Here is a 49000-nt window from a genome sequence, read left to right as displayed (position 1 = left end):
ATTCCTAAGTTCAATTACTCAGTCCACTTTACTTATGCATATATCAACACTCTGCTAAAACATAGCCTTATTTCTTTAATAAATTATTCTTAATATAATTAAGAGTTAGTTCTTCACCGTCACCTGCAAGTTTATTAAGTAAAAATTCTAATAATTCTCTCGTTTCTTTATGCAAAATATAATGATTTTTACCTATATTGTAATATTCTAATGCACTTCTATCACTATACTTCTCCTTTTGATAATTCATCGAAGCACACATTCTATCAATAAACATCTCAACTACATACTTTGTTGGCATTTTCATTCCTACAAGTCCTTCTTTTATATTTACACCATAATCTATCCAATATTCTAAATGATGCTTATTTCGCCCTTTATGATGAAGCCATGCTTTAGAATATCCTTCTTCTATTTTTTGTATTCCATTAGGACTAACATCACCTCTATAATATCTTATTCCTGCTGAAAATTCCACCCAAGAATACTTAGATAAATCATGTAGTAAACCTTGTTTATATAACCCGACTTTAAAGCAATATTTCATAACTAATAATTTATGATTTGTTATTGTTCTAAAATGATTAACTGAATTCATTATTCCCCACATCCTATAAAATTGTCTAACTAATTCTTATTTGCCTTTTTTATAAATCATAACATTTTTTCTAATAAACAAACAACAAAAATAGAAAGTAAACTTCTAAAAGCCTACTTTCTATTTTTAATAATTATATCTTAATTAGTATTAATATTAATCTTCTCTTATTTGTGTGCATATTAATTTATCATTTTCTAATAAGTTAAATAATGTTGGTTTAACATTAAATTGTTCCATTAAATTCTTAACTTCTAATAAAGATTTTTCTTTTTTATTATTTGATATTTTAGCTTTTGATGCTCTAATTAATATATTTTTAGGTGAATGTGCTATATCAATAAACTCCAATAATTGAGTTTTATAACCCATACATTCTAAAAGATTAGCCCTAACTGAATCAGTCATAAGTGCTGAAACTCGTTCTTTAATTATTCCATACTTAGTTAATATAGATAAAGAATCTGTTTTTATTTGACTATTGAATTCATGTTGACAACATGGAACTGAAAAAATCATTTTACTATTCCATTTTATTGCATTATATAGAGCATAATCAGTTGCTGTATCACAAGCATGCAGTGTTATAACCATATCAACTTTATTATTATATTTAAATCCGTTTATATCTCCAAGTTCAAAATGCAAATTATCATATTTGTATCTTTTAGCAATATCATTACATTTTTTAATAACATCTTCTTTAAGATCTAAACCTATCATTTTTACATTTATGTTTTTAATTTTTACAAAATAATAGTAAAGTACAAATGTTAAATACGATTTTCCGCATCCAAAATCTAGAATTGTGAGTTCTTTATAATCATTATTTTTGATTTCATCATCAATAATCTCCACAAATCTATTTATTTGCTTATACTTATCATATTTAGAGTTAACTACTTTTCCTTCTTTAGTAAATATCCCTAAATCTATAAGTGGCTCTATTATCATTCCCTCTTTTAAAATATAATTTTTTTCTTTATTATGAGATTTATTTGCAAGATTCTTATTATCAGATCTTTTCTTGCCTAAAAATATTTTACCTTTTTTAGATATCTTTAAATCAAAGGTACTTGTATCTGACCATGCTGAAAGCTGTTTATAATTATTTTCAACATATTTAATAATCTTGTCATTGAACTCATCTATATGTATATTTTCATGAAAAATTTGTTTATCTGTAAACTTTTCTATTTGATAATACTTATTCTTTTCATTTTCTTTAAGAATAAACGTTATTTTATTGTATTTAACATCTTTATTCATTTTATTACTAACAACTACTTTTATAATCTCTTCTTGTAAAATTTCATCAATAACTTTTTTAAATTCTTCCATATTGTTACACACCTTATCATTTATTTTAACTTTAAACTATATACAATTAATAATATTATTCCAATAACACTATATAAATAATGCATTTATAATTTTATTATAAAAGTAATCCTTATACAAGTTAACATTAAATAAAAAAGGTAGAAAAGATTTTAATCTCCTTTCTACCTTGAGTTATTAAAATTACTTATTTAATAACTTGTCTATAACACGTACTAGTTCTTCTATCTCTGGTTTACTCAATTGAGCATCTGCTTTAACAGATTTACCTTTGTGTCTTAATTCGTCAGTAATTAATGATGAGAATATTATTACTGGCAATTTATATAATATTTCATCTTCTTTCACTCTTCTTGTAAGTGTAAGACCATCCATTTGTGGCATTTCTATATCAGTAATAAGAAGGTCAACTTCTTCTTTAAAATTCTCACCTTTTTTTTCTGATATACCTTTTAAGAAATCCAGAGCTTGCTTTCCATCATTAAATAATCTTAAATTAGTAAATCCTGCCTTTGTAAGTGTTTCTTTTAAAAGTTTTCTAATTAGTGCTGAATCATCAGCTAAGATTAATTTTATATCTGATCTATCTTTATAGTTTACCTTCACAAGTCTATCTTCACTTATTCCCACGCTTGGGCAAAGATCTGTTACTATCTTTTCAAAGTCTAACATAATTAAAACTTTATCATTTAAAAGTATGTTTCCGACAGATAATGAATTTTCAGATAAATCATCTGGCTTTCTTATATCTCCCCATTTAATGCGATGCACACCTACTACATCATCAATATTAAATGCAACTTTAATTTTATTGAATTCACAAATTATAACTTTAGATCCTAATTCATGATCTCTTTGTTTATTTAATGTATATTTTAAATCAATTAAAGTAAGAATTTCATCTCTACATAATATAAGTCCAGCTACTTCAGGTTTAGGATCAGGTAATTTAGTTAAACTTTCGTTTGGCATTTTAATTATTTCTTTAACTTTTACTACATTTATTGCATAATGAGTTCCATTAACAACAAAATCAATAATTTCTAACTCTCCTGTACCTGATTCTAATAATATATTACTCTTCATATTGTCATCCCCTTTTTTTAAACTAATATTGAAACTAACATAATTTATTTTTAATATCATTAAATTCCATTGTCTCTATTTAATTTTCGTATAAAATTTATTTAAGTTTATCAAATATTGAAAATAAAATTAAGTTTGTAAAAAATATTATGTATTTATTTTAATTATCTGTATAAATCACCTGATAAATATTTAAGTTTATCAATATTATTTACTATGTAAGACCTATCATCTTTTTTTATAATTCCTTCACTGCAGAATTTATTTAATGTTCTATTTAAATGTCTATAACTAGTCCCTAGTAGTTCTGCTGTTTCATTATACCCACCTTCAAATATAAAACGTAGATTATTATCTCCATTTACAAATGCCAAAATATAGCTTGCTAATCTGTTTTCAAGAGGATAAAGCAAATTTATTGAGCTATTCTTACTATTACATCTTAGCTTTTCCCCTAAATATTTACATCTATTTCTTAAAAACTTACAGTCATCCATTAATTTATCTTTAATTATTGAAAATTCAATAACAATACAATACGTATCTTTTATAGCTTGAACACTACAATCCGCACTATCATTTTCTAAAAATTCAATATCTCCAACTACAGTAAATGGATTATAAAATGATAATAACAATGATTTACCATTTGCTAAATTTTTATATACTTTGGCTTTACCATCAACCACAAAAAACATTTTATTTAAAACCTCTTCTTCTTTACATATATGTTCATTCTTACCAAACATATATAAAGACATATATTCTCTCATATCTATGCTAAACATATCATTTATTTTGTATTTTTCTATATACTTTTCCATTCTTTTAAAATCGTTTACTTTAACCAAAAACTTCTCTCCTTTTTAGTGACAATTAATAATTTTCATTACAATATGACATATGTCCTACACTATTTCCTTTATAATAGCTTAAACTAAGTTTATAAATCAAGAATTATATTTTTATAAGGAGATACTATGTATAATTTATTATCTTTATTAATTGGTGTACTTATTGCAGTTATGATTGTTTGTAATGGAGAATTATCTTCTGGTATTGGAAATTATTCTTCTTTAATGGTGATTCATATTTTAGGTTATTTAGCTTTAGTTATAATAATGCTTTATAAAAAAATAAAAATACCATTTAAAATGCATTTGCCATTATATCTTTATAGTGCTGGTGCTCTTGGAATTTTCACAATATTATTTAACAATATAACTTTTTCTGTTATTGGAGTAGCATTACCAGTGGCACTAGGACTTTTAGGTCAAACATTAACTTCAATGATATTTGATCAATATGGACTACTAGGAATGCAAAAAATTAAATTTAATAAGAAAAAAATAATTGGCATTACAATAATAACAATTGGTGTCTGTATTATGACTTTCTTCTAATATTAAAAGGAGGACCATTTATGATATATATATTAATGTCTATATTAGCAGGTGTAATTATAGTAGTTTCTAGAATTCTAAATACAAAACTTTCTAAAGAAATAGGTCTTATAGAATCAAGTTATTTTAATTATTTTACAGGCTCAATAACTTCAATATTATTCTTTTTTATTATGAGAGAAAAATTTGTATTTACCTCATTAAATACTGTTCCATTTTATGCTTATTTAGGAGGTCTTTTAGGTGTAGCTATTGTTGTCCTTAACAGTGTAGTAACCCCAAAGATGTCAGCTTTTTATGTTACATTACTTATATTTGTAGCTCAACTTTTTACTGGAATAGCATTAGATTGGTTAATTTCTAGGCAGTTTCCTCTTAGCAAAATAATAGGCGGATTAATAGTAGTTGCAGGTTTAGCTTATAATATGCATCTAGATTTTAGTGATAGGAACGTAAAAGAAAGTGATACAAATTAAAGCCTTTAGAAAATTTCTAAAGGCTTGTTTTAAACATCTTCCCACATTATTACTTCATCTTTTAATATATCTCTTTTTAGCTTTCTACCAATCAATATATACGATAATTCAGGTCTTATGCCATAGCCTGGTCTTTTAAATACAATCATATCTTTTTCTATGATTGTCCCTTTTTTTAAATCTCTAGAAGCTAATATGCTTCTTCTTGCATCATTCATTATAACTTTCTCTTTTTCTGTTGGTTTTTTTATTCCATCGCCTAATAATTTTTCTGTATTTTTAACATGAATAATATACTCTTTAAATTCATCTAACATCATGGAAGCTTTATGATCTGGTCCTTTCATTTTTTTGTCTAATGTTATGTGCTTCTCTATAAATTCTGCTCCCAAAGTAGTAGCTGATACTGCACTCTCAAATCCCAATGTATGATCAGATAATCCAACTGGAACCTTAAAAGCCTCTCGTAATGTAACCATAGCTCTTAAATTAACATCCTCCACTTTAGTTGGATAATCTGAAGTGCAATGCATTAACCTTACATCTCTATTTCCTGTAGAATAAATAGCATCTATAGCCTTCTCTACTTCTCCTAATGTACTCATACCTGTAGATAGAATTATAGGCTTTCCTATATTTCCTATTTCTCTTAAAAATTCTATATTAGTTACTTCACTTGATCCTACTTTTATAAACTCAACATTAAGGCTTACTAAATAATTTAAACTCTCTATGCCATCTGGTGTAGATACAAATATAATCCCTTTTTTATCACAATACTCTTTTATCTCTTTAAACTTTTCAAAAGGCAATTCTAATTTCTTTATCATTTCCAGTTGAGATTCTTCTGTTTTGTCATTTTCTTTTTGATACTTTGCTTTTTCTGCAAAAGAACCCGTGCTTTCTTCTGCTTTAAATGTTTGAAATTTTACAGCATCTGCTCCACATTGTTTTGCCATATCCACTAATTTTTTAGCTAAATTAATATCTCCATTATGATTTACTCCAGCCTCAGCTATTATAAATACCCCCATTTAAAATCCTCCTCCCTTTTTACTAAATTAGCTTATTATTAAATATTTTTAATAGAAGCTAATTTATCTCATTATCCTTTTAAAACTGAAAATTAAAACATGATTTTTCTATCTTTTTCTCATTACTTTTGTATTTAACTAATCTTAACTAAAACACATCAGAATCACCCATAGTTATATACCATTTATCAACATCCATATCATCTAATTTTATAAAATCACAATTTAACTTAAATCCAAAATGAGTAATTAAATTAGTTCTATTAAATCCTAAATTTTTACCAATATCTAATTTATCTTTATTTATAAACCATGAATTTATTTTTCTAATCTTGTTGCAAGCCATTAAATCAATTAAACTTTTTAAAAGTTTTTCATAAATTCCATTGTTTACTGCAATTATATCAACTAAATCGCAAACTTTTTTACCTCCTTCTTCAAATATCTTATAAATGCAATAACCTAAATATTCGTTATCTTTTTCGTAAACTAAGTAATAATACTTATTGTATGGATTTAAATCATACCTCCAGTGAATATATTCCCTATTTCTTTTAATCATTAACTTGTACTCTTTAAACTCCTTTGAAAAGATATTAAATAAAACATCAACCCTATTATCTAAAAATTCAACATTCTTTATATTTTTATCCAAAGATTTTAATTCTGATTTATACGTATAACAACTATACATTTCTATATCTAAAATATGATTCCATCCTAAATGCTTTATAAAGCCATGTAAAGAATTGTTGTTAGGAAAACCATATATAATTGGTAACTTATTATAATTTTCTTCATATAGTGCATTCGCTAATTTAACAAAAATACCTTGTTTTTTATACTCTGGAGACGTCATAGTTGTCATAGATAAACCTGATGTGTAAGTTTTATCATAAACATTCATTTTGCTTGGTAATACTGAATAGTGTCCTGCTAAAACATCATCGTCCCACATAATTTTTATAAATTTATCACTGCATATATTATCATTATAATTCCATTTCCACTCTGTATAATGCATATCTCGGTTAAATGACTTTTTGAATAAACCCATAATCTCTTTTTCATCATTTTTCTTATAATCTCTCACTTCTAACAAAGTAATTCCCCCTTAAAAAACATCTCTAACTAACATAAATGCTTCAGCATATTTGGTGCATGCGGTACATCCTCTATATCTTGCTAATGCTTTAACACTTTCTTCGTTTCTTGGCTGAGGTATATCTTGCAATTCTGTTTTATATAACTTTAATATATCTAACTTCTTTTCAATATATTTTGTAATATTAGAGAATACATTTGGGACAAAGATATTTTCTTGAAATTGTGGTGCAATTTCTGTTTCAGATAAACATTCATACATAAGCACTCTTTTAATAAAAGGATACCTAAAACTTTTAGTGCAACTTAATATAGCTTTAGCCCCTATTTGATGATCAGTATGAACATCACTTCTATTAATCATATAAACAATTTCTGGTTTAACCTTATACATAACTTCACTTATCTTATTTATAAGATTTGAAAAGATATCATAATTTATCTTTGCTGGTCCAAATTTTAAGTTATATATTTTATCAAATCCATAAGCTTTCCCTATATTCTCAACTTGTTTTTTTTCCTCCATAACTTGCTGATATGAATAACCATATCTAGTTTCAGCACTTGTTAATATGAGCCAGGTAATTTTATCTCCGTTATCTTTATGCTTAAGAATTGTTCCTCCACACCCTATTGTTTCATCATCTGGATGTACTGATATAACTAATACATTTTTACATTTCATTTGGATCCTCCAATTTCAATAAATAATCTTTATACTCTAATTTCTTAAGAATTTCATATGCTTTTTCTGAACTGTTTGAATCTCCATAAATATTTTTTATATTTTTGCACTTATTTATAAAATCTTTATCTAAAGCTTTTTCTATTCCATTTTTTACTTCACTATATTCATCACCAACGAAAATCACATTTTCATTTGCAGCACGCCCTTCTTGCCTTACTCCTATGTTAATAACAGGAATGCCAACACAAGCAGCTTCCACTATGCCTGCACTAGAATTGCCTATTTGAAAAGATGCATTTCTATATATATTTATAAAAGTATTTCTATCTAGATTTTTATAAAAGTAAAAATCCTTATCATTTTTATATTTTTCTATTGCGTTTATAATTTCCTTATTTCCAGAATCAGTATTAGGATAACTTATAAACGCTTTTATTTTTCGTTCTTTAAGACATTTTAATATATTATTAAATGTTACATAGGATTTTTCATCTAATGGATGATAAATAACCAATACAAAATTATTAAATGGTTCCATATTTAATCTCTTATATATTTTATTTATATTTACAATAGGCTCTGTTTTAAATTTATCTAGCGCAGGACTTCCTATTTGAAAAATTCTATACTCAGGCTCTCCTATATTCATAACTCTTTTTTTATGCTCATAAGTAGACACAAAGTGAATAGATGATAATTTAGATGCAGCACTTCTAAGCTCATTATCAACTAATCCACTTTTTGTATAATCTCCACCAAAAAAATGTGCACTTGGAATACCTAAAAAAGCTCCAAGCATCCCACCAATTAATACTTCTTCCCTATCACCTGCGTAAATTATCAAATCTGGAGAATATTGATTTACTATATCAATTGAATTTTGCAATATTATAGATGTTGTTTTGAGTCTAGAACTTTTAGTATCAGAATCAATTAAGCTTTCTATCTTTATTAATATATCTAAGTTATCCTTTTCAATTAAATCCACTGTATTTCCATAAGTTTTTGATAAATGTGCACCACAGACTAAAAGTTTTAATTCAAAGTAATCATCAGAATCTATTTTTTTAAATAAGTTGCTCATTAAATCGTAATCAGATCTTATTCCTGTAATGGCCAATATCTTTTTCAATAAAATTACCACCTTTTTGGGCTTTATATTTTTTAAAATGCTTAGGATCTCTATACCTCACAGAAAATCTTATCTTTCATATTATATTCTGATGATAAATATAAAATTCTAATGAGAATATATGTATTATTATTAAGTTATGATTGGAGGAATTATTACATGAAACTTCTTTTTAAAAGATGTGCGGAAGAAGATTTTGAAGACTTCTTTATTTTAAGAAGCGATTATGAAAATATATATTGGACAGGCCATGATGAAAAACCTAATAAACCTAATCTTAAAAACTGGTATTTAAATCAATTAAAAAGAGATGATAGGCTTTTATTTATAGTTCGAAGTGATGAAGCAGATGAACCTGTTGGATATCTGTATTTAGATATAGTTGGCAATAATAATAATATTATAGAAACTGGTCATGGAGTAAATTCAAAATATAAAGGTAAAGGACTAGGTACTGAAATAATAAAATTTGCTATAGATTATAGTAGAAGTGAATTAACCTTTATTGATGAAGTAGATGGATGGATATTAGAAGATAATATAGGTTCTATAAAAAATGTATTAAAAAATGGCTACGTTGAAACTGATGAAAGAAAAGAAATTTACTTAGAAAATTTAAATATCTATAAAACTATGAAAAAATATGTATACAAAATAAAAAATACACAAAAAAATAATTCTATTTAACCAAAATAAAGATATATATAAATAGGACTTAAACTTGTGCAACTATTTCCTTTTCTGATAGCATTCAAGTTTCTGTCCTATTTATTTTTTATTCATAATACATTTAGATTCTAAAATTTCACACTAGTTTATCAATCATATTTTTCATAGATTCAAATTCTCCCATATCAAGCCATGCACCTTGAGTTACAGGATACATTCCAACTCTTTCTTTATTTTCTAGAAGTTTATATATAATATCAGTCATATCTGAATATTTATTTTCTTCTATATAATCTAAAACCTCGCGTTCTAATATATACATTCCTGTATTCACTAAGAACTCATAACTAGGTTTTTCATCTAAAGATTTAATACTCCCATCATCATTTAAATTAAAAACTCCATAGGGTATAATATAATTTTTTAGGGCAGTAACTATAGTTATTTTATTTTGGTACTTTTTATGGAATTTCAATATATCTGAATAATTTGCATTAACTAATATATCGCAGTTACTTACAAAAAAAGTACCCTTTATATTATCTTTTAATAAAATCAAACTTCCTGCTGTGCCTAATGGAATGTCCTCTTCAACAAAAGATATATTGTAGGGAGCTTCTTTATTGAAATATGCTTTAATAATATCTTTTTTATAATTTATTGTTACATAAAAATCATTAAAATTGAAATTTTTAAAATTATTTATTATCCTTTCAATAATAGGAATATTCCCTATTGGGATTAACATCTTTGGAATAATTTTAGTATATGGTTGCAATCTAGTACCTTTTCCTCCTGCCATAATAACAATTGGAATCTTACTTGTTTCAAAGTAATTACATTGACTTTGATAAACATCATTCCAAAATACAATATCAACAACTTCAATTTCTTCATTCACTATTGGTACAGCCTCTATTTTAAATTGTTTCATTATTTTTTTAACATTATTTCTTTCCTTCTCCAATAAATACTTTGGTGATTTGTTCATTATATTATATATTGATTCTGATATATTACCATTTTTTAATATCCATCTTCTGATATCACCATCTGTTACTACACCCTTAAGTTTTTTATCTTCAACAACAATTATAATTTTTTTGCCTGCTTTATCTAATATATTAATTCCTTTTTTTATTGATATATCTTTACTTACTAAAAGACTACTTATATCCATAAGAAATCTCCTTTGTTTACTAATATTTTTATTTTAAAAATAATTTTCTAAAGAATAAAAAAAGAAACTGATAAACAGTTCCTTTTACATATCTACAAAAATTGTTTCATTATCTAAACATTTTATATTATGATTTTCGCAAATCTTTATCTTATAATAGTGATTTTTATCACTTATTTTAAAACAAAATTCTCCTAAATCATTTGTTACACTATATGCACAATAAAGGCTACTGTCTTTTTCTGTATATGCTTTTTCTTTATCTGATAATACTATTTCCAATAATACTATTGCATTTTTGACAGGTGTTCTATCCTCATAATATAAATATCCCTTAAACAATACAGAGTTGTAATCACAATTAATATTTCTCATAATAACCTCACTGTGAAAATATATTTTATTTCAGTAATTAGCATTTAATAATAGGCTCATATACATCTAACACATAATCCAATTTACAACTACAAGGTAATAATACTGCATACTCTCCTTGTTCATTTGTAGTTAAATAACCATACTCTTTGGTTCCTGGTGAATAATAGCTATTATTTACTTGTTTAATATATATTATAGCTTTAGGTATTGGATTATTATCTTTGTCTAATATTTTACCTGTTATTAATACATCTATTGACTTTTTTATAATAATTTTCTTCTTTAATATAGAACATCTATTTAATTCTTTAGGACTTATTAATATCTCTTTATGCCACCCCACTTTGTTCACCCTCTAATATTATACTAAAGGAGAGTATATAGAAATTTCATAACGTCTTCCACAAGCTGGTTGTAATAAAAATAAATATTCTCCTTTATAATCAGTAAAACAATATCCTAATATCTTACAGCACTCAGTTAAGCAATTAATTTCCTTTACTTCAACAGCAGCCCAAATTGATGGCTCATGTTGTTCATTATATACATTTCCTTTTATAATTGTTGATTTTTTCTTTTTTATAACTATATTAACTTCATGCATTTTACTACACTTTAATCTGGAACCATATAAAACTATTGGTTCTTTTTTATTGTTGTTTTCCATTTCTGTAATTATTATTCTGGATTTTCCTTAGATTGTACTTTAGGAGTCTCCACAGTAGGTTCAGTTTCTATATTTACGTGTAGTTTATCTTGTCCTTTAAGTTGATCAGCTGATAATATTATACTACTTTGTGGTGTCCCATTAACCACTAAATTTTTAATTTTCTTTTCCTTGTAGACTTGTCCATTTATAATTATTTCTGACATTTACTGTTTCCTCCTTAATGATAAATAGTTCTCCTTACTATAATATGAATTTATTTAAATTTTGAAACTTCATCTTCTATAATTTTCTTTGCCTCCAAAAGCATTTCATTCATTCTCTTAAAATAATTTAAAAATGCCTTGCCTTGATATTTCATATTGGAAGTTAATTTATCATAATCCTTTGCAAGCATTAAAAAGCTCTCTCTTTTTATAGTGTATAGGAATTTATTAAAATACCCACCTAAATAAAAACTTTCTAAAGAAGATTCAAATGTTTGTACTATATCTAATATAAATAAAAATCTTTGAAAATCTATATCTTCTGGATTAATATCCACAAGTGATTTTTCTTCTTTAATATCTGCTAATATGGTGCACTGTTCCATACCTTGTACTGATTTTTCAATGAAAGTATCGACAAAATTAATTATGGTCTTTATTACTTTATCAGGTTTTAAATCAATACACTTATCAGGTTTCAATGATTGCTTTTTGTTATTAAAAATATTTTCCTCAAATATATCACATAGCTCTTTATGAGGCGCGCCTTTTATATCAGCACCATAAGATGCATTTATAAATTCTACATCTCTACTAGTCTTATATTGTTTAATATGATATTCCATGCTATTTTTAAATACTTGAAGGGTTGTTGTTGTTTTAACCTTATTTCCAAAAACATCATCTACAAATTGATTTGCCCAACTCTCAGTAATAATATTGTCTACAATATTAAAAGTAGCTTTCTCTGAATGATGCTTGTCATAAGTATATGCTAAATCTTGTCCTACGAGTATTATAGGATTGCATCCTAATATATTAGCCATAGCTAAACAAGTGTGTGCAACAGATCCCCCTTGAGATAAGCCTTCAAATTTATTAATTTCTTCAATTACTTTTGAAAAAATATTAGACATATATATCTTTTCACCTTTGTAATTTTTCATTAAATATCTATTACTATATTCATAATATAAAAGTGGTACATCTTCATTAAGGCTATCCTTCATCATCTCATACATAGCATCTGATGGATCTATAGATACAACTAAATCCGGCTTTATTCCATTTTTTATAAGAGTTGTAAATGTTCTATTGCTTGCAATAACAAAACACTTTTTTACCTTTTCCTTATTTGCAACCATATCTTCTATATTTTTATCTAATGATGGTCCAGCAGATACTATTATTCCTGGAATATCTTTATTAATTCCTATATAGGAATTTAACGGACTTGACTCTTTAATAACACTAAGATTTTGAAGTGAATTTCTCATAAAAGATTCCTTACATCTATAAGCCAAAATTATATTTCCACTTACAGAAAAATATTTAGCATCTATAGCATCTATTAATTTTTTATATTCATCCTTATATATATCTTTATAATTTCCAAACGCATAAATATATAGATTATCAAAGTTATTTCCGCCAATTATAGATGCAAGTATAGGTGTTATAGTTTCTTCATCAAATAAAACTATACTTATATTATCATTTAAAGCAATATCTTTATTTTCATTAAATATATCTTCATTAGGTTCAAATATTAGTACTTTATTATTACTACATAATATTTTTTCTAATTTCTTCAAATATTCTCCAGTATCTAATCCAAAAAGGATTATAAATGAATCAAATTTAAGATCATCTAAATTATCAATTAATTTATCAATATCTTTTTTATAATTTATATTATCTGCTAAATAATATTTAGAATCACTTTTTTCAATTTTATATAGATAATATCCATCTAAAGATTTAATTTTTTTCATTTATTTCCCCCTAAATTCACAGAAAGATACAGTATAAAAATACTGTATCTCTGACTTTTTATTTACATTAATTAATTATTAATTCTTTATATTAAATTATTTTTAGCCATGTGCATAGAATTTAAGAGTTAATGCTGTTCCAGTATTGACAGTTACACCATATTTACCAGTACTATCTGTAAATGTTTGTATATCAGCATTACCTATTGAACCTGCTGTAGTTCCATACCAACCTAAAACTGTACCACTCTTTAAAACAATTGGAGCTGAAACCACTACTTCACCTGATATATGCATACTTTTACCTGTAGCTAGTCCATTGATTAATACTAAATTCCAAGCAGTAGTTCCAACTGCTTGTGCTAATTTATTTCCATTATATCTAGTAATAGTAGCAGCACTTATAACGGTTCCCAATGGTTTATAAGTTGACATATAAAATTCCTCCCCGAACGCTATTCTTTTGTGATTATTTAATTTATAATATATATTTTAATAAGTTACTATAATCTATTAGTCATAGCAGCCTAATCTTAATATATTTGATCTAATATATTATATGCTTTACTTTTTTATAAGTGATTATACACTTAAATATTTTATTCATATATGGCTCCATATGCTTTAAGTTCATAAGAAATTTCTAAATATCTAGGGACTGATATTCCATAAATCCCCTGTTCATCACTAAAAGTTACTCCCACATACTTTTTTTTAGTTGGTGAATATCTTGTGTCAATTGAAAAAACCTTTATTGCAGCATAAGGCAAGGGAACTTTGTAAGGACTTATAACTTTTCCAGTAATTAATATATAATCATTTTTAGGAAAAGTAGAGTCTATATTTACTCTGTTGCAATGCATAAGTTTTTTTCCACATAATATTTCCCTTACAACGGCGCACATTTTTATCATCCCCTAATATAATAATTCTTAAAATTTAGTAATATCTGTAATACACTTAAGAGATATAAAGTAAACTATTTTTATTATCTTTTTATAAAATATATTTTTATATAATCAGACCTTTTACTCCTTATATTGAAGAAAAAGCTCTGCATTTTTCTTATTTTTAGATTGCCATTTATTCATTAAATAATCATATACTTCTTTGTTATGAATTCTTTTACCAATGTAAAAATCACTAATATCTTTACAAAAACTTTTTTTAAATTTATATAAACTGTCACCTTGGCTATTAGTTAATCCTCCACCAAAATGGAATTTAGAGAAACCACTATTTTTAGCATATTCGATAGCTGTCCATAACAATAAATTATTAGGACAATATTTTAAATACTCCTTTAAGCTACCAGATAAGTGATAATGGAAAATTTCATCACCTTGTAAAAAGATCCCACTAGCTACTGTAATGTCATTTAATTTAACATTAATGCATACATGCTCTAATTTATTTAAATCATCAAAATATTTATCATTGAAATAATAATTTTTTCCTGCATTTAATCTATCCATAGTTTCTATATAAACCTTTTTAAACTCATTTAAATCAAAACTAAATTCCGTAACAAGTCCTGATTTTTTAGCCTTTCTTATAACGTTTCTATTTTTTGATATAATATCTTGGCTCCATATGTCATCAATGGATTTATTTAAATTAATATAAGTTGTTGTCCTGTTATGACATACTTTAATATCATCTATAAATATAGTATGATTATCTATCAACGGATGAAACCTAATGAACTCTGCTATAACATTATTTTTTTTGCAAAAATTTCTAAATGCGTCTTCAAAATCACTAAGAAATTCTGAACCATTAGTATTTGCTAATGGTCCACCATATCCATAAGCAGTTTCTATATCATAATATTCATTTTTTAAGTTATATCCTTTAATTTTACTCATTATAAATGGATATATTGCTAGATTATCTTTTTCTTCATAAACAAATAGTTTTGCTAATTTATCCTTACCATTTTCATAGAGATTATAATATTCACTTTTGAAATATATATCTCTAAAAGATAAAGGTAATTTATTAATATAGTTATCCCATTTCTGAGATGAACTATCTAAAATTTTAATCATTACATCACCTCCTTTTATATGTATCATCAAATTCAATTAAATTTTGAGAATATTTAATAAGTATTCTCGCATTTACTACTCATCTCATTTTTTTATAAAGAACAGGCTAACATTGAATTATACTTACTTTAAATTTCATTTTTATCTCTCATAATAATAAAGAAAATTTTTTATATCGTCTCAAATTACTACTTATTTTAAAATATCTTTTAAAGAATTAACTAAAACATCCATATCTTGAGTTTCATATCTCCAGTCAATTTGTAGACTTAAAATTCTTTTAGAAATACTTAAAGACTCTTTAAATTCATTTATCCATGGTTCCTTTGATAACTTCCAATGAACTGGTATATATATATTACGTTTCATAAGTTGTTTTTTTATATAATCTCGGTTTTCTATTAAAATTGGAAAAACTAAAGGTGTGTTATCATATAAATTTTCTGAATGATTTAAAAAAGTAATTTCTTTTATATTTTTAAGATTTTTAAAAATATATTTATAATTTTCACTTCTTTTATCAATCAATTTATTTACTGGAAAATAATTTAAATATTCTTTGTGTTTTGAATTAATTTTAAATATATCTTTTCTTTCATAGTATACTTTATGAGCCATGTCGAATAAATGTAAATAATCATTTTCATTTCCTATGCCTTCTAATATAAACTTTGTTTTTATATCTCTTGCATTTTCCATTAATTTAAAATAGTCATCATTTGCTTCTCTATATTTTAATGAATCATTTATTTTTTTGAATTCTACTAATTTATCACTTTTATTTAATGCCTTAATATTATTTAAAATTCTATCTTTATTAAATAAAACTAATGATCCATCTATAGGAAGAAATTTTCTATAACTATTAAATACATAATCTCCAATAAACTTATCTTGCCACTTAATCCAAAACTTTTGTACAGCATCTTCAATTATTAAAATCTTTTTTGATTGTAAATTTTTTAAAAACTTCCTTGTACTTTCACTATGATAAAATCCAAAATAATCAATAAAAAATACTGCTTTTATATTATATTTACTTATTAAGTTTTCTATAGATTCCATATTAATTGATAAATCTCTATTTATATTATAAAATTTATATTTAATATTTAGTTTTTCTGTTAATTTCACAATTGTTGGACATAAGTAAGAAGGAAGTGCAATTACTTCACCATATTTAAAAGAAATTTCATTTAAAATAAACCTTATTGCACTATCCCCTCCACTTAAAAGTAGTCCTTGGCTTTCAATATCATTAAAAATATTTTTATCTTGAAATTTATCTTCAAACCAAAATTCCCCACCAATTGGATATTTTAAATTTCTAATCATGTGATACATCCTTATTTTTCATTATTATTTCAGCTATTTTAAAATCAATTTCAGTATCTATATCAATAGAAGATTCTCTATCCATTACATATCCAGTTAAATTCTCTACTTCAAAGGTTTTTTCTCTTTTTAATGCTTCTGTTTTAGCTAAATAAATTGCACCATTATATCTATAAATATTGGGTAAGTCCTGCCTCCTTGTAATATTTTTACCTTCCTCAAGAAAATACTTAAGACTTTCATTTTTAAAAATATTTGTCCAGTAAGGATTAACTTCTGACTTACAAATTGATATAATCCCGTGAAACTTACTTTTAACTAGTTTTTCTATTGCCTCATCAATATGCTGTTCATTTCTAAGTGGAGATGTACATTGAAGCAATAAAACATACTCTGGAAAATAACCTTCATATTTTTCAAGATAATCAAGCATATGAAATACACTATCTATTGTTAACGACTTGTCCTTTGCTAAACTGCTAGGTCTTAAATATGGCACTTCTGATCCATATTTTTCAGCGATGTCTGCAATTTCCTTGTCATCAGTACTTACAACAACTCTTGTAACAAATTTACTATTTTTACTTGCTAAAATCGTGTGAGCTATTAATGGTTTTCCATTTAAATTTAATATATTTTTTTTAGGTAGTCCCTTTGACCCACCTCTAGCTGGAATAATAGCTAATATCTCCGTTTTCATAAATTCTCCTTCTTTTAAATATTCAACTCATTTTTTCAATGCTTGTACAACAGTATCTATATCATCTTTTTTTAAGTTAGTACTACATGGAATATTTATTATTTTATCTATATAATATTTAGCTTTTTTAACATCATAAGCTTCATATTTTGTATAAGGTTTTTGGTCTTGTATAAGGTCCCAAATTGGTCTACTTTGAATACCTTTTGATAATAAATATTTAATTAAATCATCTCTTTTAAGTGGATATTCATCTCCTATAACTAAAGAATAAAACCAATAATTAGGTTCAATATCATCACTAAATTTTAGTAATGATAATCCTTTTATTTTTTCTATATTACTTTTATAATACTCATAATTTTCCTTCTTTACACTTATGAACTTGTCTAATTGCTCAAGTTGACCAATTCCTAAAGCCCCTTGTAAATTAGTCATTCTATAGTTATATCCTATTTCATTATGGATATAATACAAAGTATCATCCTTTGCTTGAGTCGATAGATATTTAGCTTTAGCTAATAACTTATCATCCTTTGCTACAATCATCCCACCACCACCAGTTGTTATAATCTTATTTCCATTGAATGAATATACTCCAAAATCTCCTATTGTACCTGCATATTTTCCTTGGTATAATCCACTTGTAAATTTAGATCCCAAAGCTTCTGTAGCATCTTCAACAACTTTTAAATTATACTTATTTGCAATGTACACTATCTTATGCATATCAGCAATATTTCCAAAAACATGAACTACCAAAATAGCTTTAATGTGTCTTTTAGATTTATTATTAATTAAATTTCCATTAACTAGTTTGCATTCTTCTTTGCAAAATCTTTCAAGCTTTTCTACATCAATAGTTAAACTGTCATCACAATCCATGAATATAGGATTTGCACCAATATATTTAACTGGATTTACGGCTGCAATGAAGGTAAGTGTTGGCACAATAACTTCATCACCTTCACATACTCCACTAAGAATAAGTGATAAATGTAATCCTGCTGTACCACTTTGACAAGCTACAGCACTGTTAACATTTAAGTACTTAGCTATTTCTTCTTCAAACTTATTTATATATTTACCGCCAGTTGAAACCCATTCTTCATCTATAGCATCTAAAACATATTTTTTTTCATTTCCCTTTAAATTAGGAACTGATAAAGGTATAAATTTTTTCATAAAGTTATCTCCTTTTAATAAAACTCTTTATTTTTACAACCTAGTATTTAAATTAAAAATTCAAACAATATAAAACTCTAAAGATTATATATATCAGATTTATATCTAACTAAATTTTCTGGCACTCTAAACCAATCTATAGTTTCTTTTATTCCTTCTGCAAAAGTAAATTTAGGTTCCCAATTAGTTAATTTTTTGATTTTCTCATTAGAACCCAATAATCTGTTAACTTCACTTTTTTCTGGTCTTAATCTTTCCTCATCACATATAATTGTAGCGTCTTTGTTTATCTGCCTTATAATCTCACTTGCAAGATCTTTTATTGAAATTTCCTTAGAAGTTGCAATATTTATTTCTTCTCCTATAGTTTTTTCAGACTTAGAAATTTCAAGAAAACCATTTGCTGTATCTTTTACATAATTAAAATCCCTAGTTGGTGTTAATGATCCTAATTTAATTTGTTTTTCACCACATAATAATTGCGTTATTATTGTAGGGATTACAGCTCTTGCTGATTGCCTTGGACCATATGTGTTAAATGGCCTCACTATAGTTAAAGGTAAATTAAAACTCCTATAAAAAGATTCTGCAATTCTATCAGCGCCTATCTTTGTTGCTGAATAAGGAGATTGTCCTTGAAAAGGATGATTTTCATCTATTGGTACGTATTTAGCAGTACCATAAACTTCAGAGGTTGAAGTAATTAATATTCTCTTTGTATTTAACTCTCTAGATGCTTGAAGAACATTTAAAGTTCCCTTTATATTTGTATCTACATATGAATCAGGTGAGTGATAACTAAACGGAATGGCTATTAAAGCAGCTAAATGAAAAACTTCATCTATTCCATTCATTGCTTCTCTAACACCATTTGGATCTCTTATATCACCTGAAAATATATCAATTTTACTTTTTTTATTATTATCTAATGAGTCAAGCCATCCCCATGAATTAAAAGAATTATAATAAACAAAGGCTCTAACATCATAACCTTCATCTAATAAAATCTCACACAAATGACTCCCAATAAACCCATCAGCTCCAGTAACTAGTACTTTTTTTTGCATGAAAAATCCCTGCTTTCCTACTAAATGTAAATTTTTGGACCCCAGGGGTCACAATATATAATATTCATTTAAATAATGTACAGTTCATAATATATAAAACAAGTGCCTTTAAAATATTTTTTATTTTAAGGCACTTGTTATTATTTCTTGTAATTCATCATATAAAACTATGAAAATCAACTTAAATCTTACTTAATAAGAAGATAATTCCTTATGAATAAATATTATCGTGTTTTTTGATATTTTATGCTCGTTTTTGACAGCTTTTTTACTTAAACGCTCTATTTTGTTGATTGTTTTTTAATTCCTTTAATTTTTTTAATGGATTTTTATGAAGAAATTCTGTATAATAGTAAAAAATACAATTCGAAAGGACAAAATTTTTATGGAATTAATAGGAATTTTAATAATTATAGTAGGTTTTGCACTAAAGTTAGACACAATCGCTGTAGTAGTTTCATCTGGTATTATAACTGGATTAGTTTCTGGAATGAGTATTACAGAAATACTTACTACTTTAGGTGATGCATTTATAAACAATAGAACAACTTGTCTATTTATGCTTACTATACCTGTAATAGGTTTATGTGAAAGATATGGATTGAAAGCAAAAGCTATAATGCTTATTCAAAAGGCAAAAGGACTATCAACTGGAATTCTTTTAAGTGGATATACTTTTATAAGAGAAGCAACAATTGCAATGGGAGTTACACTTGGTGGGCATCCTCAATTTGTTAGACCACTTATTAGTCCAATGGCAGAAGGTGCTTCAATTGCTAAATATAAAGATTTAGATGAAAAAGATTTAGATAAAATCAAAGCTTACTCAGCAGCTTCTGATAATATTGGGAATTTCTTTGGACAAAATGTATTCATGGCTAATTCTGGAGTACTTTTAATAGCTAGTACTTTGGAAACTCTAGGTTTAAATGTTGATACACTTCAAATCGCTAAAGCATCTATACCAGTTGCAATAGTTGCATTTATTTTGTGTATAGTACAAAACTATCTTTTAGATAGAAGCCTAAAGAGAAAATATAGTTCTAAAAATCAATAATTATGGAGGACATGCTAAATGGATATTAAACAAATTTCTAATATATTACTAGAAATATTTTATATCATATTAGGTCTATATATGGCCATTACGATGATATTTACTTTAAAAGACAAAACTCATAAAACTAGAATTGGTACTGCTCTATTCTGGGGAATAATATCTATAATTTTTATATTTGGTAAAATAATACCATCTATTGTTACTGGTATTCTTATTGTAGTAATTGCTTTATTATCAGCATTCAAGCAAATTAATATTGGTACATTAAAGCAATTGGATAGTACCTTTACTAATTTAAAAGCAGAACAATTAGGATTAAAAATATTTGTACCATCATTAACAATTGCTATAATTGCAATGATTATTGCTTCATTTACTCCTTTATCAGGAACAGTTGCTATAGGTATATCAGCTACTTCTGCTTTACTTATTACATTTATTCTTACTAAAGCTAAACCTATGGAATTTGTTGAAGATAGTAATAGAATGTTCCAATCAGTAGGTGTGTTTGCAATATTACCTCAACTTTTAGCTTCTTTAGGTGCTTTATTTACTGTTGCTGGAGTTGGTGATATAATATCTAACATTATTTCTGGAGTTATACCTCAAAGTAATCCTTTAGCTGGAGTTATTGCTTATTGCTTAGGTATGGCTATATTTACAGCAATAATGGGAAATGGATTTGCAGCATTTTCAGTTATAACTGTTGGAATTGGTGTTCCTTTTGTATTTGCTCAAGGTGGAGATCCTGTAATATGTTCAGCACTTGCTTTAACAGCAGGATTCTGTGGAACATTATTAACTCCAATGGCTGCTAACTTCAATATGTTACCAGCTGCATTATTAGAAATAAAAGATACAAATGCAGTAATAAAAGCTCAAGCACCATTATCTTTAATTTTATTATTAGTACATATAGTTCTTATGTATACATTAGGATTTTAAATAATGACTATTTTTTACATAGTACTGATATATTCATAAGCAAATCTGGACTAAGTAATTGGGGCTTTGCTTATTAAATATAGTCTTAAAACACAATATAGTAGATTGATATTGCATATATCAAGGCATTACTAGAACCTAGCTACAAATTAACATTATATTAAAAAGGACGTGAATTTAAATGAAAGTTTTAATAACTGGATTTGATCCATTTGGTGGAGAAAGTATAAACCCAGCATTAGAGGCTGTAAAAAAGCTTCCAAATACAATAAGCAATGCTGAAATAATAAAATTAGAAATTCCTACTGTTTTTAAAAAATCATTAGAAAAAATAGAAGAGAATATATTAGCTCATAAACCTGATATAGTAATCTCAATAGGGCAAGCTGGAGGTCGTTTCGGAATTACACCAGAAAGAGTTGCAATAAACATTGATGATGCTAGAATCGAAGATAACGAAAAAAATCAACCAATAGATTTAAAAGTATTTGAAGATGGAGAAAATGCATATTTTGCTACTCTTCCAATAAAAGCTATGGTTAAAGAAATGCAAGAAGCTGGCATTCCTAGTTCAGTTTCAAACAGTGCTGGAACTTTTGTATGTAACCATGTTATGTATGGAGTATTATATATGATAAATAAAAAATATCCTAATATAAAGGGTGGCTTTATACATGTTCCATATATACCATCTCAAGTAGTTAATAAACCAAATATGCCTTCTATGTCAATTGAAGATATTTCTAAAGGATTAGAATTAAGTATTAAAGCAGCAGTTGAAAATAATGAAGATATAAAAACTGCCCAAGGAGAAATTTGCTAATGAGCAATATTAATATCTTCGTTTACGGTAGTTTAAGAGAAGGCTTTTTTAATTATAATAAGTATTTAGATGGTAAAGTAATTGAAGCTAAGCCTGCTCTACTTAAAGGAATGCATTTATATCATATGCCTTATAAAGGTTATCCTGCTATACTACCAGGTGATGGAAAAGTACTTGGTGAAATAATAAGCATTAAAGATTATAATAGTACACTTAAAGCTATTGATGATATGGAAGGCTTTATAAGTTCAGATAATCCTAATAATGAATATAATAAAATTCTTTTAGAGGTAGAACATTTAAACACTAAAACTAAAGAAAATTGTTATGTTTATTTTTATAATAAAGATATAGATTCAATATTTAGTGAAAAATCTATACATATTCCAGATGGCGATTGGAAAAATTATATGATAAATACAAATAAAAGTCACTCATAAAATGAGTGACTTTTATTTATTTTACTGTTTCTCTTTCTACTAAATAAGGTGATAAACTTATGTTCTCTTTTGTTTCCTCATCACTATTTATTGCTTTAAGCAATAATTTAAATGATTCTTCTCCCATTTTATATATTGGTTGAGCAATAGTTGTAAGCTCTGGTTCTATGAATGAACATATACGTATATTATCATAACCCAATATACTTATATCCTCTGGAACATTATATCCATTTCTAATTAAATACTTAATTCCACCTATTGCCATTACATCACTACTATAAAAAATGCAATCAACATTCTTATTCTTCTTGATTATCTTTTCAGTAGCTCTTATTCCTCCATTCATGGAAAAGTTCTCTTCTTCAATTATATCTTCATTTAAAATTTCTAATTTAGATGCAAATTCTTTAAAATAATCAAGACGTGTATCTACTCCATGTCTTATTCCACCTACAAATGCTAGATTTTTCTTTGATTTACCAATTAAATACTCAATTCCAAGTTTTATTCCTTGTTTATTATTACAATGTACTACATTGTACTTTTCCTTATATTTAACTTTTCTATCCACAACAACAAATGGAACGTTATTTCTTATTAATAAGTCCAATGAATTAGTTCCATATTTGCTTGGAACTATTATAACTCCATCAACTAATTTACTTATTAGTAATTTTATATAATGTTCTTCCTTTTCTTCTCTATTTAATGTATTGCATAATATCATGCTAAATCCACAATCTTCTGCTTCAGTTTCTATAGCTTTAGCAATTTCTGAAAAAAAAGGATTTTCTATATCTGGAACAATGCATCCAATAGTATAACTTCTATTTGTACTTAACGTTCTTGCTAATGAATTTGGAATATAATTAAGATCTTTAGCAGCTTTTAAAATTTTATCTCTAGTTTCTTCTAAAACATTTATTTTCTTATTATTTAAGACCATGGACACAGTCGTCTTTGAAACATTTACTTGCTTAGCTATATCCATTATAGTAACTTTTTTCAAAATATCCCCTCCATAAATATCAGTTTTAATTAATTAAGCCCCCTATTAATTAAGTTTTATTTTTATTATTATAGCATACAGCTATAATTTTTCTAACCTAAAATATTAACAATAAAAGATCCCTACTAAATGTAGAGATCTTTTTAGTAGTTATATTTATTTTTTTAATACTTTTAAATCTGCTGGAACTTGTTTTTCTACAGTTTCACCATTTAAAATTTTACCTGCTTGCTCTACTGCAAGTTCTCCCATTAATGATGGTTGTTGAGCTATAGTGGCAGTCATTTCTCCAGCATTTACAGCTGTCTCTGCATCTACATTTCCATCAAAGCCAATAACTATAACATTTTTGTTAGCTGCTTTTAAAGCTTTTACAGCACCTAAAGCCATTTCATCATTATGAGCAAATACCACATCAAAATCTGGGGTTGCTTGAATTATGTTTTCCATTACTGATAGTCCTTTTTGTCTATCAAATTCAGCTGATTGACTTGCTACTACTTTTACATTATTTTTACCTGCTATTCCATCATTGAAACCTTTACCTCTGTCTCTTGTAGCTGATGCACCTGGTACACCTTGAAGTTCTACTACTTTAATAGTTTCTTTATCTTTTAAAGTTTCTAACATATATTCAGCTGCCATGTTTCCTCCCTTTACGTTATCAGAAGATATATGACACACAACTTCACCACCATTTGATTCTCTATCTAAAGTTATTACTGGTATCTTACTATCATTAGCAACTTGTATTGAATTTTTAACTGCATCACTATCTGTTGGATTTATCATTAATGCAGTTACACCTTGTTGCACTAAATCTTCAACATTTGATCTTTCTTTAGTAGAATCATTTTGTGAATCTAAAACTACTAGTTCATATCCCATTTCCTTAGCTTTCTTTTCTGCTCCTTCTTTCATTGAAACGAAAAACGGATTGTTTAATGTTGAAAGAACCATACCTAATTTCTTATCATTACTCTTTTGCGGTGAACACCCAATAAAGCTTCCCACCATTAATGCTCCAGCCATAGTAAGTGATAATAATTTTAAACTTCTTCTTTTCATCTTTAATTTCCTCCTCTTTCTCTTATAATTGTTTATATTTTTATATAATTGTTTATATTTTTTAAATATCTTATTTATTTTCTTCCCTTTTTGTCTAATAAGACAGCTACTAATATAACTATTCCTTTTATTATTAATTGGTAGAATGGTGATACATTAAGAAGGTTTAATCCATTATTTAAAACTCCTATAATTAATGCACCTATTATAGTACCCATTACACTTCCTTCTCCACCTGCAAGGCTGGTACCACCTATTACTACTGCAGCAATTGCATCTAATTCAAATCCTGAACCTGCATTTGGAGATGCTGACCCAATTCTACTAGTTATAATAACACCACTTACTGCAGCTGCTATTCCTGAAACTACATATACTAAAGTCTTTATTTTATCTGTATTTATACCTGAAAGTCTTGCTGAATCCTCATTTCCACCTAAAGCATATAAATATCTACCAAATCTTGTTTGAGTTAATACGTAATATGCTATTGCTACCATTATGGCTGTAATTATTACTGGTAGTGGTAATATTCCTAATTTAAAATTTCCTATAGCATTAAAACTTCCTGTTAATCCTGATATAGGATTTCCATTTGTGAACACATAAGTTACACCCCTAAATATAGTCATGGAAGCAAGTGTAACTATAAATGCTTGAATCTTTCCTTTTGAAATAAGCATTCCGTTGATAATTCCTACTACAATACCTACTACTACTGCAACTATAATTGCTAGGAATACGTTTCCACCGGAGTTAATAATTGATGCGGCTAAAGCACCACTAATAGCTAATGTTGATCCTACTGATAAGTCTATTCCTCCTGTTAATATTACAAATGTCATACCTATGGCAATTATTGCATTCACAGAAACCTGAGTTAATACATTCGTTATATTTGATACAGATAAAAATCTTGGAGTTAATATAGAAATAGCTATACATAATATGAAAAGCCCTATTAATGATTTATATTTTGATAAATTTTTATTTTTAATACTTTGCATAATTATCCCACCTTTTTTTTACTTTATACCTACAGCAAGCTTCATTACTGCTTCTTGATTGGCTTCATCTCTTGAAAGTTCTCCTGAAACTGCACCTTCTCTCATTACCATAATCCTATCACTTATACCTAATACTTCTGGTAAATCTGAAGAAATCATTATTATAGCTTTACCCATAGCTTTCAACTTATTTAATAATTCATATATTTCTTTCTTAGCACCTACATCAATACCTCTTGTAGGTTCATCAATAATTAAAACTTTAGGTGATAATAATAACCATTTTGCTAAAATAACCTTTTGTTGATTACCTCCACTTAAATTTTTTATTAGTTGTTCCGCATTTGGAGTTCTTATTCTTAGTTTTGTAATATACTCTTCAACATCTTTTTCTTCTAAAGATTTATTAACACGCTTTAAATTATTTTCATACATCTGTAGATTTCCTAGTGTCATGTTTTCAGCTACAGACATTCCTAAAATTAATCCTTCTTTCTTTCTATCTTCTGGTAAGTAGCATATTCCTTTATTTATAGCATCTTTTGGACATGTTATCTTTACCTTTTGACCATCTATAAATATTTCTCCACTTTGACTTTTAAAATCTCCAAATATTGTTTTTGCAAGTTCTGTTCTCCCTGCACCCATTAAACCTGCTACTCCAAGTATTTCACCAGCATTAACTTCAAAAGAAACATTTTTAACTTTTTTTTCGTAATTTAAATTTTTTACATTTAATATTGTTTCACCTTTTTCAACTTTCTTATATGGAAATTGATCCTCTATAGTTCTTCCTACCATCATTGCTATTAATTTATTATTATCAATATCAGCAACCTTAGCCTCACCAGCATACTTACCATCTCTAAGTACTGCTACTCTATCACACATTGCAAATATTTCTTCCATTCTATGAGATATATATATTATAGCTATATTTTTTTTCTTAAGATTATCAATTACATCAAATAATTTCTTAGTTTCTACGTCCGTAAGTGCAGTTGTTGGTTCATCCATTATAATTATACTTGAATTTTTAGTTAAAGCTTTTGCAATTTCTATCATTTGTTTTTCCCCTACATTGATATCTCTTACTAACGCTTCTGGGTCCACATTACATCCTATTTGGTCTAAGAATAATTTACTTCTTTCTATTAAAACCTTTTTATTTATCTTTCTTGTATATTGAGAAAATTTTTCATTCCCTAAAAAAATATTTTCTGCTACTGTTAAATTAGGAATAACACTTAACTCTTGATGTATTATAGCAACTCCCAATTTTTCAGCTTCCCTTATTCCCTTAATATTTACTTCTTCTCCTTCAATAAATATTTTTCCCTCATCTTTAGTATAAACTCCACTTAAGATTTTCATCAAAGTAGATTTTCCTGCTCCATTTTCTCCCATTAGAGCTGTTACTTCTCCACCATATGCTGTAACATTAACATTATCAAGCGCTTTTACTCCAGGGAACATTTTTGATATATTCTCCATCTTTAATTTAGGTTTCTTTGTTTCCATTAGAATTCCCCCTTCTTTAAAAAACAACTCCTGATTTTAAAATTATATTTGCATAAGGAGTTTGTTCTCCAGTTCTTACCACTGCTTTACATTCCTTTAACTTAAATTTTAATTCTTCATGAGAAATAAATGTTATTTTAGCATCACCTATTACTTCTTTTATTTCATTGTAAAGTTCTGGACTAATGTCCTCTGTTTCTTTAGCTAAAATCACCTCTTCTATTTGTAGTTCTAGTAATGTTGCTTTTAAAGTTTGAATAAATGTTGGGATACCTTTTATTAATGCTAAGTCTATTCTTTCACTTTCATCAGGTATTGGTAAACCACAATCTCCTATTGCAATCATATCTGTATGACCCATTTTTGAAATTACTGAACTTAAATTACTGTTTAATAATTCTGTTTTTCTCATTTGTTTTATTCCTCTCCGTAAACTTTAATTACTTCTTCTTTGTGTGGTATTGATGGTTGAGCACCTTCTTTTTGTACTGCTATTGAAGATACCCTATTGCCAAATTTAACTGCCTTAAGTAAGTTTTCTTTAGTTATTTCATTTGGATTTAATTTTGTACTTAATCCACCTATAAAGCTATCTCCTGCTGCTGTAGTATCTATTGCATTTACTTTATATGCAGGTACTAATTCACAAAAGTCTTTTCCTATTACTGCTGCACCTTTTGAACCCATTGTTATTATTACAGACTTAACTCCTTTATCCATAAAAACTTTTGCAGCTTTTTTTGCGTCTTCTAAATTTTTAACTTTTACACCAGTTAGAACTTCTGCTTCAGTTTCATTTGGAACTATAATATCTGTAACTGCTAAAAGTTCATCTTTTATTTTCTTTGCTGGTGCAGGATTTAATATTGTTATTTTTTCATTTTCTTTTGCATTTTTAAATGCTATTAAAGATATTTCTTCTGGTGTTTCAAACTGTGCAATTAAAATATCACTTTCTTTTATTCTATCCAATGTAGAATTTATCTCTATTTCACTAATACTCATATTTGAACCTGGATTAACAATAATTGAATTGTTGCCAGTATCTGATACCATTATCATTGCAGTTCCTGTTGCATTAGAATTATCTTCAAAAACGTAATCTATATTTATGTTATCATTTCTTAACTCTTCTCTTAATGTCCTACCATAATCATCTTTTCCAATTTTAGCTATCATGGAAACATGTGCACCACTTCTTTTTGCTGCTACTGCTTGATTAGCACCTTTACCACCTGGTATTTTCTCATATGATTTAGATAGTATTGTTTCTCCTGGCTTAGGCATATCTTTTATTTTCATAACTAAGTCCATATTCATACTTCCAAGTACACATATCTTATTCATATAAATTCCTCCATCACCTAATTAAATATTAGTTAACCGTTTCACTGAACCGATTAACCATAGTATAAACCATCTGTAAACGTTAATCAATAGTTTTTTAAATTTTTTTTATTTTTTTATTTTACCCAAATTTATGCTTCCTATTCTGATATTTATTTCTATTTGAAAATATTTTTCATTTGTTGTATAATTTATATATAAAAACATATTAATATAAATTTAAGGTGGTACATATATGAACGTTTATGCAATAACTTATTATTTAAAAGAAGACACACATTCATGTGGTTGTGAAGATCATCACGAAGAACATCATCACCATCATCATCGTGATGATTACGAAATAACTGGAAACATTAAAGCTTTAGGAGCTTGGGCACATTTAATGCCTACTAGTTTTCTAGTTAAATGTGAATTAACTGCAGATGAAATTTCAACAAAGCTTAAAGAATTTCTTCAAGATAAAGACATGCTTTTTGTTACAGAAGTAACTAAAGATAATGTTGCTTCTTTAACACCAGGCGTTGTTGAATGGATAAATCAATAAGATTTTAACTGAAAAAGGCATGTTCATTTTATTTTGAGCATGTCTTTTTCTTATTTGTATTACAATTCTTTAAACAATTTAACATATACTCTTACTTTAACTTTAATAATTCTAATTTCAAGTAGATGATGAATTCTTCTATTTTCTCTAATTTCTCTAATATTTTTATTAGATTCTTTAATTCTTCTTAATTTATAGTTTAAAATTTAATATTTTATTAGGTAAATGTTGGTTTAAGATTTTATTAAATGTTACGATAGATAAATGTACTATTTTATTAAATAACTATATTAGGAGGAAAATTTAAAATGAAAAAACTAAAGTTTAAAAGTATAAAACAGCAATTATTACTATGTTTTATATCTCTAATTGTAATTATGTGTACAGGCATAGCCTTAATTTCTATGTACATATCAAAAAAATCTGTAATTTCAACTGTTAATATCACCTTACCTGAAGTTGCTAAACAAGCAAGTTCTTCTGTAGAAAATGCAATTAATACTCAAACTAAAATTTTAGAAACTTTAGCTACTAATGAAAAGATAAAAAATGAAACTACACCAATAGAGGAAAAATTAGCACTGCTTTCAGAGATTTCAAAACAAAATGGCTATTTAAAGATGACTTTTGTAGATATTAATGGAAATGGATTTAATACTGATAATCAACCATTAAATATATCTGATAGGGACTACTTTAAAAAATCTCTTTCAGGCATAAGCACTGTATCTGATCCAATAATAAGTAAAGCTGATAATACTCTTATTGTTGTATACAGTGTACCTATAAAAAATAATGATACTATAGTTGGAGTTTTAACTGCTATTAGAGATGGTAATGAATTAAGCGGCTATACTGATAATATTAAATTTGGAAAAACAGGCACTGCATATATGATTAATAAAGAAGGAACTATAATTGCACATAATAATAAAGAACTAGTAATCAATAAAGATAATGACTTTGAAAATGTAAAAAGTGACCCTTTATTAGAATCTATAGTTAAAATAGAAAAAAAAATGGTTGAAGGTGAACTAGGCTCTGGAGAATATTCTTATAAAGATAAAAATAAATATGTTGGCTATTCTCCTATTAAAAGTACAGGTTGGTCTGTAGCTATAGTAGTTGAAAAAGATGAAATTTTAAGTCAACTAACTACTTTAAAACTAGTTATTGGCATAACATTAATTATCTTTGTTTTATTAGGTAGTTTTATGGTGCTACTTCTTTCATCATCAATTACAAAACCTATAAAATTATCAATGCAACAATTAAAATCTATATCTGAAGGTGATTTGACATTAAATATTTCAGAAAAACTTTTAGATAGAACTGATGAACTTGGAGAAATGGCAAAATCTATAGACACTATGAAAGTTTCTATGATTAGTATGATTAATAATATAAAATTAAGTTCCTCTAATATAGACACTCAAAGTGATACTTTATTAGTGTTATCAAATGAAATGTCAGCCTCAAGTAAAAACATTTCAATTGCTACTAATGATGTTGCTAAAGGAACAGTAGGTCAAGCTCAAGATTTAATAGATATTACTACTATATTACAAAATTTCAGTGCTAAATTAGATGATATGGTTAAAATAATAAGTGATATAGATTCAAATACAAGTAATATAAAATCTAAGTCTTATTCTAGCAATACAGATATGGAAACTGTTATTCAATCTGTAAATAATGTTAATAAAGCATTTAATGATTTAATTATAAAGATACAAAGTGTTGGTTCTAATGTTACAAAAATAAACGAAATAACTAATTTAATAAATAGCATATCTGAACAGACTAATCTTCTTGCATTAAACGCAGCTATTGAAGCAGCAAGAGCTGGTGAATCTGGTAGAGGTTTTTCTGTTGTAGCAGATGAAATAAGAAAACTTGCTGAACAAAGTAAAGAATCTTCATTAAGTATTTCTAGCTTAATATCAGAAATTTCTATAGATACAAATCTTATGATTAATACTACTGATACTATGAAAGATGAGCTTAAAATTCAAGAAAATAATATATATACTGCAATAAAATCTTTTGAAACAATTACAGTTGCAGTTGATGAGATTACCCCTAAAATTGAATTAGCTAATAATTCTGTTAATGATTTAAATGAAAATAAAGAAAATATTTTAATTAAAATAGAAACATCATCTTCAATTGCTGAAGAAGTTTCTGCTTCAGCTGAAGAAATATCGGCATCAACTGAAGAAATGAATAAATCTACTGATGAATTATCAAATTCTGTTGAATTATTAAATAATATGAGTACTGAAATGATTAACAATGTAAACAAATTTAAAATATAAAATTGAAAAACTCTAGATAATCTTATGTAAATGAAAAATTATATTAAAAAATGCCGTACTATTTATTTTATAGTACGGCATTTTAATTAATTATTTTTTCTTATTTTAAAATATATTTCTGGTGTATCCTCTTCTATAGTTCTAAATTCATACCCTTTTGATTTATAATAATCTATTATTTCTGGTAAAGCTGTACAAGTATTCTTTTGTAGATCTGTACAGTGCATAAGCAGTATTATAGTTGATAAATTTTCACTTTCGTTTATAGCTTTTCTATATAATTTGCATGGTGGAAGTTTTGGATTTAGACCATCTTCAGTATCTAAATTCCAATCATATATTTTAAAATTATTATCATGTAATTTTTTCAAATAACTTTTGCTTAAATGTTTATAACTTCCGCCTGGAAATCTAATTATGTTAGGTGAAACTCCAACCACTTTATTTATTTCATTACGACATTCAATCATTTCTTTTATAAAATTGTCCTCGTTGCAATAAATACATTTATACTTATGACTATATGTGTGAAGACCTATACCATGACCTTCATCATTAATCCTTTTTACAATATCTTCTTTGCCTTCAATTTGATTACCAATTAGAAAAAAAGTTGCTTTAACATCTTTTTCTTTTAACACATTTAAGACTCTTTCTGTTACTTTATAACTAGGCCCATCATCAAAAGTAAGATATATTATTTTCTTCTTATAATTATTGGTTTCTTCATTTGAATTAACATTAGTACTATCTATGTTAGCTCCTGTAGAAATACTTCTAAAATTTTGTTCAAATATAGAAATGATAAGAAGTATGTTTATAGCAATGAGCAAAAAATACTTCCACTTATTTTTCAATTTCTTTTCCTCCTTGTTATATTTAGTGTATTAAATTAAATCATAAAACAATTTATTTATAATATTTTTTGTAAATTAATTTTATTAATTATAAAATTCACTATATATTATCATTAACTTTTTAATAGTTTTTATTTGTAGTAATTTTTAACATCAATTAACAATTAAGATAAATATTCAATATTATTTGCATAATGTACTATAAATCTTCCTTATTACCTTGAACTATGTGGCCTAAAATTTTTGCATCAAAAAAAGATATACAATTATAAAAATTGCATATCTTTGAATAATAAATTAAATTTAAATATTAACTTCTTCTTTAAACTTTTCTAGTCCTATTCTTTCTATAAAGAATCCCAGCTTTTCTCCTGCTTCTGCATTTTCCTTATAATAATCAAATATGTTATCTACTATTTTTAATGCTTCTTCTTCACTCACATCTTTTACAATAACATCTGCAATTCTTGGATTATACCCTGCTGATCCACCTGCACATACTATAAATCCAGTTTTGTCTGCAATTACCCCAACATCTTTGCTATACACACTTCCACAAGCATTCCTACATCCTGCAACTCCAATTTTAGTTCTACAAGGCATTTCCATCCAAGTATACTTTTTAGAAAGTTTCATTCCTATTCCAATAGTATTATATTTTTCTCTTTTACAAAAACCAGCAGGACACATCTCAACATTTTTAACAGAATTAGCGCTTTTTACAGCAGGTTCCATGCCAAGTTCTTCCCATATCTTAGGTAAATCTTCTTTTTCTAAATTTGTTATTAATATTCTTTGTCCTGATGTTATTTTTAATACACCTCTATATTTTTTAGCTACATCTATTATTTTTTGCATAGTTTCTATAGTTACAAATCCACCTGGTATATGTGGAGTTATACTGTATGTTCTCTTTCCATTTCTTATTTTTTGAAGGTTCCCATAATCCATACTCTCACTCCTTACTTTCCCATATCTAATTTAGTTATATTATTTGCTACACTATATCTTTAAAACATATTCCTATAAACATAATAGGTATAATGATATATTTAATATTAATTAAGTGCTTTTAGCAAATCTTCAAGATTTAATCCATGAACATTAGCTGCATCTTCAAGGCTTTCTGATTGTGCTGATGGACATCCAATACATCCCATTCCAAAACTCATTAAAATTTCTGGTGCATTTTCTTTTATTCTTATTATTTCTCCTATTGTCATATCTTTAGTTATCATAATTTTTCTCCTCTTCATATTAAATTTATGTGATTTGTTTTTATTTTTAATTCGTATATTCTTATTTATATTTTGCAATACATTAATATCTAATACTCTTAATTTAAAATACAATACATTTTTAAATATTCTATATTTTACTTCGTAGCATTTAAATTACTTATTCTATGTAAATAATTATATAATAAAGTCTATATAAATTAAGTAACATATGTTACACAATATTTTATATTTGAGCTTTTTTTACTTTACTCTTCTTAAGTCTTTTAACTCAAATTAGTCCATATTAACACTTATAAAACGTATAATTTTAATAATTATGGATAAGCTAATATCGTAACATTTTTCTATAAAATATTATGAGCAAATTATAGAAGGAGGATTTATATGAAAAAGAAAACTCTTTACTCAAACAACAACATTGCTAATTCTGATCCTGCATCATCTAAATATGCTAAAAATGTAGATAATAAAAGTCATGAAGAAAGTCCTTATGGTGATAATGAACCCTCCCCTCGTACAACTTACAAATAAATTTTATACAAATTTTTAATCACTAATTTTACTGGCTTTTCGTTTGATATCTAGAGATATATTTATAAGTTTAAGATTTTTCATAGGATAATTTAATATCCTGTGAAAAATCTCTTTTCTAAATTTGCATGATAAACTTAAAATCCTCCTAAATCCATCTAATATATATCTTTTCTATTTATAAAGATATAAAAATAAAATTAATCCTGATCTATTGAAAAATATCCCAACCTGTACTATACTAAAAACAATTAATTATATTGTTTGATTTTTGCCGCCGGGTAAAAATGCTTTTACAAACATTCGTATTTCATACCATTAGGCCATTGAAGGTATGAAAATTCGAATGTTTTTTTATTTGGAGGGGTTAATTTATGAAAAAAAATTTTTTATATTTAAAATTTATGAAATTTATAACTTTAAATGTTCTTGGAATGATCGGTCTTTCTTGCTATATACTTGCTGATACCTATTTTATTTCAAATGGACTTGGTACAAATGGACTAGCAGCCCTTAATCTTGCTATTTCTGTATACAGCTTTATTCACGCTACTGGACTAATGATAGGTATTGGTGGTGCTACAAAATTTACAATACTAAAGACTCAAAGTGAACATAGCAAAGCAAATGAAGTTTTTACTCATTGTATAATCTTAGGTATTGTTATTGGAATTATTTTTGCCCTTACTGGGATCTTAGGTTCTGAATCCTTAAGTAAATTTCTAGGTGCAAATAAAGAAACATTTGCTATGACAAACACTTACCTGAAAACTATATTTTTGTTTTCACCATGTTTTATTTTGAATAATGTTTTAATTGCTTTTATACGTAATGATAATTCCCCAAAACTTGCAATGGGAGGAATGATCCTTGGAAGCCTTTCTAATATTATTCTTGATTATATTTTTATATTCCCACTAAACTTAGGAATGTTCGGAGCAGCCTTTGCAACAGGACTTGCTCCAATAATTAGTATAGTATTATTATCATTACATTTTGTTAAAAATAAAAATAATTTTTCCATTAAAAAATGTAAATTTGATTTAACAATATTTAAAAATATCATTAATCTTGGACTTTCTTCATTTGTAACAGAGATATCCTCTGGAATTGTGCTTATAACATTTAATATTGTCATTTTAAATATTGCAGGTAATATAGGTGTTGCAGCTTATGGAATTATAGCCAATTTAGCTCTTGTAGCAATAGGTATATTTACTGGAATAGCTCAAGGAGTGCAACCTCTTATTAGTAATAGCTATGGTAACAAAAATTTTCTACAGCTAAAACAACTATTAAAATATTCAATTACTTTATCACTTATAATTTCAGTGATAATTTATTTTACAATCAATCTATTTTCAAATGAATTAATTTCACTTTTTAATAGTGAAAATAACTCTCTATTAAAGACTTATGCAACAACAGGACTTTCACTATATTTTATTGGATTTATCTTTGTTGGAATTAATATTGTTATAATTTCATTTTTAAATTCTATTGAAAGTTCTAAAGTAGCATTTATTATCTCCTTAATAAGAGGCTTTATTGCTATTATTCCACTAGTGCTTATACTATCATCATTTTTGGGCTTAACTGGTGTATGGCTTGTATTTCCAAGTGTTGAAGCTGTAACTACTTTAATAGCTATAATTTTATTAAGACATTCAGGCATAACAATTGCTCAAAATAACGAAGTAACTGATATTTAGCAAATTCTTGATACTTTCCAAATGGACAAACTATTTCTATATATAAAATAATAAAAATAAATTTTAAGCAAATACTAATATTGAAAACTTTATTTAAGAAGGAGAGATAGTTTATGGCTAGTAGAACAGGCACAGTTAAATGGTTCAATGCTGAAAAAGGATATGGTTTTATTTCATGTGATGAGGGAGATGACGTTTTTGCACATCACTCACAAATTAAAGAAAATGGTCCTGAGAAAGACCTACATGAGGGTGAAAGTGTAACTTTTGATATACAAGATGGTGAAAAAGGTCCCATGGCAACAAATATACAAAAATTATAAATTACTTTAAGACTTGGCTCTGTTTTTGTAGAATGTTGATATATCTATAAGGGTAGATAGCTCTGTAAATAATTTTGTGTAAACTCAAAAAATGAACTCCTTCTTGGTAATAATTATGATAACAAATCATTACAAGAAGGAGTTTTTATGAGATATAATCTTCGTCAACCAATTACATAATCATTTGATGATACCTATATAGACTGTTCAGTAATTTTAGATTCATTACTTTTTTGAATATTCCTTATCTGCAATTTATCAATTAAAGATATTATAAATCCAATAATGCATCCTATTGCTGCAAGAAAATATACCCATCTCATGCCATATATAAATACATCTCCTCTGCCTTCAACATAACCCAATACTCTATATCCTATTTTATAACTCATTCTGTTATACAATACAGTAGTTGAAAATGAAACTCCGAAAACAAATCCTAAATTTCTAATAAGAGCATTTATTCCACCAGCTATTCCCAGTTTACTTTTTTCAACTGAAGACATTACTAAAGTATTATTAGGAGATTGGAAAATTCCATTACCTAAAGCTACTATAGATATAACACTAATAATTATTAGAAATGATGATTGCTCGTTTAAAGTTGTCATAGCAAATAAACCTATAGAACTTATAATAAGACCACTTAAAGTAAGTATCTTACTTCCTATTTTATCTGCTAAATATCCACTTAATGGAGCTATAACAGTTAAAACAATAGGATAACCCATCATAATAAACCCTGTTGTGCCTGGCGATAATTCCAATACATCTTGAAGGTAAAAAGGTTGTATTATATTTATACAACTAATTCCTACAAATGATAAAAAAGCACAAAATACATTGATAGAAAAAACTCTATTTTTAAATATTGATAAATCTACAAGTGGATCTTCTATTCTTAATTCTAATATAATAAATATAATAAAACTAACTAAAGCTATTATAAATGATAGAATTACTGTTATATGATTATAGCCAATCTTTTGTCCTGTAAGTAGTCCCTCAAATAATGAAACTATGCATATAAGAAAAAGTAAGGCTCCCTTATAATCTAAAGTTTGCTTTGTATTTATGTTTATTTTATCCTTAGGTAAATATTTCATTGCTGCTATAAAAGCTAATGTTCCTATTGGAACATTTATTAAAAATATGTACTCCCAGCTTACTATCGATATTATTAATCCTCCTAAAGGTGGTCCAAGTAAAGTTCCAAGTGCTACAAAGGTTCCAGAGATTCCAAGTGCTCTTCCTCTTTCATTCTTTGGAAACGTATGTGTTATAATTCCTTGACTTGTGGACATAGTCATAGCTGCACCTATTCCTTGAACAATTCTTGAAAATGTTAAAAAATTAAGCGTAGTTGATATTCCGCATAATAAAGAACCTAAAACAAATATTATAAATCCATATTTAAATACACTTGTTTTTCCTTTTATATCCCCTAATCTTCCAAATATAAGTATAGTTGCAGAAATCACTATAAGATATGTTGTAACCACTTGCTGTATACCAGCCATAGATGTTGAAAGATCCTTTGCCATAACAGGTAGTGCTACATTTATTATGCTACTATCAAGACATGCCATAAATGGTGACATAACTACTATGGCAAGGATTATCCAATTATTTTTGCTTATATTACTTTTTTCAGTTTTAGTCATACTTAATTTGTATCCCCTTCCTCATTTTATTCTTTAGTTTATTTAATACATACCATAAAGATATTATTTCCACTAAAAATTATAACATAAGACATATGAAAAAAAATAGTAGCTCAAAGCCAATGACACTTTAATATCATTAGCTTAATTGTAATTCTTTGATAATATTATTTATTTAATCAATTTATTTAATTTATATTAAAAATTCATTTAAATAGTAATTACGTTTTAATGTATAGATTTCTTTATATATCTTTTTACAGTACACTCAACACTTATATATGAGTAGGATTATTATTATCACCAATTAACTTATTCGTTTATATATTTACCACGAACTTCTTTTAAATTAACATTTTCTAATGAATCAGTTACTTCAATTGCAACTTCTGCTATATTATCTTTGAAAATAACATAAGTTCCTATTTTGTCTATCTTAAATTCAACATTTACAATATCTTTTTTGCCTATAAATGAAGTTACCTGCTCACCACTATCTACATTTAATATTATAAAATTACCATTGGGATTATCAAATGAGTTAAGATCTATAGATAGTTTTGTTTTTATTCCATTTTGTAATACTATTGCAAGTGGTTCAAAGTCATAACCTGTTCCCTTAATATTTAGACTTTGTATATCTCCTGAAATATTAGCTTTTTTAATTAATCTATCAGTAGAAATTTTGCTTAAATCATCACCATATATACTTGTTTTTTGTCGAGCTGTAGACTCTGTTGTTCCACCAGTACAGCAACTCATTCCACTACTTGGAGCTGGAACTGATGAATCTTTCTTAGAAGTGTCTACAGAATCAAGATTATCTGTTACTTTTATTACCCCTCTAATCATTCCCATCCAGCAGCTAAAGTTTATGTCACCATCATTTGGAGTAAATTCTATTATATTTTCACCAGACTTTAAAGTTTTTTGTATATTTAAAGATGGAACTACTATTGCATTATTACAAGAATTTATTTGACTTCCTGTAATAATCCATTTAACAGGTATACCTCTTTGAACATAAAAGGCATTAGGAGTATAACCACTATTATCAGCTGTCATCCTAATTACTTGAACTCCATTTTCAATGGTTGCTTTGCCTATATTAGATTGTGATGCTCTAACTTCAGTTCCTGAAAAATTTTGTGCTAATGTGTTAACATTAGGCATTCCAACACCTGCAAGTGCTAACCCTCTGTTCCCCATTATTAATCCAAGTATTACCACTAAAATTCCACTAAACTTTAAAAGTTGTTTTGTATAACCCTTACTTAAGAAACCTGATATAGCTCCAAATGCTAGCATCAAAGGAACTGTTCCTAAAGAAAACAAAAACATTGATATAGCTCCAGTTATAGCACTGCCAGTACCTAATGCATAAAGCTGCATTGTTTGAAGTGGTCCACAAGGCATTAATCCATTTAACATACCAACTAAAAATGATAATTTAGATTTATTTTTTATATTGCATGAAGACCATGGCAATTTAATATTAAATTTTCTAAATAAAGAGAAACCAGTCATATTTAATCCCATTATTACCATAAATAATCCTGCAAATATTTGAAGTCCAGCTTTTACATTAAGTGATAAGGATAATACAGAACCTAAAGCCCCTACAATACCACCTATGATGGTATATGATGTTACTCTTCCCGCATTATATAGAATTGAAGGCATTAAAATTTTAAATTTATTCTGCTTTTCATTTACAATACTATTTTTAGATAAGCTTTGTGTAAGCATTATACCCCCGCACATACCAACACAATGGATAGAAGTAAGCATGCCGACAATAAATAATACTACATAAGATGCATTGTTTAGCTTAGCACTCATATCAAAGCCGGTTGTTGAATTACCAAGGAGTAAAACAGCTGCAGCTACAACTAAAAAACCTGTAATTTTAATAGTGCTTGAATTTTTAGTACTATACCCTGCTTTATTAATAGCTTCATTTAATTGTTCTTTAGTACAAAGTACGTTATCATATTCAACAATTACTTGCTGAGAACTATAACTAGCCATTACATTTACAACGCCATCAACCTTCTTTAATGCTTTTTCTATTCTACTTTCACATGAAGTACATGTCATATTATAAACTTTAATTATTTCTCTTTTAATAGTCATACTATCTCACCTCTTATATAATTTTTATTTCACCAATATGTTTTAATTAAAATTCCATCTTATGAAATGAATTATAATAAAAAGTTATGAAGATTTTATGTTTATATTAAAAATAGCACAGATTTTTTCTGTGCTATTTTTGATAACTACTAAAATAAAATTTATATTTTTCTACTGATATTATACTATTTTATAATTTACTATGTGATTTCATTATTTTTCTTTATACATACTATAAATTTAGTTCCTATATTTTCTTTACTTTCTACATCAATAGTTGCAGCATGCAATGTTAGTATTTTCTTTACAATCGTAAGACCAACTCCGTTACCTTCAATTTTGTGTCTACTCTTATCTCCACGATACATCCTTTCAAAAACATATGGCAAGTCTTCTTTTTTAATACCAATACCATTGTCCTTAATTTCAATTCTAACAAAATTTATATCACTATTAACATTAACCCATACAGTTCCATTTACATAATTAAATTTAATTGCATTAGAAATAAGATTTATAAATACTTGTTTTAATTTATCATAATCACCTAATACTATAAGATTTTTGCTTTCATCTTCATTTATAAGTAATTCTATATTTTTTTTTGTTGCTGCAATTGAAAAGTCGTCTATTACTGTTAAAAGTAGTTGCTCTATATTAACTAAACCTAAATTGAGTGCTATTTCATCAGATTCAATTTGTTTTAGTTCATTTAAGTTATTTAAAAGCTTACCAAATCTCACTACTTCATCATTTAAGTTAATGAGCTTATCAATAGTTATAGGTATAATGCCATCTATCATTGCTTCTAAATTATTCTGAAGTACATTTAAAGGAGTTCTTATTTCATGAGATATATCTGCAATAAGCCTCTTTCTTAGTAAATCTTGACTATTTAACTTATCACCTAAAGAATTTATGCTCTCAGTTAAGTTTCTAATTTCTTCAATGCTACTTTTTATATTTGATTTTGAGTTATAATTTCCTTTTGATAAACTTACAGAAGTTTTTGCAACTGATTTTATAGGTTCAGAAAATTGCTTTGATAAAATTAAACTTATAACTGCTACTATTACTAAAGTTAATATACCACTAAATACAATCCCCTTATTAATCTGTCCCTTAAAACTTAGATCTTCTTGAGAAAGTAAAACAGGTGAGTATTGACCAACTATAATATATCCCACTGTTTTTTCATTAACATTTATATCAAAAGTGTTAGAAGTATAAATTCCTGTTTCTTCTTTACCGTTTATTGTCATATGATTTTTATATTGTATATCCTCATGATTCATCTGCCAAACAACTTTTTTATTTTCATCTAAAAGAGTTAAACAATAATTACTCATATATGCTTCGTGCATCATTTCTTCCCCTGAAGTTTTATTCCAATTACCATCACTTCTATAAACTTGTTGAAAATATTCTACCAATCTTGTGTTTCTTTTAGTTTGTATATCCTTCATGTATTTATTAAAAGTGTTTGTTATTGTCATATTTATAATTAAAGCTGATAAAAGTACTGAAACTATGGAACAAAAAATTAAAATAAAACTTAAGCGTTCTCTAACATTTTGTTTCATATTTCATCACCAAACTTATAACCAATTTTGGTAACAGTAATTATGTATCTTGGAGATTTACTGTCTTCTTCAATCTTTTTACGTAGATTCTTAATGTGTACATCAATAATTCTATCTGAGCCATCAAAATCAATACCGAATACTCTTTCTATTATAGCTTCTCTTGAAAATACTTTTCCTTTGTTTGAAGCTAAAACATATAATATATCAAACTCATTTGGAGTTAAACTTACTTCTTGCATATTTAATTTAACTACTCTTTTTTCATTATCTATTGTTAATTTACCATCATCAAGAAAAAGAATATTATCATTACTTTCACCAATTCTTCTAAACAAAGCATTTACACGTGCAGTAAGTTCTCTTGGACTCAATGGTTTTGTTAAATACTCATCTGCACCAATATTTAACCCCTCAATTTTATCACTTAATGTACTCTTAGCAGTTAACATAAAAATATATACATCTGATATTCTTCTAAGTATTTTACAAACTTCCTCTCCATCTATATCTGGTAGCATTAAATCTAAAATAACAAGATCAATTTTTTCTTTTCTAAAAATTTCAATTCCATCTAGTCCATTTTCTGTAGAATACACTCCATATCCTTCTTTTTCTAGGTATGCCTTTAAAACTTCTGATACACTTTTTTCATCTTCAATTATTAAAATGTTATTCATTACTATCACTCCATAAAGTTTTTATTAATATTACATTATCATAAACTTATAAATTTTATATGTAAATGATATATATTACATATAAATTCCTTTGCCAATGAATAACTCAATTGTTTGAGTATCAAATACATTCACCTCTTTAACGATTTTCCTATATTAAGCTACAATACTTTACTCTATAATATATGTAAATACATTTAAGATCTTATTAGCAGTTATAGTTCTTAGGTAAATAGAAAAATACCTGTAGAACAATAGAGTAAAAAGGAGCTACTTATGCTTAATAAAATTAAACATAAATAACCCCTCTAAAATAATAATATTACTTAATTAAATATTTGAGCTTTATATTATTCACCTTGCGGTGTATATATAACTTTATCATTACCATCTATTATTATAAGAGATTTTGCTGGTATTTTTTCTCCTTCAGCATTTACTTCATTATTTGAGAAATTACACACTACTTTTATACCATCTTCATATTGAGTCATTTGAACCAATTTATCATCTGATAATATTTTGTAATCAGTCATTTCTTTATTTATTACTTTTTTACTAAAATCTGACCAAACTTTGCTATGTTTAATTATTATTTCTTTGTGCTCTACCCATTCATTTTTATCTAAATGATATAATGGTGGTACATTATAAAGGACTTCATATAACATTCTATTTTCTATCTCATCTTTTATTTTTAGTGTTCCCCATCCCCACCAATGTGTTGTTATAACTGAATCATTATAAACTAATTTATATAATGGAATAGTATAAGTTGTATCTAAAAATATTTTTTTATATTTGTCCTTTAATGGAATTTGTTTTGAGAACATTTCTGGTACGCCATTAGTATTGGAATAATATCTGCCAACATAATATTCACTATCTTTATTTTTATTCATATCCTTATCCATCCAAGAAAATGATGGTGTTTCTATTCCCTGTGCAAAAGCTATATTTTTGCTTGCAAAATCATTTCCACCTTCAGTACCAACTACCATGTTGTACTCTTTTTGAAGATAATCCATTCTTTCAAGTCTTGCTTTTATATCTTCTTCTTCAGTTGTAATATGATTTGATGAATAATCATCAAAAATTTCTCCAGTTCCATCTGTATCTAGGAACCATGAATTAAATTGTAATCCTGTATTTAAAATTGATGTTACTCTTTCCTTTACACTAGGCATTGCTAAAGTTGGATTTAACTTTCTTCCTACACCTTGGAATCCTTCAATTTTCTTTCCATCCTTTTTGGCTACAGTAGCTTCCTCAAAAAGAGATTTATCATTAAATTTAGCTGTTATCCATTGTTCTTCCCCTGGTTTGTGAATTGAATGATATGAGTCATAAGTTCCTATTAAATATCCTGCTTTATTTGCACTTTCCACAAGTTCAGGCTTTATAAAACCTTCTTGCCAATCATCTAGTCCAAGCCACATATTATCTAACCCTGAATTTTTCATATCTTCTATTACATCAACAGTGTTAGCATCAGACCATTTTTCAATAGGTACTAAATCATCTGATAGTACACTTTTTAACAATCTTTTATTTAAATTTATAAGTTCTACTGAATTTAAGTTATCAATACCTTTGTCTACTAAAACTTTGCTTTCATTATCTAAATTAGTGAAAATTTCAGAATTATAGAACTCTTTTAATTGCAATATTTCATTAAAACCTTTAAGCATTCTATTTTTAGTATACTTATCTGTATAATCTAACTTTTGAAATTCATCAAAAGCTGTTGCAAGCTCACCCCCATCTAAAACTTTTGTATTCAATAAATTTTGTATCCAAAGTTTTATATTTTGAGGCATATTTTCTCTTAATCTATTCCACTTAATATTTTCTTCTGATATAACATTTCTGTCCCAAAAATACGCATGTGGTGCTCCATATAGTTTTTCAATATTTTTATTTTCTTTAGCTTTCTCTTCTAATGTTTTAAAGTTATCATTTTCAATTAAATAATTTTTATATGTTTTAGCGATATCTACAGGACTATTTTTAGTTAAGTAGACTCTAAAACCATATTCTTTATTTTTATTTATAGATGGGTATTCATGATTAAATGTAAACTTTATATTTTCTTTAGTATCAAAAGTAATATTGTTGTTATATGGATTTTTAATTATATATAATAACGAATAATCTTTCTTACTTGCTGCAAAAAACTGCATTGAAAAAGATTCTATAACTTTCATTTCAGATTCATTTAAATACTCTTTCCAAACTAAATCATTGCTTGGAATATACTTACCCTGATTTAGTGGAAGCATATAGCTTTCTCCGCTTACATTAGGCCAAGAAAATTTATTCTCCTCATCTTTAGTAGATTTTATAGAAATATCTAAGTAATTATTTTGTTTTTTAACATCAACATTTAAATTTTTCTCATCGTATTTCCATGACACTTCATCACCATTATTTTTCAGATCAGATACCTTCATATTTTCTAATGGTTCTGAAACTATTTCATTCACTCCATTTGATTCAACTTCAACCTTAAATGTTTCTGGATCTACTTTAAAAGTAAAATCTAAATCTTCTACCTTTGAATAAAGCTTATTATTAATTTTATCTTTGTTTATGCATCCCATTAAAACTGTTGTAGCGCATGATACCGCTAGTATTAAAGATATTACTCTTTTCATTATTATCACCTCTTAAACAAAATAGCTTAAGAATGTTACATGAATGTTACATAAAACTCAATACTATCACCTTTTAAATTAAATCCAAAATCAAAGTTATATTTTTCTAATATACTTTTTATTATTGATAAACCTAACCCTGTTCCCGATATGTTTTTATTCCTTGATTTTTCTAATACACAGAAAGGTTGCCATATTTCATTTAAATTATATTTTTCTCTGTCTTCTATACCATTTGATATGAAAAATTCTACTTTCCCTAAAGTTTCTAATAATTTTATTTCAATACTATTATTGCTAGTATATTTTATAGCATTAGTAATAAAATTATTTAATACTACCTCAATATCTTCTTCATCAGCATATATGATATATTCTTTCTTTTCATCAAAATTTAAATATAGTTTTATATCACTTTCTTTAAGAATAAGCTGATATTTTTTTATTATATCTTTAATATTTTTTCCTATGTCAAAAGTTGAATTATTCCTTAGTTTATTTTCTAATTTTGCCCAAAATAATAATTTTTCTATTAAATAATCCATTTCATCAATTTGCTCTTGTATTGTATTTATATATGTACCGTCATCTAATCCATCTTCTAATCCCTGACTGTATACTTTAATCAAAGCTAAAGGTGTTTTTAATTCATGAGATATATCTGAAATTAATTCCTTCAATCTTTTATTTTTTATATTAATTTCACTATGAGCTTTCTCTAGACTTTCACTCATGCTATTTATACTTATTGCAAGTTCTTCTATTTCATCATTAGTATGTATTTCTTCTTTTCTAAAATTCAACTCAGAAATATCCCTAGATAATTTTTTAAGATGCTCTAATGGATTTATTATTTTTTTTGATATTATGGCGCATAATATAATAATTATAATTATAGATAACATATTTAAGTATATGTTGAATTTATTTACACTGCTTATAGTCTCATCAATATAAGGGATGGATAATCCTATTGCAAATATATATGAATCTTTCTTTACAAATTTTGTTAACATCCTATATTTAGGTACGCCTTGATCATATATCTTATTAATGCTTCTATTATTTATATTATTTAGTGTTTCTTCAGTAACCCAAAATTTATTTAATTTAACCTTCTTTAAATTAAAATTTGAAATTAAATTTTCATTTATATTATTCAAATTATCATTTAAGTCTCCATATACGATGACAACACTGTTTTCTTGTTCTATTTTAGGTATATCATCAATTAGTACATCTATGTCTTCTGTTAATATTTGATTTTCTACACTATTTAAAATTTTACGTTTTTCAAATATATAATATTTTCCCACAAAGAATAAGTTTATTAATATAGAAATTATTAAAACTATAATCACAACTGAAGCTATGCTAACAGTAAGCTTTCTGCTTATCTTAATTTTCATCAACCTCCAAACTATAACCTATTCCTCTATATGTTTTTATATTATCTTCTCCTATTTTTGCCCTTAATCGCCTTATATGAGTATCCACTGTTCTATAATCTCCAATATAATCAATTCCCCACACTAAATCTATAAGTTTATCTCTCGATAAGATAATACCTTTATTTTTCATAAAAACTAAAAGAAGATCATATTCTATTTTAGTTAGTTTTAAAATTTCATCATTTTTATATACTTTTTGTTCATTAATATTTAATTTAATACCATTAACTATCATTTTTTCATTAAAATTCACAAGTTTTTTAGCTCTTAATAAAAGTATTCTTGGATCAAATGGTTTTTTTACATATTCATCTGCCCCACAATTTAATGCTTCTATTTCATCATCATTTTGAGATTTTGCAGTTAATATTAGTACCTTTGCAGTACTGTTTTCCTTTATATATCTGCAAGCTTCTATTCCACTAATTTTAGGCATCATCCAATCTAACACTGCTATATCTATCTTATTTAAATGAAATATTTCTAATGCCATTTCACCATCTTCTGCCACAAAAGTATTAAATCCTTCTCTTTTAAAATAAGCTTCTAGTATTTTAAGCATCTGCTTTTTATCATCTGCAATCAATATATTCAATCTATACCGCTCCTTTTTTGTGCATCATATACATTAATTATATCCTATTAAATAAAGAAATAGTTTTAATCCTTATCCTTAAAATAAAATTATAATTTAAGTTATCTACAAATTTTTCAATAATATAATTTCCTAAATAATAAAAAAATTAGCACCTCAGAAAAACATTCTGAAGTGCTTTTTGTAAATAAATTGTTTTATAAAATGGGCTAATTTTGAGAGGATAATTTATATGATATTAAACTACTATATAATTAGTAGGATAAAGCTTTAATAAATTTATTGGTTATTTTTTAGTTCTTGTCTTCCTGCTACATAAACAAATGGAAGATATATTAATACACTAATAACTAAACAAATAAGAGCTGTAACTCCACCCATAATTGAGTTAGTAGAGAATATTGCACCTAAAATTGGAGGTGTTGTCCATCCTGCCATAATTGAAACTTTTGGTACAAAGTGTATTGCTGTTAAACCATATGCTGTTAATGCAGATACTAATGGTGCTAACATAAATGGAATAAAGTACATTGGATTTAATATTATTGGCATACCAAAAATTATTGGTTCATTAATATTAAAACATCCTGGTGCTAAGCTTAAATTTGCAATCATCTTTTGTTGAGATCCTGATTTCTTTCCTAAAATATATATCGCTATAATTAATGCAATAGTAGCTCCTGATCCACCCATATTTACATATGAATCTAAAAATTGACTACTTACAATATATTTTGGTTCTACTCCTGAATTAATTGCTTCTGTATTTAAAACAAGCAATGGAAGTAGTAGCGCATTTATAATTGGTGCAAGTATATTAGAACCATGTAATCCAAAGAACCATAGTAATTGAGATACAAAAATTATAAGTAATACTCCACCTAAACTACCTGCAACACCTTGTAGTGGTTTTTGTAGTGCTAAGAATAATGCCTGATGAACATCTGGTATATTTATAACTATTAATAATTCCTTAACTCCAGCTGTTAAAGCTAAAACTATAATTGATGGCAATAAAGCTGCAAAAGATTTAGAAACTGCTGGTGGAACTCCCTCGGGCATCTTTATAATTAATTTAGGATTTCCTGATAACTTAACAAAAATTTCTGTAACAACTAATGCTACTATTATAGATATAAATAGTCCTTGAGCTCCTAAGAAAGTAAATGGTAATGCACCTTCAGCATTTGTTGCATATAAAAGCATTGCAGATCCTAATGATAATATACCTGCTGCTAATGGATCCTTATCATATCCTTTTGCCAAATGATAAGATATTGTAAATACTATTAATATTGACATAACACCAAAAGAACCATTAGAAATAGCTACACCCCAAGCTTTCCATCCCACTGGTAATAGCCAATCCAGAAAGTTTTGATACCATTTAAAACCTAAATTATTAAA

The 49000-nt window shown here is 26.5% G+C and carries 50 protein-coding genes (1 of these 50 only partly in view); 12 read left to right on the top strand and 38 right to left on the bottom strand.

Annotation, left to right across the window (positions count from 1 at the left end):
• Positions 1-67 precede the first annotated feature (67 nt).
• The 4 genes from NG918_RS12980 to NG918_RS12965 form a co-directional block, all read right to left on the bottom strand.
• Entirely contained in the window at positions 68-598 is a 531-nt protein-coding gene (locus tag NG918_RS12980; protein WP_252226517.1) for a DUF5662 family protein, read from the bottom strand.
• 156 nt (positions 599-754) lie between these two features.
• Positions 755-1939: a class I SAM-dependent methyltransferase gene (locus NG918_RS12975; RefSeq protein WP_252226515.1), complete on the bottom strand. Its 1185-nt coding sequence runs from the start codon at positions 1937-1939 to the stop codon at positions 755-757.
• A gap of 183 nt (positions 1940-2122) precedes the next feature.
• Complete coding sequence (locus tag NG918_RS12970) at positions 2123-3025, bottom strand: chemotaxis protein (protein WP_252214128.1); 903 nt, start codon at positions 3023-3025, stop codon at positions 2123-2125.
• Positions 3026-3189: 164 nt separating this feature from the next.
• Positions 3190-3876 (bottom strand): cyclic nucleotide-binding domain-containing protein, encoded by a 687-nt coding sequence (locus tag NG918_RS12965; RefSeq protein WP_252214130.1) that lies wholly within the window; start codon positions 3874-3876, stop codon positions 3190-3192.
• 129 nt (positions 3877-4005) lie between these two features.
• Here NG918_RS12965 and NG918_RS12960 point away from each other — a divergent pair, with 129 nt between their 5' ends.
• Positions 4006-4428 carry a DMT family transporter gene (locus NG918_RS12960; protein WP_252214132.1) on the top strand — a complete coding sequence of 141 codons (423 nt, stop codon included), beginning with the start codon at positions 4006-4008 and terminating at the stop codon, positions 4426-4428.
• A gap of 20 nt (positions 4429-4448) precedes the next feature.
• Positions 4449-4904: a DMT family transporter gene (locus NG918_RS12955; RefSeq protein WP_252214134.1), complete on the top strand. Its 456-nt coding sequence runs from the start codon at positions 4449-4451 to the stop codon at positions 4902-4904.
• A gap of 29 nt (positions 4905-4933) precedes the next feature.
• Here the strand turns inward: NG918_RS12955 and neuB are convergent, their stop codons facing one another.
• The 4 genes from neuB to neuC form a co-directional block, all read right to left on the bottom strand.
• Positions 4934-5938, bottom strand: a complete 1005-nt coding sequence (gene neuB / locus NG918_RS12950) for an N-acetylneuraminate synthase (protein WP_252226513.1) — start codon at positions 5936-5938, stop codon at positions 4934-4936.
• 148 nt (positions 5939-6086) lie between these two features.
• Positions 6087-7031, bottom strand: coding sequence for a GNAT family N-acetyltransferase (locus NG918_RS12945; protein ID WP_252214386.1), 945 nt, complete (start codon positions 7029-7031; stop codon positions 6087-6089).
• Positions 7032-7052: 21 nt separating this feature from the next.
• Positions 7053-7727, bottom strand: coding sequence for a PIG-L deacetylase family protein (locus NG918_RS12940; RefSeq protein ID WP_252214137.1), 675 nt, complete (start codon positions 7725-7727; stop codon positions 7053-7055).
• Positions 7717-8862 (bottom strand): UDP-N-acetylglucosamine 2-epimerase, encoded by a 1146-nt coding sequence (gene neuC / locus NG918_RS12935; RefSeq protein ID WP_252214139.1) that lies wholly within the window; start codon positions 8860-8862, stop codon positions 7717-7719. Before neuC ends, NG918_RS12940 begins: the two co-directional genes overlap by 11 nt.
• Before the next feature lie 159 nt (positions 8863-9021).
• On the opposite strand from neuC, the gene NG918_RS12930 reads away from it, so the two are divergent.
• Positions 9022-9549 carry a GNAT family N-acetyltransferase gene (locus NG918_RS12930; protein WP_252214141.1) on the top strand — a complete coding sequence of 176 codons (528 nt, stop codon included), beginning with the start codon at positions 9022-9024 and terminating at the stop codon, positions 9547-9549.
• A gap of 118 nt (positions 9550-9667) precedes the next feature.
• Here the strand turns inward: NG918_RS12930 and NG918_RS12925 are convergent, their stop codons facing one another.
• From NG918_RS12925 to NG918_RS12865, 13 genes are all read right to left on the bottom strand, one after another.
• Positions 9668-10711, bottom strand: coding sequence for a sugar phosphate nucleotidyltransferase (locus tag NG918_RS12925; RefSeq protein WP_252214143.1), 1044 nt, complete (start codon positions 10709-10711; stop codon positions 9668-9670).
• Positions 10712-10795: 84 nt separating this feature from the next.
• On the bottom strand, positions 10796-11086 hold the full coding sequence (locus NG918_RS12920; protein WP_252214145.1) for a hypothetical protein: 291 nt from the start codon (positions 11084-11086) through the stop codon (positions 10796-10798).
• A gap of 37 nt (positions 11087-11123) precedes the next feature.
• The gene (locus NG918_RS12915) at positions 11124-11432 is read right to left on the bottom strand and encodes a peptidase associated/transthyretin-like domain-containing protein (protein ID WP_252214147.1); all 309 of its coding nucleotides are present in this window, start codon (positions 11430-11432) and stop codon (positions 11124-11126) included.
• A gap of 18 nt (positions 11433-11450) precedes the next feature.
• Positions 11451-11756 carry a hypothetical protein gene (locus NG918_RS12910; RefSeq protein ID WP_252214148.1) on the bottom strand — a complete coding sequence of 102 codons (306 nt, stop codon included), beginning with the start codon at positions 11754-11756 and terminating at the stop codon, positions 11451-11453.
• Between the two features lie 11 nt (positions 11757-11767).
• The gene (locus NG918_RS12905) at positions 11768-11962 is read right to left on the bottom strand and encodes a hypothetical protein (protein WP_252214150.1); all 195 of its coding nucleotides are present in this window, start codon (positions 11960-11962) and stop codon (positions 11768-11770) included.
• A 50-nt stretch (positions 11963-12012) separates the two neighbouring features.
• The gene (locus tag NG918_RS12900; RefSeq protein WP_252214152.1) at positions 12013-13737 is read right to left on the bottom strand and encodes a motility associated factor glycosyltransferase family protein; all 1725 of its coding nucleotides are present in this window, start codon (positions 13735-13737) and stop codon (positions 12013-12015) included.
• Positions 13738-13839: 102 nt separating this feature from the next.
• Positions 13840-14172, bottom strand: coding sequence for a hypothetical protein (locus NG918_RS12895; protein ID WP_252214154.1), 333 nt, complete (start codon positions 14170-14172; stop codon positions 13840-13842).
• Positions 14173-14336: 164 nt separating this feature from the next.
• Positions 14337-14642: a carboxypeptidase regulatory-like domain-containing protein gene (locus tag NG918_RS12890; RefSeq protein WP_252214156.1), complete on the bottom strand. Its 306-nt coding sequence runs from the start codon at positions 14640-14642 to the stop codon at positions 14337-14339.
• Positions 14643-14765: 123 nt separating this feature from the next.
• Positions 14766-15788 carry a lipid II:glycine glycyltransferase FemX gene (locus tag NG918_RS12885; RefSeq protein ID WP_252226508.1) on the bottom strand — a complete coding sequence of 341 codons (1023 nt, stop codon included), beginning with the start codon at positions 15786-15788 and terminating at the stop codon, positions 14766-14768.
• 192 nt (positions 15789-15980) lie between these two features.
• Entirely contained in the window at positions 15981-17123 is a 1143-nt protein-coding gene (locus NG918_RS12880) for a DegT/DnrJ/EryC1/StrS family aminotransferase (RefSeq protein ID WP_252226506.1), read from the bottom strand.
• The gene (locus tag NG918_RS12875; RefSeq protein WP_252214162.1) at positions 17116-17823 is read right to left on the bottom strand and encodes an acylneuraminate cytidylyltransferase family protein; all 708 of its coding nucleotides are present in this window, start codon (positions 17821-17823) and stop codon (positions 17116-17118) included. Before NG918_RS12875 ends, NG918_RS12880 begins: the two co-directional genes overlap by 8 nt.
• A 27-nt stretch (positions 17824-17850) precedes the next feature.
• Positions 17851-19008, bottom strand: coding sequence for a LegC family aminotransferase (locus tag NG918_RS12870; RefSeq protein ID WP_252214164.1), 1158 nt, complete (start codon positions 19006-19008; stop codon positions 17851-17853).
• A gap of 77 nt (positions 19009-19085) precedes the next feature.
• A complete protein-coding gene (locus tag NG918_RS12865) occupies positions 19086-20075 on the bottom strand; it encodes an NAD-dependent 4,6-dehydratase LegB (protein WP_252214166.1) in 990 nt (329 codons plus the stop codon).
• Between the two features lie 385 nt (positions 20076-20460).
• On the opposite strand from NG918_RS12865, the gene NG918_RS12860 reads away from it, so the two are divergent.
• The 4 genes from NG918_RS12860 (at position 20461) to NG918_RS12845 (ending at position 23343) form a co-directional block, all read left to right on the top strand.
• Positions 20461-21132 (top strand): DUF969 domain-containing protein, encoded by a 672-nt coding sequence (locus NG918_RS12860; RefSeq protein ID WP_252214168.1) that lies wholly within the window; start codon positions 20461-20463, stop codon positions 21130-21132.
• An 18-nt stretch (positions 21133-21150) separates the two neighbouring features.
• Positions 21151-22080, top strand: a complete 930-nt coding sequence (locus NG918_RS12855) for a DUF979 domain-containing protein (protein ID WP_252214170.1) — start codon at positions 21151-21153, stop codon at positions 22078-22080.
• Positions 22081-22261: 181 nt separating this feature from the next.
• On the top strand, positions 22262-22903 hold the full coding sequence (gene pcp / locus NG918_RS12850; protein ID WP_252226503.1) for a pyroglutamyl-peptidase I: 642 nt from the start codon (positions 22262-22264) through the stop codon (positions 22901-22903).
• Positions 22903-23343 (top strand): gamma-glutamylcyclotransferase family protein, encoded by a 441-nt coding sequence (locus tag NG918_RS12845; protein WP_252214174.1) that lies wholly within the window; start codon positions 22903-22905, stop codon positions 23341-23343. The genes pcp and NG918_RS12845 overlap by 1 nt, the downstream gene beginning before the upstream one ends.
• 16 nt (positions 23344-23359) lie before the next feature.
• Here NG918_RS12845 and NG918_RS12840 read toward each other — a convergent pair whose 3' ends face one another.
• The 6 genes from NG918_RS12840 to rbsK all read right to left on the bottom strand — a co-directional run bounded on the left by NG918_RS12840 (position 23360) and on the right by rbsK (position 29298).
• Positions 23360-24355: a LacI family DNA-binding transcriptional regulator gene (locus tag NG918_RS12840; protein ID WP_252214176.1), complete on the bottom strand. Its 996-nt coding sequence runs from the start codon at positions 24353-24355 to the stop codon at positions 23360-23362.
• Positions 24356-24511: 156 nt separating this feature from the next.
• Entirely contained in the window at positions 24512-25423 is a 912-nt protein-coding gene (rbsB, locus tag NG918_RS12835; RefSeq protein ID WP_252214178.1) for a ribose ABC transporter substrate-binding protein RbsB, read from the bottom strand.
• Between the two features lie 74 nt (positions 25424-25497).
• Entirely contained in the window at positions 25498-26430 is a 933-nt protein-coding gene (locus NG918_RS12830) for an ABC transporter permease (protein WP_252214179.1), read from the bottom strand.
• Positions 26431-26448: 18 nt separating this feature from the next.
• A complete protein-coding gene (locus tag NG918_RS12825; protein ID WP_252226500.1) occupies positions 26449-27951 on the bottom strand; it encodes a sugar ABC transporter ATP-binding protein in 1503 nt (500 codons plus the stop codon).
• A 16-nt stretch (positions 27952-27967) separates the two neighbouring features.
• Complete coding sequence (rbsD, locus tag NG918_RS12820) at positions 27968-28363, bottom strand: D-ribose pyranase (RefSeq protein ID WP_252214183.1); 396 nt, start codon at positions 28361-28363, stop codon at positions 27968-27970.
• 5 nt (positions 28364-28368) lie between these two features.
• Positions 28369-29298: a ribokinase gene (rbsK, locus tag NG918_RS12815; RefSeq protein ID WP_252226498.1), complete on the bottom strand. Its 930-nt coding sequence runs from the start codon at positions 29296-29298 to the stop codon at positions 28369-28371.
• A gap of 235 nt (positions 29299-29533) precedes the next feature.
• Between rbsK and NG918_RS12810 the strand changes: the two genes are divergently transcribed.
• Positions 29534-29845: a hypothetical protein gene (locus tag NG918_RS12810; protein ID WP_252214187.1), complete on the top strand. Its 312-nt coding sequence runs from the start codon at positions 29534-29536 to the stop codon at positions 29843-29845.
• A gap of 308 nt (positions 29846-30153) precedes the next feature.
• Positions 30154-32163, top strand: coding sequence for a methyl-accepting chemotaxis protein (locus NG918_RS12805; protein WP_252226495.1), 2010 nt, complete (start codon positions 30154-30156; stop codon positions 32161-32163).
• Between the two features lie 86 nt (positions 32164-32249).
• On the opposite strand, the gene NG918_RS12800 is transcribed toward NG918_RS12805, so the two are convergent.
• The 3 genes from NG918_RS12800 to NG918_RS12790 form a co-directional block, all read right to left on the bottom strand.
• Positions 32250-33020 carry a polysaccharide deacetylase family protein gene (locus NG918_RS12800; RefSeq protein WP_252214191.1) on the bottom strand — a complete coding sequence of 257 codons (771 nt, stop codon included), beginning with the start codon at positions 33018-33020 and terminating at the stop codon, positions 32250-32252.
• Between the two features lie 303 nt (positions 33021-33323).
• Entirely contained in the window at positions 33324-33971 is a 648-nt protein-coding gene (locus NG918_RS12795; RefSeq protein ID WP_252226493.1) for a ferredoxin-like domain-containing protein, read from the bottom strand.
• 107 nt (positions 33972-34078) lie between these two features.
• The gene (locus NG918_RS12790) at positions 34079-34258 is read right to left on the bottom strand and encodes a DUF1858 domain-containing protein (RefSeq protein ID WP_252226491.1); all 180 of its coding nucleotides are present in this window, start codon (positions 34256-34258) and stop codon (positions 34079-34081) included.
• 387 nt (positions 34259-34645) lie between these two features.
• Here NG918_RS12790 and NG918_RS12785 point away from each other — a divergent pair, with 387 nt between their 5' ends.
• The 3 genes from NG918_RS12785 (at position 34646) to NG918_RS12775 (ending at position 36827) form a co-directional block, all read left to right on the top strand.
• A complete protein-coding gene (locus NG918_RS12785) occupies positions 34646-34792 on the top strand; it encodes a hypothetical protein (protein WP_252214204.1) in 147 nt (48 codons plus the stop codon).
• 374 nt (positions 34793-35166) lie between these two features.
• Positions 35167-36504, top strand: coding sequence for an MATE family efflux transporter (locus NG918_RS12780; protein ID WP_252226489.1), 1338 nt, complete (start codon positions 35167-35169; stop codon positions 36502-36504).
• 113 nt (positions 36505-36617) lie between these two features.
• Positions 36618-36827, top strand: a complete 210-nt coding sequence (locus NG918_RS12775; protein ID WP_252214208.1) for a cold-shock protein — start codon at positions 36618-36620, stop codon at positions 36825-36827.
• 194 nt (positions 36828-37021) lie between these two features.
• Here the strand turns inward: NG918_RS12775 and NG918_RS12770 are convergent, their stop codons facing one another.
• The 8 genes from NG918_RS12770 to NG918_RS12735 form a co-directional block, all read right to left on the bottom strand.
• The gene (locus tag NG918_RS12770) at positions 37022-38491 is read right to left on the bottom strand and encodes an MFS transporter (protein ID WP_252214210.1); all 1470 of its coding nucleotides are present in this window, start codon (positions 38489-38491) and stop codon (positions 37022-37024) included.
• Positions 38492-38803: 312 nt separating this feature from the next.
• Positions 38804-40627 (bottom strand): urease accessory protein UreH domain-containing protein, encoded by a 1824-nt coding sequence (locus tag NG918_RS12765; protein ID WP_252226488.1) that lies wholly within the window; start codon positions 40625-40627, stop codon positions 38804-38806.
• A 200-nt stretch (positions 40628-40827) separates the two neighbouring features.
• Positions 40828-42210, bottom strand: coding sequence for a sensor histidine kinase (locus NG918_RS12760; RefSeq protein WP_252214214.1), 1383 nt, complete (start codon positions 42208-42210; stop codon positions 40828-40830).
• Positions 42207-42890 carry a response regulator transcription factor gene (locus tag NG918_RS12755; RefSeq protein ID WP_252214216.1) on the bottom strand — a complete coding sequence of 228 codons (684 nt, stop codon included), beginning with the start codon at positions 42888-42890 and terminating at the stop codon, positions 42207-42209. Before NG918_RS12755 ends, NG918_RS12760 begins: the two co-directional genes overlap by 4 nt.
• Positions 42891-43240: 350 nt before the next feature.
• A complete protein-coding gene (locus NG918_RS12750; protein ID WP_252214218.1) occupies positions 43241-45547 on the bottom strand; it encodes a glycoside hydrolase in 2307 nt (768 codons plus the stop codon).
• Positions 45548-45582: 35 nt separating this feature from the next.
• Positions 45583-46956, bottom strand: a complete 1374-nt coding sequence (locus NG918_RS12745; RefSeq protein WP_252214219.1) for a sensor histidine kinase — start codon at positions 46954-46956, stop codon at positions 45583-45585.
• The gene (locus NG918_RS12740; protein ID WP_252226485.1) at positions 46946-47593 is read right to left on the bottom strand and encodes a response regulator transcription factor; all 648 of its coding nucleotides are present in this window, start codon (positions 47591-47593) and stop codon (positions 46946-46948) included. The genes NG918_RS12745 and NG918_RS12740 overlap by 11 nt, the downstream gene beginning before the upstream one ends.
• A 279-nt stretch (positions 47594-47872) precedes the next feature.
• Positions 47873-49000: the 3' portion of a PTS sugar transporter subunit IIC gene (locus NG918_RS12735; RefSeq protein ID WP_252226483.1), read on the bottom strand. 141 nt of this gene lie beyond the right edge of the window; only the last 1128 of its 1269 coding nucleotides appear in the window; the start codon falls outside the window, past its right edge; the stop codon is at positions 47873-47875.

It is taken from the genome of Clostridium sp. ZBS2 (assembly GCF_023845855.1).
In the GTDB taxonomy this organism is placed as follows: Bacteria; Bacillota; Clostridia; order Clostridiales; family Clostridiaceae; genus Clostridium; species Clostridium aquiflavi.
Note: the sequence above shows the minus strand (reverse complement) of the source record. Positions and strands in the feature narration are given on the sequence as shown.

Bases quoted from the DNA above. Each gene is read 5' to 3' on its own strand.
- NG918_RS12970 (WP_252214128.1), bottom strand. From the start codon at position 3,025: ATGAAGAGTAATATATTATTAGAATCAGGTACAGGAGAGTTAGAAATT.
- NG918_RS12780 (WP_252226489.1), top strand. From the start codon at position 35,167: ATGAAAAAAAATTTTTTATATTTAAAATTTATGAAATTTATAACTTTA.
- NG918_RS12860 (WP_252214168.1), top strand. From the start codon at position 20,461: ATGGAATTAATAGGAATTTTAATAATTATAGTAGGTTTTGCACTAAAG.
- NG918_RS12900 (WP_252214152.1), bottom strand. From the start codon at position 13,737: ATGAAAAAAATTAAATCTTTAGATGGATATTATCTATATAAAATTGAA.
- NG918_RS12790 (WP_252226491.1), bottom strand. From the start codon at position 34,258: ATGATAACTAAAGATATGACAATAGGAGAAATAATAAGAATAAAAGAA.
- NG918_RS12880 (WP_252226506.1), bottom strand. From the start codon at position 17,123: ATGATTAGAAATTTAAAATATCCAATTGGTGGGGAATTTTGGTTTGAA.
- NG918_RS12755 (WP_252214216.1), bottom strand. From the start codon at position 42,890: ATGAATAACATTTTAATAATTGAAGATGAAAAAAGTGTATCAGAAGTT.
- NG918_RS12875 (WP_252214162.1), bottom strand. From the start codon at position 17,823: ATGAAAACGGAGATATTAGCTATTATTCCAGCTAGAGGTGGGTCAAAG.
- pcp (WP_252226503.1), top strand. From the start codon at position 22,262: ATGAAAGTTTTAATAACTGGATTTGATCCATTTGGTGGAGAAAGTATA.
- NG918_RS12870 (WP_252214164.1), bottom strand. From the start codon at position 19,008: ATGAAAAAATTTATACCTTTATCAGTTCCTAATTTAAAGGGAAATGAA.
- NG918_RS12910 (WP_252214148.1), bottom strand. From the start codon at position 11,756: ATGGAAAACAACAATAAAAAAGAACCAATAGTTTTATATGGTTCCAGA.
- NG918_RS12795 (WP_252226493.1), bottom strand. From the start codon at position 33,971: ATGGATTATGGGAACCTTCAAAAAATAAGAAATGGAAAGAGAACATAC.
- NG918_RS12775 (WP_252214208.1), top strand. From the start codon at position 36,618: ATGGCTAGTAGAACAGGCACAGTTAAATGGTTCAATGCTGAAAAAGGA.
- NG918_RS12925 (WP_252214143.1), bottom strand. From the start codon at position 10,711: ATGGATATAAGTAGTCTTTTAGTAAGTAAAGATATATCAATAAAAAAA.
- NG918_RS12865 (WP_252214166.1), bottom strand. From the start codon at position 20,075: ATGCAAAAAAAAGTACTAGTTACTGGAGCTGATGGGTTTATTGGGAGT.
- NG918_RS12905 (WP_252214150.1), bottom strand. From the start codon at position 11,962: ATGTCAGAAATAATTATAAATGGACAAGTCTACAAGGAAAAGAAAATT.
- NG918_RS12940 (WP_252214137.1), bottom strand. From the start codon at position 7,727: ATGAAATGTAAAAATGTATTAGTTATATCAGTACATCCAGATGATGAA.
- NG918_RS12960 (WP_252214132.1), top strand. From the start codon at position 4,006: ATGTATAATTTATTATCTTTATTAATTGGTGTACTTATTGCAGTTATG.
- NG918_RS12955 (WP_252214134.1), top strand. From the start codon at position 4,449: ATGATATATATATTAATGTCTATATTAGCAGGTGTAATTATAGTAGTT.
- rbsK (WP_252226498.1), bottom strand. From the start codon at position 29,298: ATGAATAAGATATGTGTACTTGGAAGTATGAATATGGACTTAGTTATG.
- NG918_RS12855 (WP_252214170.1), top strand. From the start codon at position 21,151: ATGGATATTAAACAAATTTCTAATATATTACTAGAAATATTTTATATC.
- NG918_RS12845 (WP_252214174.1), top strand. From the start codon at position 22,903: ATGAGCAATATTAATATCTTCGTTTACGGTAGTTTAAGAGAAGGCTTT.
- NG918_RS12885 (WP_252226508.1), bottom strand. From the start codon at position 15,788: ATGATTAAAATTTTAGATAGTTCATCTCAGAAATGGGATAACTATATT.
- rbsB (WP_252214178.1), bottom strand. From the start codon at position 25,423: ATGAAAAGAAGAAGTTTAAAATTATTATCACTTACTATGGCTGGAGCA.
- NG918_RS12975 (WP_252226515.1), bottom strand. From the start codon at position 1,939: ATGGAAGAATTTAAAAAAGTTATTGATGAAATTTTACAAGAAGAGATT.
- rbsD (WP_252214183.1), bottom strand. From the start codon at position 28,363: ATGAGAAAAACAGAATTATTAAACAGTAATTTAAGTTCAGTAATTTCA.
- neuB (WP_252226513.1), bottom strand. From the start codon at position 5,938: ATGGGGGTATTTATAATAGCTGAGGCTGGAGTAAATCATAATGGAGAT.
- NG918_RS12830 (WP_252214179.1), bottom strand. From the start codon at position 26,430: ATGCAAAGTATTAAAAATAAAAATTTATCAAAATATAAATCATTAATA.
- NG918_RS12930 (WP_252214141.1), top strand. From the start codon at position 9,022: ATGAAACTTCTTTTTAAAAGATGTGCGGAAGAAGATTTTGAAGACTTC.
- NG918_RS12745 (WP_252214219.1), bottom strand. From the start codon at position 46,956: ATGAAAATTAAGATAAGCAGAAAGCTTACTGTTAGCATAGCTTCAGTT.
- NG918_RS12785 (WP_252214204.1), top strand. From the start codon at position 34,646: ATGAAAAAGAAAACTCTTTACTCAAACAACAACATTGCTAATTCTGAT.
- NG918_RS12825 (WP_252226500.1), bottom strand. From the start codon at position 27,951: ATGGAAACAAAGAAACCTAAATTAAAGATGGAGAATATATCAAAAATG.
- NG918_RS12895 (WP_252214154.1), bottom strand. From the start codon at position 14,172: ATGTCAACTTATAAACCATTGGGAACCGTTATAAGTGCTGCTACTATT.
- NG918_RS12920 (WP_252214145.1), bottom strand. From the start codon at position 11,086: ATGAGAAATATTAATTGTGATTACAACTCTGTATTGTTTAAGGGATAT.
- NG918_RS12980 (WP_252226517.1), bottom strand. From the start codon at position 598: ATGAATTCAGTTAATCATTTTAGAACAATAACAAATCATAAATTATTA.
- NG918_RS12810 (WP_252214187.1), top strand. From the start codon at position 29,534: ATGAACGTTTATGCAATAACTTATTATTTAAAAGAAGACACACATTCA.
- NG918_RS12750 (WP_252214218.1), bottom strand. From the start codon at position 45,547: ATGAAAAGAGTAATATCTTTAATACTAGCGGTATCATGCGCTACAACA.
- NG918_RS12805 (WP_252226495.1), top strand. From the start codon at position 30,154: ATGAAAAAACTAAAGTTTAAAAGTATAAAACAGCAATTATTACTATGT.
- NG918_RS12890 (WP_252214156.1), bottom strand. From the start codon at position 14,642: ATGTGCGCCGTTGTAAGGGAAATATTATGTGGAAAAAAACTTATGCAT.
- NG918_RS12770 (WP_252214210.1), bottom strand. From the start codon at position 38,491: ATGACTAAAACTGAAAAAAGTAATATAAGCAAAAATAATTGGATAATC.
- NG918_RS12765 (WP_252226488.1), bottom strand. From the start codon at position 40,627: ATGACTATTAAAAGAGAAATAATTAAAGTTTATAATATGACATGTACT.
- NG918_RS12760 (WP_252214214.1), bottom strand. From the start codon at position 42,210: ATGAAACAAAATGTTAGAGAACGCTTAAGTTTTATTTTAATTTTTTGT.